The 55111-nt window shown below is 64.5% G+C and carries 59 protein-coding genes, 1 tRNA gene and 1 pseudogene; 41 read left to right on the top strand and 20 right to left on the bottom strand.

What is annotated here, in order from left to right; all coding sequences use genetic code 11:
• The first annotated feature begins 199 nt into the window (after window positions 1-199).
• Window positions 200-289: transfer RNA gene (locus FJ423_RS29045), tRNA-Ser, on the top strand.
• Between the two features lie 17 nt (window positions 290-306).
• On the opposite strand, the gene FJ423_RS29040 is transcribed toward FJ423_RS29045, so the two are convergent.
• Window positions 307-537, bottom strand: coding sequence for a KTSC domain-containing protein (locus FJ423_RS29040; protein WP_140846321.1), 231 nt, complete (start codon window positions 535-537; stop codon window positions 307-309).
• Between the two features lie 95 nt (window positions 538-632).
• Between FJ423_RS29040 and FJ423_RS29035 the strand changes: the two genes are divergently transcribed.
• The 3 genes from FJ423_RS29035 to FJ423_RS29025 all read left to right on the top strand — a co-directional run bounded on the left by FJ423_RS29035 (window position 633) and on the right by FJ423_RS29025 (window position 2993).
• Window positions 633-1244 (top strand): alpha-ketoglutarate-dependent dioxygenase AlkB, encoded by a 612-nt coding sequence (locus FJ423_RS29035; RefSeq protein WP_181174938.1) that lies wholly within the window; start codon window positions 633-635, stop codon window positions 1242-1244.
• Window positions 1245-1327: 83 nt separating this feature from the next.
• Window positions 1328-1723, top strand: coding sequence for a hypothetical protein (locus tag FJ423_RS29030; protein ID WP_095766251.1), 396 nt, complete (start codon window positions 1328-1330; stop codon window positions 1721-1723).
• 79 nt (window positions 1724-1802) lie between these two features.
• A complete protein-coding gene (locus FJ423_RS29025; RefSeq protein ID WP_140846319.1) occupies window positions 1803-2993 on the top strand; it encodes an NADH-quinone oxidoreductase subunit D in 1191 nt (396 codons plus the stop codon).
• 77 nt (window positions 2994-3070) lie between these two features.
• Here the strand turns inward: FJ423_RS29025 and FJ423_RS29020 are convergent, their stop codons facing one another.
• Window positions 3071-3505, bottom strand: coding sequence for a hypothetical protein (locus FJ423_RS29020; RefSeq protein ID WP_095766690.1), 435 nt, complete (start codon window positions 3503-3505; stop codon window positions 3071-3073).
• 301 nt (window positions 3506-3806) lie between these two features.
• On the opposite strand from FJ423_RS29020, the gene FJ423_RS29015 reads away from it, so the two are divergent.
• Window positions 3807-3989 carry a hypothetical protein gene (locus tag FJ423_RS29015; protein WP_095766249.1) on the top strand — a complete coding sequence of 61 codons (183 nt, stop codon included), beginning with the start codon at window positions 3807-3809 and terminating at the stop codon, window positions 3987-3989.
• A gap of 41 nt (window positions 3990-4030) precedes the next feature.
• Here the strand turns inward: FJ423_RS29015 and FJ423_RS29010 are convergent, their stop codons facing one another.
• The 3 genes from FJ423_RS29010 to FJ423_RS29000 are packed head-to-tail and all read right to left on the bottom strand — an operon-like array spanning window position 4031 to window position 6481.
• The gene (locus FJ423_RS29010) at window positions 4031-4822 is read right to left on the bottom strand and encodes an SIS domain-containing protein (protein WP_140846318.1); all 792 of its coding nucleotides are present in this window, start codon (window positions 4820-4822) and stop codon (window positions 4031-4033) included.
• A gap of 22 nt (window positions 4823-4844) precedes the next feature.
• A complete protein-coding gene (locus FJ423_RS29005; protein ID WP_140846317.1) occupies window positions 4845-5612 on the bottom strand; it encodes a GntR family transcriptional regulator in 768 nt (255 codons plus the stop codon).
• Window positions 5609-6481 (bottom strand): ROK family protein, encoded by an 873-nt coding sequence (locus FJ423_RS29000; RefSeq protein ID WP_140846316.1) that lies wholly within the window; start codon window positions 6479-6481, stop codon window positions 5609-5611. The genes FJ423_RS29005 and FJ423_RS29000 overlap by 4 nt, the downstream gene beginning before the upstream one ends.
• A 280-nt stretch (window positions 6482-6761) precedes the next feature.
• On the opposite strand from FJ423_RS29000, the gene FJ423_RS28995 reads away from it, so the two are divergent.
• Genes FJ423_RS28995 through FJ423_RS28985 form a run of 3 tightly spaced genes read left to right on the top strand, consistent with a single transcriptional unit; the run spans window position 6762 to window position 9840 of the window.
• Window positions 6762-8054 (top strand): extracellular solute-binding protein, encoded by a 1293-nt coding sequence (locus FJ423_RS28995; RefSeq protein ID WP_140846315.1) that lies wholly within the window; start codon window positions 6762-6764, stop codon window positions 8052-8054.
• 38 nt (window positions 8055-8092) lie between these two features.
• Window positions 8093-8983 (top strand): sugar ABC transporter permease, encoded by an 891-nt coding sequence (locus tag FJ423_RS28990; RefSeq protein ID WP_140846314.1) that lies wholly within the window; start codon window positions 8093-8095, stop codon window positions 8981-8983.
• Entirely contained in the window at window positions 8980-9840 is an 861-nt protein-coding gene (locus FJ423_RS28985) for a carbohydrate ABC transporter permease (protein WP_140846313.1), read from the top strand. Before FJ423_RS28990 ends, FJ423_RS28985 begins: the two co-directional genes overlap by 4 nt.
• Before the next feature lie 14 nt (window positions 9841-9854).
• Here FJ423_RS28985 and FJ423_RS28980 read toward each other — a convergent pair whose 3' ends face one another.
• Window positions 9855-10445: a hypothetical protein gene (locus FJ423_RS28980; RefSeq protein WP_140846312.1), complete on the bottom strand. Its 591-nt coding sequence runs from the start codon at window positions 10443-10445 to the stop codon at window positions 9855-9857.
• A gap of 83 nt (window positions 10446-10528) precedes the next feature.
• Window positions 10529-11713 carry a Gfo/Idh/MocA family oxidoreductase gene (locus FJ423_RS28975; protein WP_140846311.1) on the bottom strand — a complete coding sequence of 395 codons (1185 nt, stop codon included), beginning with the start codon at window positions 11711-11713 and terminating at the stop codon, window positions 10529-10531.
• 421 nt (window positions 11714-12134) lie between these two features.
• On the opposite strand from FJ423_RS28975, the gene FJ423_RS28965 reads away from it, so the two are divergent.
• The 9 genes from FJ423_RS28965 to FJ423_RS28925 all read left to right on the top strand — a co-directional run bounded on the left by FJ423_RS28965 (window position 12135) and on the right by FJ423_RS28925 (window position 21907).
• Window positions 12135-13022, top strand: a complete 888-nt coding sequence (locus tag FJ423_RS28965; protein ID WP_140846309.1) for a MurR/RpiR family transcriptional regulator — start codon at window positions 12135-12137, stop codon at window positions 13020-13022.
• 195 nt (window positions 13023-13217) lie between these two features.
• Window positions 13218-14000, top strand: a complete 783-nt coding sequence (locus FJ423_RS28960; protein ID WP_140846308.1) for an SDR family oxidoreductase — start codon at window positions 13218-13220, stop codon at window positions 13998-14000.
• Window positions 13976-15523, top strand: a complete 1548-nt coding sequence (locus FJ423_RS28955) for a mannitol dehydrogenase family protein (RefSeq protein ID WP_140846307.1) — start codon at window positions 13976-13978, stop codon at window positions 15521-15523. The genes FJ423_RS28960 and FJ423_RS28955 overlap by 25 nt, the downstream gene beginning before the upstream one ends.
• A gap of 19 nt (window positions 15524-15542) precedes the next feature.
• Window positions 15543-16454 carry a sugar phosphate isomerase/epimerase gene (locus FJ423_RS28950; RefSeq protein ID WP_140846306.1) on the top strand — a complete coding sequence of 304 codons (912 nt, stop codon included), beginning with the start codon at window positions 15543-15545 and terminating at the stop codon, window positions 16452-16454.
• A 72-nt stretch (window positions 16455-16526) separates the two neighbouring features.
• Window positions 16527-17561, top strand: coding sequence for an ABC transporter substrate-binding protein (locus FJ423_RS28945; protein ID WP_140846305.1), 1035 nt, complete (start codon window positions 16527-16529; stop codon window positions 17559-17561).
• A 228-nt stretch (window positions 17562-17789) separates the two neighbouring features.
• Window positions 17790-19334, top strand: coding sequence for a sugar ABC transporter ATP-binding protein (locus FJ423_RS28940; protein ID WP_140846332.1), 1545 nt, complete (start codon window positions 17790-17792; stop codon window positions 19332-19334).
• On the top strand, window positions 19331-20317 hold the full coding sequence (locus FJ423_RS28935; RefSeq protein ID WP_140846304.1) for an ABC transporter permease: 987 nt from the start codon (window positions 19331-19333) through the stop codon (window positions 20315-20317). The genes FJ423_RS28940 and FJ423_RS28935 overlap by 4 nt, the downstream gene beginning before the upstream one ends.
• Window positions 20314-21300 (top strand): ABC transporter permease, encoded by a 987-nt coding sequence (locus FJ423_RS28930; protein WP_140846303.1) that lies wholly within the window; start codon window positions 20314-20316, stop codon window positions 21298-21300. Before FJ423_RS28935 ends, FJ423_RS28930 begins: the two co-directional genes overlap by 4 nt.
• A gap of 103 nt (window positions 21301-21403) precedes the next feature.
• Window positions 21404-21907, top strand: coding sequence for a hypothetical protein (locus tag FJ423_RS28925; RefSeq protein WP_181164935.1), 504 nt, complete (start codon window positions 21404-21406; stop codon window positions 21905-21907).
• Window positions 21908-21996: 89 nt separating this feature from the next.
• On the opposite strand, the gene FJ423_RS28920 is transcribed toward FJ423_RS28925, so the two are convergent.
• The 8 genes from FJ423_RS28920 to FJ423_RS28885 form a co-directional block, all read right to left on the bottom strand.
• The gene (locus tag FJ423_RS28920) at window positions 21997-24666 is read right to left on the bottom strand and encodes a nitrate reductase (RefSeq protein ID WP_140846302.1); all 2670 of its coding nucleotides are present in this window, start codon (window positions 24664-24666) and stop codon (window positions 21997-21999) included.
• A gap of 3 nt (window positions 24667-24669) precedes the next feature.
• Window positions 24670-24999 carry a nitrite reductase small subunit NirD gene (gene nirD, locus FJ423_RS28915; protein WP_140846331.1) on the bottom strand — a complete coding sequence of 110 codons (330 nt, stop codon included), beginning with the start codon at window positions 24997-24999 and terminating at the stop codon, window positions 24670-24672.
• 5 nt (window positions 25000-25004) lie between these two features.
• Entirely contained in the window at window positions 25005-27455 is a 2451-nt protein-coding gene (gene nirB / locus FJ423_RS28910; RefSeq protein ID WP_140846301.1) for a nitrite reductase large subunit NirB, read from the bottom strand.
• Between the two features lie 16 nt (window positions 27456-27471).
• The gene (locus FJ423_RS28905; RefSeq protein WP_140846300.1) at window positions 27472-28773 is read right to left on the bottom strand and encodes a nitrate/nitrite transporter; all 1302 of its coding nucleotides are present in this window, start codon (window positions 28771-28773) and stop codon (window positions 27472-27474) included.
• Window positions 28774-28837: 64 nt separating this feature from the next.
• Window positions 28838-29014, bottom strand: coding sequence for a twin-arginine translocation signal domain-containing protein (locus FJ423_RS28900; RefSeq protein ID WP_140846299.1), 177 nt, complete (start codon window positions 29012-29014; stop codon window positions 28838-28840).
• A gap of 320 nt (window positions 29015-29334) precedes the next feature.
• Window positions 29335-30561 (bottom strand): CmpA/NrtA family ABC transporter substrate-binding protein, encoded by a 1227-nt coding sequence (locus FJ423_RS28895; RefSeq protein WP_181174939.1) that lies wholly within the window; start codon window positions 30559-30561, stop codon window positions 29335-29337.
• A gap of 2 nt (window positions 30562-30563) precedes the next feature.
• Complete coding sequence (locus FJ423_RS28890) at window positions 30564-31166, bottom strand: ANTAR domain-containing response regulator (RefSeq protein WP_140727844.1); 603 nt, start codon at window positions 31164-31166, stop codon at window positions 30564-30566.
• Between the two features lie 189 nt (window positions 31167-31355).
• Entirely contained in the window at window positions 31356-32849 is a 1494-nt protein-coding gene (locus tag FJ423_RS28885) for an ATP-binding protein (protein WP_140846297.1), read from the bottom strand.
• A 216-nt stretch (window positions 32850-33065) separates the two neighbouring features.
• Between FJ423_RS28885 and FJ423_RS28880 the strand changes: the two genes are divergently transcribed.
• Entirely contained in the window at window positions 33066-33320 is a 255-nt protein-coding gene (locus FJ423_RS28880) for a hypothetical protein (protein WP_140846296.1), read from the top strand.
• A gap of 313 nt (window positions 33321-33633) precedes the next feature.
• Here FJ423_RS28880 and FJ423_RS28875 read toward each other — a convergent pair whose 3' ends face one another.
• Window positions 33634-34119 (bottom strand): hypothetical protein, encoded by a 486-nt coding sequence (locus tag FJ423_RS28875; protein WP_140846295.1) that lies wholly within the window; start codon window positions 34117-34119, stop codon window positions 33634-33636.
• A gap of 188 nt (window positions 34120-34307) precedes the next feature.
• Here FJ423_RS28875 and FJ423_RS28870 point away from each other — a divergent pair, with 188 nt between their 5' ends.
• A complete protein-coding gene (locus FJ423_RS28870) occupies window positions 34308-34673 on the top strand; it encodes a RidA family protein (RefSeq protein WP_140846294.1) in 366 nt (121 codons plus the stop codon).
• Window positions 34674-34791: 118 nt separating this feature from the next.
• Window positions 34792-36030 carry an amidohydrolase/deacetylase family metallohydrolase gene (locus FJ423_RS28865; protein ID WP_140846293.1) on the top strand — a complete coding sequence of 413 codons (1239 nt, stop codon included), beginning with the start codon at window positions 34792-34794 and terminating at the stop codon, window positions 36028-36030.
• Between the two features lie 203 nt (window positions 36031-36233).
• On the opposite strand, the gene FJ423_RS28860 is transcribed toward FJ423_RS28865, so the two are convergent.
• Window positions 36234-38024: an NAD(P)/FAD-dependent oxidoreductase gene (locus FJ423_RS28860; RefSeq protein WP_140846292.1), complete on the bottom strand. Its 1791-nt coding sequence runs from the start codon at window positions 38022-38024 to the stop codon at window positions 36234-36236.
• A gap of 40 nt (window positions 38025-38064) precedes the next feature.
• Here FJ423_RS28860 and FJ423_RS28855 point away from each other — a divergent pair.
• Window positions 38065-38338: pseudogene (locus tag FJ423_RS28855) on the top strand (winged helix-turn-helix domain-containing protein); the annotation flags it as partial.
• Window positions 38339-38589: 251 nt separating this feature from the next.
• Here FJ423_RS28855 and FJ423_RS28850 read toward each other — a convergent pair.
• Window positions 38590-39189, bottom strand: coding sequence for an invasion associated locus B family protein (locus tag FJ423_RS28850; protein WP_140846291.1), 600 nt, complete (start codon window positions 39187-39189; stop codon window positions 38590-38592).
• Between the two features lie 173 nt (window positions 39190-39362).
• Here FJ423_RS28850 and FJ423_RS28845 point away from each other — a divergent pair, with 173 nt between their 5' ends.
• The 10 genes from FJ423_RS28845 to FJ423_RS28800 all read left to right on the top strand — a co-directional run bounded on the left by FJ423_RS28845 (window position 39363) and on the right by FJ423_RS28800 (window position 45856).
• The gene (locus tag FJ423_RS28845; protein ID WP_140846290.1) at window positions 39363-39542 is read left to right on the top strand and encodes a hypothetical protein; all 180 of its coding nucleotides are present in this window, start codon (window positions 39363-39365) and stop codon (window positions 39540-39542) included.
• Between the two features lie 108 nt (window positions 39543-39650).
• Window positions 39651-39947 (top strand): hypothetical protein, encoded by a 297-nt coding sequence (locus tag FJ423_RS28840; RefSeq protein ID WP_224630328.1) that lies wholly within the window; start codon window positions 39651-39653, stop codon window positions 39945-39947.
• 129 nt (window positions 39948-40076) lie between these two features.
• Entirely contained in the window at window positions 40077-40544 is a 468-nt protein-coding gene (locus tag FJ423_RS28835) for an NUDIX hydrolase (RefSeq protein WP_140846289.1), read from the top strand.
• 145 nt (window positions 40545-40689) lie between these two features.
• Window positions 40690-41013 carry a metalloregulator ArsR/SmtB family transcription factor gene (locus FJ423_RS28830; protein WP_140846288.1) on the top strand — a complete coding sequence of 108 codons (324 nt, stop codon included), beginning with the start codon at window positions 40690-40692 and terminating at the stop codon, window positions 41011-41013.
• Window positions 41010-41414 carry an SRPBCC domain-containing protein gene (locus tag FJ423_RS28825; protein WP_140846287.1) on the top strand — a complete coding sequence of 135 codons (405 nt, stop codon included), beginning with the start codon at window positions 41010-41012 and terminating at the stop codon, window positions 41412-41414. Before FJ423_RS28830 ends, FJ423_RS28825 begins: the two co-directional genes overlap by 4 nt.
• 78 nt (window positions 41415-41492) lie before the next feature.
• Window positions 41493-41885 carry a VOC family protein gene (locus FJ423_RS28820; protein WP_095769284.1) on the top strand — a complete coding sequence of 131 codons (393 nt, stop codon included), beginning with the start codon at window positions 41493-41495 and terminating at the stop codon, window positions 41883-41885.
• A gap of 39 nt (window positions 41886-41924) precedes the next feature.
• On the top strand, window positions 41925-42158 hold the full coding sequence (locus FJ423_RS28815) for a hypothetical protein (RefSeq protein ID WP_095769283.1): 234 nt from the start codon (window positions 41925-41927) through the stop codon (window positions 42156-42158).
• The gene (locus tag FJ423_RS28810) at window positions 42158-42601 is read left to right on the top strand and encodes a DUF1801 domain-containing protein (protein WP_181174937.1); all 444 of its coding nucleotides are present in this window, start codon (window positions 42158-42160) and stop codon (window positions 42599-42601) included. The genes FJ423_RS28815 and FJ423_RS28810 overlap by 1 nt, the downstream gene beginning before the upstream one ends.
• Window positions 42602-42679: 78 nt before the next feature.
• A complete protein-coding gene (locus tag FJ423_RS28805) occupies window positions 42680-43078 on the top strand; it encodes a DUF1801 domain-containing protein (RefSeq protein WP_095769281.1) in 399 nt (132 codons plus the stop codon).
• A gap of 300 nt (window positions 43079-43378) precedes the next feature.
• Window positions 43379-45856, top strand: a complete 2478-nt coding sequence (locus FJ423_RS28800; RefSeq protein ID WP_140846285.1) for an EAL domain-containing protein — start codon at window positions 43379-43381, stop codon at window positions 45854-45856.
• Here FJ423_RS28800 and FJ423_RS28795 read toward each other — a convergent pair.
• Entirely contained in the window at window positions 45853-46413 is a 561-nt protein-coding gene (locus FJ423_RS28795) for a GNAT family N-acetyltransferase (protein ID WP_140846284.1), read from the bottom strand. The two genes, FJ423_RS28800 and FJ423_RS28795, sit on opposite strands and share 4 nt — an antisense overlap.
• A gap of 190 nt (window positions 46414-46603) precedes the next feature.
• On the opposite strand from FJ423_RS28795, the gene FJ423_RS28790 reads away from it, so the two are divergent.
• A complete protein-coding gene (locus tag FJ423_RS28790) occupies window positions 46604-47059 on the top strand; it encodes a DUF2214 family protein (RefSeq protein ID WP_140846283.1) in 456 nt (151 codons plus the stop codon).
• 12 nt (window positions 47060-47071) lie between these two features.
• On the opposite strand, the gene nth is transcribed toward FJ423_RS28790, so the two are convergent.
• Window positions 47072-47881: an endonuclease III gene (gene nth / locus FJ423_RS28785; RefSeq protein ID WP_140846282.1), complete on the bottom strand. Its 810-nt coding sequence runs from the start codon at window positions 47879-47881 to the stop codon at window positions 47072-47074.
• A 22-nt stretch (window positions 47882-47903) separates the two neighbouring features.
• On the opposite strand from nth, the gene FJ423_RS28780 reads away from it, so the two are divergent.
• From FJ423_RS28780 to FJ423_RS28735, 9 genes are all read left to right on the top strand, one after another.
• Window positions 47904-48398, top strand: coding sequence for a DUF2244 domain-containing protein (locus FJ423_RS28780; RefSeq protein WP_140846281.1), 495 nt, complete (start codon window positions 47904-47906; stop codon window positions 48396-48398).
• 327 nt (window positions 48399-48725) lie between these two features.
• A complete protein-coding gene (locus FJ423_RS28770) occupies window positions 48726-49631 on the top strand; it encodes a methylated-DNA--[protein]-cysteine S-methyltransferase (protein ID WP_176477139.1) in 906 nt (301 codons plus the stop codon).
• Window positions 49632-49868: 237 nt separating this feature from the next.
• Window positions 49869-50339, top strand: a complete 471-nt coding sequence (locus FJ423_RS28765; protein ID WP_140846280.1) for a hypothetical protein — start codon at window positions 49869-49871, stop codon at window positions 50337-50339.
• 23 nt (window positions 50340-50362) lie between these two features.
• Complete coding sequence (locus FJ423_RS28760; RefSeq protein ID WP_095769276.1) at window positions 50363-50755, top strand: hypothetical protein; 393 nt, start codon at window positions 50363-50365, stop codon at window positions 50753-50755.
• Complete coding sequence (locus FJ423_RS28755; protein WP_140846279.1) at window positions 50722-51288, top strand: hypothetical protein; 567 nt, start codon at window positions 50722-50724, stop codon at window positions 51286-51288. The genes FJ423_RS28760 and FJ423_RS28755 overlap by 34 nt, the downstream gene beginning before the upstream one ends.
• Window positions 51266-51745: a hypothetical protein gene (locus tag FJ423_RS28750; RefSeq protein ID WP_140846278.1), complete on the top strand. Its 480-nt coding sequence runs from the start codon at window positions 51266-51268 to the stop codon at window positions 51743-51745. Before FJ423_RS28755 ends, FJ423_RS28750 begins: the two co-directional genes overlap by 23 nt.
• Before the next feature lie 195 nt (window positions 51746-51940).
• On the top strand, window positions 51941-52846 hold the full coding sequence (locus FJ423_RS28745; protein WP_140846277.1) for a ribokinase: 906 nt from the start codon (window positions 51941-51943) through the stop codon (window positions 52844-52846).
• Window positions 52847-52851: 5 nt separating this feature from the next.
• Window positions 52852-54303 (top strand): amidase, encoded by a 1452-nt coding sequence (locus tag FJ423_RS28740; protein ID WP_140846276.1) that lies wholly within the window; start codon window positions 52852-52854, stop codon window positions 54301-54303.
• A gap of 94 nt (window positions 54304-54397) precedes the next feature.
• Window positions 54398-55012 (top strand): LysE family translocator, encoded by a 615-nt coding sequence (locus FJ423_RS28735; protein ID WP_140846275.1) that lies wholly within the window; start codon window positions 54398-54400, stop codon window positions 55010-55012.
• Window positions 55013-55111: the final 99 nt, after the last annotated feature.

Raw genomic sequence — 55111 nt, 5'->3', positions numbered from 1 at the left:
AGCCGCGGCAATGCCAATATGGCTTGGCTTTCGCTTTAGGATCGACTAGATGAGCCCCGCGCCTGTTTGCCTAGACGGCTAGCGGTGCCGGGAAGGGTTGCCTGCCGGTTGAGGGCACACCAGATATCCGTTGAGGACTTCCCATGGGAGCATCTCCCCAACCCGCGCGGCAAAACCGGCCGACGCGAGATGCCAAGACGGAGAGGTGGCCGAGTGGTTGAAGGCGCACGCCTGGAAAGTGTGTTTACGGGAAACCGTAACGCGGGTTCGAATCCCGCTCTCTCCGCCATTTAACTTCATTGATTTCTATATTTTTTCGGAGCAGGCCGAGTTTTCATGCTCGACCAGGTGATATCTGAAACGGTCGCGAACGAATTCGTTGAAGAACTGCCCTTTTGAGAAGGCCGCCTTGAAAGCCGTGTAGACCTCGGGTCCTACGTCCTCATAGTCATAGCGTTTGCCGGTCGGGACGAACCATACCGAGAGTACCCGCCTCGACGGATCGTAATGGATAGTCCGGATCGCGGTGGAAGGCATGTGCCGTCTCCTACTTCTAACGCTTAATCCTTCGTGCGCCACGAGGTTCCGCGATGCCGGCTTGCACAAGGGGCCCGATTGCCTATCTGAGCCGCATGACATCATTGAAAAACCGGGCTGCCGGCGACGCTTTCCAGGGCGATCTGTTCGGTGGGCCTGCAAGCCAGCCACCCATGCCCGCAGGCTTCTCCTACCAGCCGGATCTGATTGCCCGCGACGAAGAACACGAGCTGGTCCGTCATATCCGGGGCCTGCCCTTCAAGCCGTTCGATTTCCACGGCCATCTTGCCAACAGGCAGGTCATCGGCTTCGGCTTGCGCTACGATTACGAACGCCGCCAGGTCGTCGAAGCGCCGCCCATACCGGACTTCCTGCTGCCGCTTCGCGCCAAGGTCGCCGCTTTTGCGTGCATCCCCGCAACAGAGTTCGCGCAAGTGCTGATCAACGAATATCGCCCGGGCGCGGGGATAGGCTGGCATCGGGACAAGCCGCATTTCGAGCTGGTCGCCGGCGTTTCCCTGCTGGCGTCCTGCAGCTTCCGGCTGCGCCGCAAGAACGGCGCGGCGTGGGACCGTGAAACGATCGAGGTCGAGCCCAGATCGCTCTACCTCATGGCAGGGCCGGCCAGGCACGAGTGGGAGCACAGCATTCCGCCAGTCGAACGCCATCGCTATTCGGTGACGTTGCGGACAATGCGGGCTCTTTAAGCAGCCGCGCCGGCGATTATCCGGGAACCATCGCCGGGCGCCTGGGTTGTGTCGTCAGGTTTTCCAGATGGAAAGGAAAGACGATGCGCATGTTGACGATGGTCCTGACGCTGTCGGCAATGGCATTGGCGCAACCCGCTTCCGCTCAACGCGCCGATCCGCAGCCGCCGCAAGCGACGCCCCCTGCCCAGGAACCCATCCCCGGCCAGCCGCAGCCCGGCCAGGACGATGCCGCCCAGAACGTCACCAACATCGTCGTGGTGGCGATGGAGGACCTGCCCTCGGAAGTGAAGGCGCAGGCCGAAGCCATAGTCACCAGGACGACCGCCAAGGAACTGGCCAAGCTGCAGAACTCGGTCGACGCCTCGCCCGAGGCGACGTCGGTTCTGCATGCGAACGGACTGAATTCCTCGCAGGTCGTTGCCGCCAACATCGACGGTGACGGCACGCTGACGCTGATCATCCAGACGACGGCTTGACCTTTGGGGGCATGACCCAGCCGAACGGCGGCCGACGGGCTGCGGTTCGCCTTCGATCCTCACTCTTGCGGAGGCCGTCATGACCGAAGCCGCGGTCCGCAACTTCATGCTCAACTTCGGGCCGCAGCACCCGTCGGCGCATGGCGTGCTCAGGCTGGTGCTGGAACTGGACGGCGAGATCGTCGACCGCGCCGATCCGCATATCGGCCTGCTCCATCGCGGCACCGAGAAGCTGATCGAATACAAGAACTATCTGCAGGCCCTGCCTTATTTCGATCGGCTCGACTACGTCGCGCCGATGAACCAGGAGCATGCCTTCTGCCTTGCCGCCGAAAAGCTGCTCGAGCTGTCCGTTCCCCGGCGCGGCCAACTCATCCGCGTGCTGTTTTGCGAGATCGGGCGGCTCTTGTCGCATCTTCTCAACGTCACCACGCAGGCCATGGATATCGGCGCCCTGACGCCGCCGCTATGGGGTTTCGCCGAACGCGAGAAGCTGATGGTGTTTTATGAACGCGCCTCAGGCGCGCGTATGCACGCGAACTATTTCCGCGTCGGCGGCGTCCACCAGGACCTGCCGGAAAAGCTGCTCGACGACATCTGGGATTTCTGCGATCCGTTCCTGAAGGTCTGCGACAATCTCGAGGGCCTGCTCACCGACAACCGCATCTTCAAGCAGCGCAATGTCGATGTCGGCGTGATCTCGCTCGACGACGCCTGGGGCATGGGCTTCTCCGGCCCCATGGTGCGCGGCTCGGGCGCCGCCTGGGATTTGCGCAAGGCGCAGCCCTATGAATGCTATCCCGAAATGGATTTCGACATCCCCATCGGCAAGCACGGCGACTGTTACGATCGCTATCTGGTGCGCATGGAAGAGATGCGCCAGTCGGTGCGGATCATGCGGCAGTGCCTGGAAAAGCTGCGCTCATCCGATGGCCGGGGCCCGGTCGCGGTGCCCAACCAGAAGATCACGCCGCCGCCGCGCGCCACCATGAAGCGCTCGATGGAAGCGACCATCCATCATTTCAAGCTTTATACCGAAGGCCACCGCGTGCCGCCCGGAGAGGTCTATGCCGCGGTCGAGGCGCCGAAAGGCGAGTTCGGCGTCTATCTGGTCTCGGACGGCAGCAACATTCCCTATCGCTGCAAGATACGCGCGCCATCCTTCGCCCATCTCCAGGCGATGGATTTCCTGTCGCGCGGGCACATGGTGGCCGATGTCGCGGCGATCATCGGCTCGCTCGACATCGTGTTCGGCGAGATCGATCGCTGACGCGGAGGAGAGCCCGGCGCCTCTCCTTCGTCTGCGTCAATCAGCGAGCCCGACGCGATCCCGCCGACGGACCCGCTCTAGCGCATGAACACCGCTCTCAGCCACGCAAGAATGCCGGCGCCCGGGGAGATCGCCGCCCGCACGCGCGAGGCCGCCCAGCGGGCCGGCATGTTGGCGCCGACATGGCAATGGCAGACGACTTCATGCAGCTGCCAGTCGCTCATTTCGAAGAAGCGCTTGGCTTCGCCGTAAGTGTCGTCCCGCAGGCCTTGCGCGCGGAAGATCGGATCCTCGAAAGCGATGGTGATCGCCGAGCCGTCGATACGCATTCTTTGGCGCACATCGGCTGAGGCGTATTCGGTGCCCGCCAGCGCCGTGAGGCGGCGGCCGGGATTTTGTTCAAGAAGCTGCGCCCAGCGCTCAAGGCGCTGACCGCGATTGGCGATGAGAGCCGGTGCTTCGGTATGAACGTCGGCAACGGCGTTGATCTGATCAAGGGTTTGGTGCTTCACGGCCGTCTCCTGTGTCGGCAGATGGCCCCCGTCCACAACGGGATTTAAGGCGCCGACCGACGCCGGCAAGAGCCGAAATAGGCAGGTGGAATCATTTGATCATTGTCTGCCGCCGTCGCGCGCCGCGATCGTGTTGGAACCATCCGCGGGCGTGGCCGTTCTGCCAGCTTGCGCCGCCGATCGCTCCAGACGAAGCGTCCGAATGCAGCGGTCACCTCCATCAGTTCAGGTCGGGCAGGACATCCCGGTTTTTGGGATTCGCAGCAGGCCTTGCCAAGGCATCGAACGGAAGGAAAACGCGATGGCCATTCTCCCCAATCCGGACCCATCTCCCACGCCCGTGCCCACGCCGCCGCCCATCCCGGAACCGAAACCGGTGCGCGAGCCGGAGCCGGACCGGCTGCCCGACGAGGAGCCGATCCCCAATCCCGATGAGAATGACGCGCCGCCCAGGCATTCCGCAACCAGGCGGCGCCGGATCTGAGCGGCTCGCGAGAGGCGCCTGATGCGCCTCCCGCAGCCTGATCATTCCCCGCGCATCGTCGCCTGGAAGGTCGGCAGGTGCTTCTTCTGCGCCTCGATCATGCGTTCGCGGTAGACGCCGTAGATGACGTCGGTGTCGTGCAGCGTCACGCCCGCAATGGTCGGCGAGGCGAAGACCGGCAGCTCGATGCCGCGCTTCGACAATTGCTCGGCCGTGCGGGCGAGCAACTCATGCGCCATGATCATCGCCAGCACCGTCGACGAGCCCGACACCGGGCGGCTCCAGCCTTCGATCGGCACCACCGCGTCCTCGATCGGCGAGCAGGTGTCGATGACGAGGTCGGCGGCGTCCGCCAGCCGCTTGCCGGAGGAATGCGTGGCTGGCTTGTCGAGATTGTTCTTGCTGGTGACCGCTACGACGAAGATGCCGCGCTTCTTGGCGTAGAGCGCGGTGTCGATACCCGAGGAATTGCGGCCGCTATGGCCGAAGATGATGATGGAATCGCCCGTGTTCAGCGGCTGATGGTCGAGGAACTTCTCGGCATATTTCTCGGTCCGCTCCAGCCACAAAAGCTCGCGCACGCCGCCGGCGCCGAGCACGTTGTGCCACATCACACGCGGGTCGGTCAGCGGATTGAAGCCGACGAAGCTGCCATAGCGCGGAAACATCTCCTGCGCCGGCAGCACCGAATGGCCCGAGCCGTAGAGATGGACCAGCCCGCCATTTTGCAGCGTGTCGGCGAAGCGGCTCGCCGCCTGGCCGAACGCTTCTTCATTGGCCTTCGATGCCTGTTCGAGGAGGGCGGCGAGACGGGGAATGTAGAGATCGGACACTTCGGTACTCCTGTTGATCGTGTCAGCTTCTGGTGTTTGGGAGACGGCCGGCGCGCAGCGTCGAGCGTATCTCGTAGCGGTCGCCGCGCATGATCGAGACGGTGAATTCGAACGGGCCGCGCTCGTCGATGGTGATGCGCTCGACGACGAAGGCGGGACTGCCCGCGGGCAGGTCGAGCAGCTCGGCGTCGGCGGCGCTGACCGCGCCGACGCGGTAGTTCTCGCGCGCCTCGGCCGGCACGATGCCGTACTGACGCTCCAGCGCCTCGTAGAGCGAGCCCTTGAGCAGGCCGGCATCGAGAAAGCCCGGCACGCGCGCGGCCGCCAGTTGCGCCGTCTGGATGCCGATCGGCTCGTTATTGCCGAGCCTCAATCGCCGGATCCGCACGACAGGGTCGCCCTCCTCGATCTCCAGCGCGCCGGCCGCCGCCGCACTCGCCGTCGTCAGGCTGCAGTCGAGCAGGCGCGAGCCGGCGACCACGCCGATATTGCCCATCTCCTGGGTGAAGGAGGTGAGCTCGCGCGTGCCGGCGACCAGCGTCGCCGAGCGCACGAAGGTGCCCCTCCCATGCTCGCGCCTGAGCAGTCCGCTTTCCTCAAGATTGCGCAGCGCGTGGCGAAGCGTGATGCGGCTGACGCCGAATAGCGCGCAGAGCCGGTCCTCGGCCGGGATCTGGTCGCCGGTCGCCCACTCGCCGCTCTTGACGATGGCGCGGATCGCCTCCTCGACCTGATACCAGAGCGGCTCCGGTCGCCTGCGGTCCGGCTGCTGAAAGCTCGCTTCGCTCATCGGATCTGTCTCCACCCGCTTCCCGCCTGTCCGGCAAGCGCAGCACCAACCAGGCCGGCGCGGGAGCCGAATTTTCCAGGCTTAAGTTCGATGCCGCGCAGATGCGGCGGCAATTGACGCCGTAGCGCCGCAAGCAATGGCGGCGCAATCACATCTAGCGCATCGGCCAGGCCGCCCGAGACCAGGATGACGCCTGGATCGAGCAACCCGACCGCGCCGGCCAGCGCCGTGCCGAGTTGGCGCGCCGGCACCTCGAGCAGGGTCTGTGCGGCAAGCTGGCCTGCCTTGGCGGCGGCGATCAGCTGGCGGCCGTCGGCCAGTCCGATCTGTGCGGCAAGGGCGTCCAGCGCACGGCCGGAGGCGACACGTTCCAGCCAGCCGCTGCGATCCTCGCCGTGGTCCCTGACGTCGGCGCTGGCCCAGCCGAAGGAGCAGGCGCCGCCATGCGCGCCGGCGACGATGCCGCCATTGGCCAGCACCGCCGAGCCGATGCCGGTGCCGATGGCCAGCAGGATCGCATCGGAAACATTCTTGGCCGCGCCGTGCGCCGCTTCCGCGAGCAGCGCGATCTGCGCGTCATTGCCGACCGCCACGCGAAGGTCGGGAAACAGCGCCGCGACGTCGACGCCGTCGAGCCAGGGCAGATTCGGTATCCAACGGCATGCGGAGCCCTCGACAAGTCCCGGCACGGCCAGCCCGAGCGCTTCGGCCTCGCCTGCGGCCGCAAGCGTGCGGGCGCGCGTCACGAACGCGTCGAGGCTCGCCGGCGCCGACTCACGGACCTGGGGCACAAGTTCGCCGATATCGCCCGTATGGACCGCGGCGCGCAGATTGGTGCCGCCGAGATCGATGGCGAGAACCCGTGTCATGTATGGCGGCTCCGGTCAGCATTCTTCAGATGTTATTATAACGACATGATGCCGCTCGCAAGAGCCGCAAAGACGTCGACGGCTACCCTATTGATCGGCGATCGGCCAGGAAACCGCGTCTTATCCTGCTGATCTATTTACGTAATCTGAATGGATCGACATCATCTAGTTTTTCATCTGCAAACGTGATCCGCACGTTCGTGTGCGAGAGGGCTTGCGCCTTTGCTCAAAGTTGTCATAACGTCATCTACTCTGGTCATGGCTTATGTGGAGGACGCCGATGTCGCTTGCCTGGATCTCGAAGGTTGGATTCGCCGCGGGGCTTATTGCGCTGCCCGCGACCGGCTGGGCGCAATCGGTCAACATCTCCTACCTGACGCATTGGTCGCCGGAGACGGTGGCGCTGCTCGAAGCGGCGGCCAAGGATTTTTCCAAGGAGCACCCGGATGTCGCCATCACCGTGCGCGCGGTTCCCTTCGGCGACCTGTTGACCACTCTGCGCTCGCAGGGCGGGTCCTCCGACGGTCCGACGATCGGCGGTATCTACGATCTGTGGCTGCCGGAACTGGCAAAGGACAAGCTCGTCGCCCCCGCTCCCGACGAGGTGGCTGCCGAGGTGAAGAGCGCCTGGCCGGCGGGCGTCGTCAGCGCCGCCTCGGTCGGCGGGACGCTCTACGGCATTCCGAACGAGATCGACGTCTACGCGCTGAACTACAACAAGGAACTGTTCAAGGAAGCGGGCATCGCCGCTCCGCCCAAGACCTGGGCCGAACTCAAGGACACCGCCGCGAAGCTGACCGACAAGGCCAAGGGCCAGCAGGGCTTCGGCATGATCAACTCATGGGCGGCGGGCGTGGTCCATCCTTTCGCCTCGCTGCTCGTCTCCAATGGTGGCAACCTGGTCAAGGACGGCAAGCCGGCGCTGGACGGTCCCCAGGCCGGCGAAACCTTCGCGCTCTATGAAGACTTGATAAAGTCCGGCGCGAGCAATCCGGCGATGGCAACGGCGGACGCCAACACCACGGGCCCGTTCCTCGACAATTTCGTCTCCGGCAAGACCGGCATGATCATCATGGCCAACTGGTGGGAAAGCGCGCTCAAGACCGGCATGGGCGACAAGTTTGCAAACATCGCCACCGCTCCCATCCCTGTCGGCCCAAGCGGCGACAAGCCGCATTCGATCTCCTATTCCTGGATGACCGTTGTCAACGCCAAGGCCGGCGAGGCCGAGCAGAAGGCGGCCTGGGAATTCCTCGCCTGGCTGAACAGCCCGAAGTCGGGCAAGAACGGCGCCTCGGCCCTGTCCGACATATTGATGTCGATGGGCATCCTGCCGTCACGCACCTCCGACATCGAAGCGCATAAGGACAAGCTCGGTTCCGAATTCCTGTCCGGCTACGTCTCGGTGCTTGCCGATGCGCGCCCCTTCCCTGTGGTGCTCGGCGGCCAGGAATTCTCAGAATCCCTGCAGCAGACGCTCGAGGCGTTGCAGTATGGCCAGGTCTCGGCCAAGGATGCGCAGGCGAATGCGCAGGCCGACGCCACGTCGATCCTGGAGCGCGCGGCGAAATAAGCTCGGGTCTTTGACCCGGAGCCATCGGAAGCAGGTGAATGGCCAAAGCTTTTCGTGCCTCGGCGGGCATCATGCTTGCGCCCGCCGTGACATTGATCGGCGTGTTCGTGCTGCTGCCGATGCTGCTGACCGTCTGGCTGTCCTGCCAGGACTGGTCGACGCAGACGCCCTTTTCCGAGGCGAGCTTCACCGGCCTCGGCAATTTCCAGGAAATCTTCGGCCCGACCTCGGTCGGCCGTGATTTCAAGACGGCGCTGCTCAACACTACGATCTACACCGCGCTGTCCGTCGTTCTCATCCTGCCGCTGTCGGTCGTCTTCGGACTGCTGGTCTACCAGCGCGAGGTCGCCGGCGGCACGGCGCTGCGCACGGTGCTGTTTTCGACCTACATGGTGCCGATGATCGCGGTCGCGCTGGTCTGGTCGAAGCTTTATTCGCCAAGCGAGGGACCGCTCAACCAGCTGCTCGGCCTGGCCGGCATCGGTCCGCAGCCCTGGCTCTCCTCGCCGCGCTCGGCGCTGGTCTCCATCGTCTTCCTCAATGTCTGGCAGCAGGTCGGCTATTTCACGGTGCTCGCCATCGCCGGACTGACGCAGATCCCCGGCAGCCTCTATGAGGCGGCGACGCTCGACGGCGCCAACGGACGCGAGCAGTTTCGATTCATAACCCTGCCTTTGCTTCGCCGCACGCTTCTGTTCAGCGCGGTCATTGCCATCATCAATGCGGTGCAGGTATTCGAGCCGGTGGCGCTGATCACGCAAGGCGGACCGGTCGGCTCGACCAACGTGCTCACCTACCACATCCGCCGCGTCGGCATCGAACGCGCGCAGGGCGGGCTGGGCTCGGCCATGGCGGTGATGCTGATGCTGTCGCTGATCGTCTGCGTCTCCGCGCTGTTTGCCTTTGTCAATCGCAAGGACAGCGAATGAGCGCTCCAACCCAATCGCTCACCCGCAAGCGCCCGTGGGGCCGCAAGGCGCTGCTCGCGACCGCAATGCTGCTAGTCGCCGTCGCCTCCGCCTTCCCGCTGGCCTGGATGGTTCTCTCCAGCCTGAAGACGCCGGCCGAGACCATGCAGGTGCCGCCGGTCTGGATCCCGCATACGCCGACCCTGGAGGCCTATGGCAAGGTCGCCGGCGTGATCAATGTCGGACGCTCGATGTGGAATTCCTTGGTCATCGCCACGATCACCACCGCCGGCATCCTGGTCACCAGCATGATGGCCGGTTACGCTTTCGCCAAATATTCCTTCCCCGGCCGCTCGCTGCTCTTCTCGCTGCTGATCGCCACCATGTTCCTGCCGCCGATCGTGACGCTGATCCCGCTCTACCGCATGGTCGGCTCGATCGGGCTGAACGCCAGCCTCGCCGGCATCATCGTGCCCAACCTCGCCAACGCCTTCGGCATCTTCCTGATGCGCCAGTTCATCGCCGGCGTGCCGGACGAGTTGATCGACGCCGCCCGCATGGACGGCGCTTCCGAGCTGCTCATCCTGTTCAAGATCGTGGCGCCGAGCGTGGCGCCGGCCATCGCGGCGCTGGCTCTGTTCGCCTTCGTCTACCACTGGAACAGCTATCTGTGGCCGCTGACCGTGCTGCAGGGCAATGCCGACGCCTATCCGATCGTCATCAGCCTGAGCCGGCTGCTCAGCTACAACCGCGGCGCCGTCAACACCGGCCTGGTGATGGCCGGCGCAACGCTCGCCGTGCTGCCGCCGCTCATCCTCTTCGTCTTCCTGCAGCGCTTCTTCGTCGATTCGATCGTCGGCTCTGCAATCAAGGGGTAGCTTGCGAGAGTCGCTCAGCCAGCCTCATCGACATTCGGCAATTCAAGCGCGGAACGCAGTAAGCCGCGATCCCGGCGGTAGAGAGTAGAATATGTGATCGGCTCCAACAAATCGGCGTGAGGCCGGAAATCCGCGATGCGCTTGTTGAAGGGTATGGTCCCGCAGCCTGGAACCAGACAATCCCGATTTCCCTTCGGACAGCGGTTGAAGGAGCAAAGCCGGCCAAGGTAACGGTCAGTGCCGGGCTCGAACAGGAAGACGTCGAGCTGATGGTCAGCGACACTGATGCCAAGCCCGGCCTCGAACGCCTGCCGCAGCGCCGCGGCGCCCTTACGGCGCAACTCGCCAAGCCGGTGTTGCGAGTCGACCCAGACAGCGAGGTCGAGGTCGCTGCATTCATGCCAAACTTCGATACGCGCGCGGCGGAAGTCGCTGAACCTCGGAATCTCCTTCCAGAGTGGTTTTGCCACTGATCCTATGACAGCGATCGCCTCGATCTCGGGGAACGCCATCCAGGACTGCGTGACGACATTGGCCGCTTGGCGGAATTCGCGCTGGCGCCGCAGGAGGTAACGGTTCTGCTCTTCGATCTGCGCGCGCTTCATGGTTAACCGAGGCAGCTTCATCCAACTGCGTTTGCGGCCATCGGAGACTGAGTTCGGCAAAGCCGTCAAGAGTGCGACTGTCCTCACCCAAACCGCGCCGGCGTCCAAGCCCCACCAGCCGCGTTCGACTCCACCGCCGCGGCGACGAACTTCACGCCGCGCGCGCCGTCGACAACGTCGGGCACTTGTGCTGCCCGCGCGACATCGACCGCACCACCCGCGCGATGCGCGCGGATGATGTCCGCTGCGTCGCGGTAGAAATTGGCGAAGGCCTCGATATAGCCCTCGGGATGCGCCGCCGGCATGCGCGAGACGCGCCGGGCTTCCGCCGTCGAGCCATGGCCGCCGCGCACCAGGGTGCGGGTTTCCTCGCCATAGGGCGAGAAGCGCAGTTCCTCCGGCCGCGATCCAAACCATTCGAGCCCGGCCTTCTCGCCATAGATGCGCACCGAAAGGTCGTTGTAGTGGCCGGGCGAGGTCTGGCTGGCGAGGATCGTGCCGTGCGCCCCGCCCGCCCAGCGCAGCAGCACATGCGCGTTGTCGTCGAGCCGCCGTCCCGGCACGGCGGTGAAGAGGTCAGCCGAAACCGCCTCGGCCTCGAAGCCGGAGACGAAGCTTGCCAGGTTGAAGGCATGCACGCCGATATCGGCGAGCACCGCCGACTGTCCGGCGCGCGCCGGATCGGTGCGCCATTCCGCCTGCTTCTGGCCCTCGGCGTCGATCGGCCTGGTTAGCCAGTCCTGGATGTAGGCGCCATGCACCGAAACGATCCGGCCGAGCTCGCCCGCCGCCACCATCTCGCGCGCCTGGCGGACCATGGCGTAGCCGGTATTGTTGAGCGTGACGACGAAGCGGCGCTGCTTCGCTTTTGTCAGCGCAACCAGCGCCTCGGCCTCGGCAAGCGTCGTCGACAGCGGCTTGTCGCAAATGATGTCTATGCCGGCCTTGAGGAACGCGGTCGCGATCGGCGCGTGCAGATGGTTGGGCGTGACGATGACGACCGCCTCGATGCCGTCGGCTCGCGCCGCTTCGGCCTTCGCCATGGCGTGGTAGTCGGCATAGCTGCGCTCAGGCGAAATGCCGATTTCCGCGGCGGAGGCTGCGGCATTTTCCGGATCCGAGGACAGCGCACCGGCAACCAGCGCGATCTGGTCGTCGAGCCGCATCGCCAGCCGGTGCACGGCGCCGATGAAGGCGTTGCGGCCGCCTCCGACCATGCCGACCCGCAGGCGTTGACGCGAGGTTCCGTCGGCAGTTGCATAGACCATGTTTCGATTCCTCGCGGATAACTGTCGTTGGCAGCGCGCGACTATACGGGGCTTCCCACCAGTTTCGAACAGTTTTTCCAGATTTTGTTTTGTAAAACGATCGTGCCGCACTAGGCTTGTAGGAAAGACGGAGGGTCTGGGTGATGAAGCGTCGGATGGCTGCCCTTTTTCCGGGCGCTGGAGCCGCCCCTCACCTGCCTGCCGGCATCCTCTCCCCGTATAGTGACGGGGAGAGGGGCGCTCTCATCACCGGTTTCGCCAATCGCCAGCGTTGCGGAAAGGGCGCCAAGGCTGCGGCCGCTCCCCTTCTCCCCGTCACTATACGGGGAGAAGGTGCCGATAGGCGGATGAGGGGCGGCGCCAACTTAGAAAATTGGCGGTCTTCACCTTCCTGCGCGGTACTTCAAACCCGGCCCATGCCATGAGCGGCGTGCGAACCTCACCCGGCCAGGCCGGCGACAGCGCTCCCCGCAAACAAGGCCGATCACTGGCAGCACTTGGCTACACCAAGCCGCAAACCTACGAGGAATTGCGGGCGGTGCTTGCGTCGGGGACCGTGCATTTCCCGAAACGTCTTCGCCAGGTGGCGATCTTTCTCTGGCAGCATCCGAGCGAGGTGGCGCTTGGCACGATCGCGCAGGTGGCGGACCAGGCCGGCGTGCAGCCTTCGACCCTGGTGCGCTTCGCGCAGATCTTCGGCTATTCCGGCTTTTCCGATTTCCAGCTCCTGTTCAAGGACCGCATGAAGGGCTCCTGGCCGGATACGCAAGGCAGCCCGGACAAGGCCGAGGAGCCGAACGCCAACCTGCATTTCCTCAACGGCATGGTCGGTGCCTGCCAAGCCTCGCTCGGCCGCATCGGCAATGATTTCGATATCGCTGCCTTCGAGACGATGGTCGATCATCTGGCGGCCGCCGAACTGATCTATGTCATCGGCAGCAAGCGCGCCTTCCCCGTCACCACCTATCTGTCGCTGACGCTCTCGCAGCAGGGCGTGCGCAACGTGCTGGTCGACAATGTCGGCTCGACCGCGCTCGACCAGGTCGGCTGCATCACGCCGTGCGACGCGGTGCTGGCCGTCTCCTTTAGCCCCTACAACTCGATCACGCCCGATCTCGTCGCCGTCGCGCATGAGCGCAAGGCGCGCATTCTCACCATCACCGACAGCACCTTTTCGCCGCTGGCAAAACTCTCCGACACCTGGCTTGAAGTGGTCGAGCAGGACTTTGGCGGTTTCCGCTCGCTTGCCGCCTCGCTCGCGGTCGGCATGGCGTTGGTCCACGGCGTCGTCGCGCAGCGGACAGGCTGACAAGAGCAATTCCAGGAAAAGTGTGAGCGGTTAAGTTCGGCGTCTTCGCCGTAACCTTCGTCCGGAATTGCGAAAGACAAGGAGATAGAGCGGTTCACCGGCTCCATGAGAACGGTGAACCGCTCTAGCACGATTGACTAAAGAGAACCGTCGTTCCATATTTGAAAAAATGGAAACTTTGTTCCGGGAGGAGGAATGGAGGTTCGTCTCGACGGCAAAGTGGTGCTGGTCACCGGCGCGACGCAAGGCATCGGCCGGGCGATCGCTGAGACACTTGCGCGCTCCGGCGCCGCCGGATTGCTGATCACCGGGCGGGACCAGAAGCGTGGCAATGCTGTCACCGCCGAACTCTCGGCCATGGGCACTCCCGTCGCCTTCGCTGCTGCCGATCTCGGCGACCCCGAGGCCCCGGCGCGGCTGGCGCAAGCCTGCACCGACCACTTCGGTCGTATCGACGGCCTGGTCAACGCCGCCGGCCTGACCGATCGCGCCTCCTTTATCGACGCCAGCCTCGACGATTGGGCATCGCTGTTTGCCGTCAACGCCCGTGCGCCTTTCTTCCTGATGCAGGCGGCAATCTCCGATATGAAGAAACGCGGACAGGGCGGCTCGATCGTCAACATCCTGTCGATCAACGCGCATTGCGGCTCGCCGGAGCTTGCCGTCTATTCCGCCACCAAGGGCGCGCTGGCGACGCTGACCAAGAACGCCGCCAACGCCCACCGCTTCGACCGCATCCGCGTCAACGGCATCAATGTCGGCTGGACCGACACCCCGGCCGAGCGCGTCATGCAGGCCGAGACGCTCGGTCACGGTCCGGGCTGGCTCGACGCGGCCAATGCGACGCAACCCTTCGGCCGGCTGTTGTACGTAACCGACATCGCCAATCTTGCCGTCTTCCTGCTTTCCGACGCGGCCGGCCCGATGACCGGCGCGCTGATCGACCAGGAGCAATGGGTGATCGGAGCCAATCGGTGAGCGCCGAGAACCTCGGCCCTGCCCTGCTCGGTCGATTGCCGGCCGAGGTCCGCAAGCCGGCTTACGACCGCGCTGCGCTGAAGCCAGGCATCGCCCATATCGGCGTCGGCGCCTTCCACCGTTGCCATCAGGCCGAATACACCGACGATCTTCTGGCGAAGGATTTCGACCGCTGGGGACTGGTCGGCATCAACATCCGCCCTCCCCTGCTGGCCGGCACGCTGGGGCGCCAGGACGGTCTCTACACGCGGCTCATCCGCCAGAACGACGAGGTCGAGGCGCGCGTCATCGGCAGCATCGTTCGCGTCGTCGACAGCCAGGACAGCGCGGCGCCGGCGCTGGATGTGCTCGCCTCGCCCGAGATCGAGACGGTCACCATGACGGTGACCGAGAAAGGCTATTGCCACATCCCCTCGAGCGGCGCGCTCGACCTCGACCATCCTGATATCGCGCACGATCTCACCAGCCCCGAGACGCCGCGCAGCGTTCCCGGCATTCTGGCAAGGGCGCTGGAACTGCGCATGGCCACGCATGGCAGGCCGGTGACGCTGCTCTCCTGCGACAACATCCCGACCAACGGCATCATCCTTGGCAACGTCGTACGCACATTCGCCGAACGACGCGGCAGAGAACTGGCGGACTGGATCGAAGCCAATGTCGCCTTCCCCGCGGCCATGGTCGACCGCATCGCGCCGGCGACGACCGAGGCCGATATCGACACCATCGAGCAGCGCTTCGGCTACCGCGACAGCGCCGTCGTCGTCGGCGAGCGTTTCCGCCAATGGATGATCGAGAACCGCTTCGCCGGTCGCGTGCCGCGCTGGGACCTTGTCGGCGCGACCTTCGTCGACGACGTTACGCCATTCGAGCACCTCAAGATGCGTGTGCTGAACGGTGCCCAGACGACGCTCAGCTATCTCGGAGTTTTGGGCGGCTTCGAGCACACGTTCGAGACCATCGCCGACCCGCTTCTGGCCAGTTTCGTCCGGCGCATGCTGACCGAGGAAACACTGCCGACGCTGACGCCCGTGCTCGGCATTCAGCCGGCGGCCTATGTCGAGCAGAGCCTGTCGCGCCTCGCCAACACGGCGATCCGACATCGCAACCACCAGATCGCCACCGACGGCTCGCAGAAGATCGTGCAGCGCCTGCTCAACCCGATCCGCGACCGGCTGGCGAAGGGCGAGGGCATTGCGCTCCTCTCGGTGCCGGTCGCCGGCTGGATGGCTTATCTGATCAAGGCTTCTTCCCGCTTCGGCCGCGCCTGGCAGGTGTCCGATCCTTTTGCCGACAAGATCGCCGCCATCGCCGACCGCATCGGTGCGGACAGCAAAGGGCTCGTCGATTCGATCCTCGCCATCGACGCTATCTTCAACCCGGCGCTGGCCGCCAACGCGACATTCCGGGCGCATATCATCGCCGCGCTTGATGGTTTGCTTTCAGGCGATCCGATGGGCTTTGTCGGACAGGTCTGCGCTGGGCCAACCGATGCGCGGTTGAAGCAGCCGGCGCGATCTGCATAGTTAGCAACCGGGAGGGATCATGAAGCTTGGACTGCTGACAGCACCGTTTCCCGACACGCCGCTCGGCGAAGTCGCCGACTGGGCGTGCTCTGCCGGCTTCGAGGCGCTGGAAATCGCCTGCTGGCCGAAGACTTCCGGCGCCAGCCGCCGCTACGCCGGCACCAGCCATATCGACGTGGACGTCCCGGCCGCTGAGGCCAAGGACATCGCGGCCGAGCTTGCCGGCAAGGGCCTGGCCATCTCAGGTCTCGGTTTCTATCCCAATCCGCTCCATCCCGACCAAGCGCATCGCGAAGCGGTGATCGACCATCTGAAGAAGGTGATCGTGCTTGCCAGCCGGATGGGCGTGCCGCTCGTCAACACCTTCTGCGGCGGCGATGCTTCGAAGACCATCGATGCCAACTGGGAGGATGCGCAGAAAGTCTGGCCGGCGATCGTCGCCCATGCCCGGGAGCACGGTGTAAAACTCGCCTTCGAGAACTGCCCGATGATCTTCAGCTATGACGAATGGCCGGGCGGGCACAATATCGCCTACTCGCCCTATGTCTGGCGCCGCATCCTGGAAGCCTGGGGCGGCGATGTCGGCATGAACTTCGATCCCTCGCATCTCGTCTGGCAGATGATCGACAAGGAGCGCTTCATCCGCGAGTTCGGCGCAAACATGCTGCATGTGCATGCCAAGGACCTGATGATTGATCATGATGGTTTGTACGAGCGCGGAATCCTTTCGGCTGGCATAGGTTGGCAGGTGCCGCGCATGCCGGGGCTTGGGGACATCGACTGGAGCAGGATTTTTTCGGGCCTCTACCGGGCCGGCTATGACGGACCGGTCGTCATCGAGCATGAGGACCGGCGCTTCGAGGGGACGGATGAAAAGGTCAAGCGCGGCTTCCTGCTGGCCCGCGACGTGCTGCGCCCCTTCATCAAATGACGAAAAGCTTGGCTCCGACTGAATCAGAGCCCTGGAACCGAACTGAAAAGATCAATGTGGAGGAGTACTGAAATGAAAAGACATCTGACCGTGGCCTCGCTCCTTGCCGGCGCCGCGCTGCTTGCCTCGGCGGGCGCCTCGGCCGCCGCCGGCAAGTACACGATCGGCATTTCCAACACCGTGCAGGGCAATGGCTGGCGCGAGGAAATGATCTGCGCGATGAAGGCGCAGGCGCTCGCGTCCGGCGAAGTGGCGAAGCTCAACATCGCCCACCGCAACACCGACGCTGCCGGTCAGTTGGAAGACATCCGCAACCTGATCAGCGCCAAGGTCGACGCTATCGTCGTCAACCCGGCCGATCCGGCCGGCATCAAGGCCGGCCTCGAGGAAGCCACCAAGGCAGGCATCGTCGTCGTCGCCGTCGACCAGGCGGTGACCGAGCCGTCCGCCTACATCATCTCCAACAACCAGGAACAATATGCCTATCTCGGCGCCAAGTGGCTGTTCCAGCAGATGGGCGGCAAGGGCGAGGTGCTCTACATGCGCGGCGCCGCCGGTGCTTCGGCCGACTCGGATCGCGACAAAGGCTTCAAGAAGGCGCTCGCCGAATTCCCCGACGTGAAGGTCGCGCAGGAAGTCTTCACCGGCTGGCAGCAGGATCAGGCCAAGCAGCAGATCCTGTCCTTCCTCGCCACCGGCACCCCGATCAACGGTATCTGGACCTCGGGCATCGACAACGTCATCGTCGACGCGCTGGTCGAGCAGCAGGCGCCGATGGTGCCTGTGGTCGGAGCCGACAATGCCGGCTTCGTCGGTCAGTTGAGCTCGGTCAAGGGCCTGGTGGGTGCGGCCGTCACCAATCCCGGCTCGATCGGCGGCGCCGGCGTGACGCTGGCGCTCCAGATCCTCGACGGCAAGAAGCCGGCGCAGCAGACCGTCCTGGTCGAGCCGCAGCTTTGGGAAAACGCCACCGACGAAGGCAAGGCCAAGCTGAAGAGCGTCGTCGATCCCTCGCTCAGCCCCGAATGGCCTGTCTCGATCTCGATCCCGGATTGGACGACCTACACCAAGGATCAGATCATCGCCTGCAAGGGCCCAGGCGAATAAGCGACGAGACGCCTTTCTGCCTTCTCCCCCTTGTGGGAGAAGGTGGATCGGCGCGTAGCGCCGAGACGGATGAGGGGTATTCCAGGGAACGCCAACGTCTCACTCCGCTGGAGCACCCCGCACCTTCGACCACACCTTCTCCCACAAGGGAAAAGGGGAGTCGGTTGCTTCAGCCACCGCCTGCATTAATTTCTGGAACGAGAACCACACCATTTGACAACAAACCCGTTGCCGCAAAGCCCTCTCCTCGACGCCTCCGGCGTAGCGAAGAACTATGGTGCGGTTGCCGCGCTGCGCAACGCCTCGTTGTCCGTGTTGCCGGGCGAGGTGCACGCGCTGATGGGCGCCAACGGCGCCGGCAAGTCTACGCTGGTGAAGATCCTGACGGGGGCGATCAAGGCAGACGCCGGGCGCATCCTGATCCGCGGCCAGCAGCTCGATGTCCGCTCGCCCGCCGCCGCCCGCCGCGCCGGCCTGCTGCCGGTCTACCAGGAACCTTCGCTGATCCCCGACCTCGATGTCCTATCCAATCTGCGGCTCACCGGCACGCCGGTCGAGCCGTTCCGCGCCTGGGTGCGCGAGCTCGGCATTCCCGACCTCGATATCCGCGAGACGGCGCGTCATATCCCCTTGGCCATCCTGCGCGTGCTCGACTTGGCGCGCGCGCTCGCCGTCGAACCCGACGTGCTTCTTCTCGACGAGATGACCGCGGCGCTACCGGCGAACCTCGCTGAGAAAGTGCTGGAAGTCGTGCGCCGCCAGGGCGACGCCGGCCGTTCCGTCATCTTCATCTCGCACCGTTTCGTCGAGATCTCCGCGCTCTGCGACCGCGCCACCGTGCTGCGCGATGGCGCAACCGTCGGCGTTGTCGACATCGAGCCGGGCATCGAGGAAAGAATAGTCGAGATGATGCTCGGCACCCGCATCGAGAAGACGCGCGCCGCCGCGCGCGCGGCGAATGAAGGGGCGGTTGCCGGCGACGGGCGTCCGCGATTGTCGGTCCGCAACCTGCAGCTAGGCACCAAGCTCAACGACGTCTCCTTCGATCTCGCCAATGGCGAGGTCGCCGGCGTCTTTGCGCTCGAAGGTCAGGGCCAGGACGAGCTCTTCGCTGCGCTTGCCGGCTCGATCCGTCCGACCGGCGGCAGCATCGGCGTCGACGGCGCGCCGGTCAAATTCTCGCATCCGAGCGACGCCATCCAGGCCGGCATCGCCTATGTGCCGGGCGACCGCGCCGAGGCCTTGGCCATGCAGCGTTCGGTGCGCGAGAACATCGCGCTGCCCTTCAGCGCGGCGCCGCGCAAATGGGGCCCGATCCGCATGCGCCGCGAGCAGGTGGTGGTTTCCGGCGCCATCGGCAGGTTGCAGATCGATACCCGCGCCCAGGGCGAAGTGCAGCGCCTGTCCGGCGGCAACCAGCAGAAGGTGACCATCGCTCGCTGGATCGCCGCCAACGCCCGCACTATCCTTTGCTTCGACGCGACGCGCGGCATCGATGTCGGCACCAAGCAGGAGATATACAAGCTGCTGCGCGAGCTCGCCGGCCAGGGTAAGTCGGTGCTGTTCTACACGTCCGAGATGGAAGAGGTGCAGCGTGTCTGCGACCGCGTCATCGTCATCTTCGGCGGCCGCGTCGTCGACACTTTCCCGGTCGAAGACGCCGACGAAGCGGCATTGATGCGGGCCGCCTACGGCCTGCCGCGCGGCGCCAGGGCGGATGTCGGCATCCTTGCCGAGGTCAAACCCGGTTCCAGCGCCGAGGCCGCGTCATGAGCCGCTTCTTGCGAAACCAAGGCTGGGTGGCAGGCCTGTTCGCTCTGCTGATCTTTGTCTTCGTCGTCACCAAGCTGATCCAGCCGGGCTATGGCAGCGGCGACTTCGGTTCGCTGGCGCGGGCGGTTCTGCCTTACGCCTTTGCCGTCGCGGCCCAGACCGTCGTCGTCATCGCCGGCGGCATCGATCTGTCGGTCGCCGCCATGATGGCGCTGACCAGCGTGACCGCCGCCTCGATGATGAACGGCGCCAGCGAGGAATATGCATTGTTCGTCGTGCCCTTCGTGCTGGCCATGGGGCTGGTGCTCGGCGCGCTGAACGGCGTGCTTATCGTCGTCACGCGCGTGCCCGACATCGTCGTCACCTTGGCCATGCTGTTCGTGCTGCAGGGCGCGGCGCTGCTGGTGCTTGGTGCTCCCGGCGGCGCCGCCGCCGAGTGGCTGAAGGCCAGCGTCATCGGCACCGCGCCCATCCCCGGCCTGCCGGACTGGGCCGACGCCTGGGTGCCGAAAGCCCTGGTGCTGCTCGTCGTCTGCCTCTGCATCGTGTGGATTCCGCTCAGGCGCTCGCGGCTTGGCCTCTCCATCTATGCCATCGGCAGCGATGAGCTCGCCGCCTTTCGCAGCGGCGTGCCGGTGGCGCGCACCAGGATCGTCGCCTATGCGCTCTCCGGCCTGTTCGCCGCGATGGGCGGATTGTCTCTCACCATCAGCACCGGCATCGGCGCGCCCATTCCCGGGCCTTATCTGCTCGCCAGCGTCGCCGCCGTCGTGCTGGGCGGCGTCGCGCTCGGCGGCGGCAAGGGCGGCCTGCTCGGGCCGATCATCGCCGTCTTCGTGCTGCGGCTGGTGCGCACCGATCTGACGCTTCTGGCCATCGATCCGAACGTGACCGCCATCATCGAAGGCGCGATCATGGTCGCGGTCGTGATGTTCGGCGCCTTCATCACCATCCGCGGCCGTCCGGTAGGAGCAACGCCATGACCGACATCGCGACCATGCCCCAGCCGGTCTCGTTCGGGCGCCGCTTGAAGCGCTTCATGGCGGACCGGCCGCTCATCCCGCTGATCATCCTTTTGATCATCCTCGTGGCGATCCTGCAGGTCCTGCGTCCGGGCATCGTCAACGAGCGCTGGATCGCCAACACGGCGAAATTCGCCATCCCGCTGGCGATCCTCGCCGGCTGCCAGACCATGACCATGCTGACCGGCGGCATCGACCTTTCGGTCGGCACCGTGGCGACGATGAGCGCCTTCATCATGGCGACGCAAATCGTCAACCAGGATCCCGCGGTGGCTTTCCTGCTGGCCATGCTGCCCGCCGTGCTGATCGGCTTCGTCAACGGCATCGGCGTCGGCGTGTTTCGGGTGCATCCGCTGATCATGACGCTCGGCACCAGCCTGATCGGCACCGGCTTCCTGCAGGTCTACCAGCGCACCGTCATCGCGTCCGGCGCGAAAATCCCGGATTTCCTCAACTGGTTGGGCACCGGCCTCACCTACGGCTTTCCCAACGCGCTCTTCCTGTTCGTGCCGGTGGCGGTGCTGATCGTCTTCATGCTGAACCGCACCGGATTCGGCCGCCTGCTCTATGCCGTCGGCGACAACGAACGCGCCGCGCGCCTGTCAGGCGTCCGCTACTGGCAGGTGATCACCGCGCTCTATGTCCTCTCCAGCCTGCTCGCCGGCATCACCGGCCTGCTCTATATCGGCCTGATCAAGGCGCCCTCGCTGTCGCTCGCCGAGCCGCTGGTGCTGCCTTCGGTGGCGGCGGCCGTCATCGGCGGCACCTCGATCTTCGGCGGCCGCGGCGGCTACACCGGCACCATCGTCGGCGCGCTGATCCTGACGGTGCTGACGACGCTGCTCACCATCCTGCAGATGCCCGAAGGCGGCCGCCGCATCCTGTTCGGTTTCATCGTGCTGTTCGTGACGGCGGCGTATTTGAGGATCATCGAGGATCGGTAGTATTTGAGCTAAGGCATGTCGCGCAAAAGTGTGCAGCGGTTTTGCGGCAACGACATGCACAAAATAAGCGGCTCATCCCTGTCGCATCGGAGAGGCACCCCTTATGGCCGAGCGTTCGCGTGCTGCTGCAAACAGTCCCGCCGACGATGACCCTCGTCTTGCGTTCATCTACCAGGAGGCGGTGAGAGGTCTCACCCATCAGCAGACCGTGGTGGAGAACATGAGCACCCGCGCCGGGAGCCTGATCTTCGCCACAGCATTCGCGAATTCGCTGCTCGGCGGCGCGGCCCTTTCCGACGGGCTCGGGCTTTGGGAATGGATTGCGGTGTCGCTGCTGTTCAGCATCGGCGGGCTCATCGTCTTCATGCTTTGGCCTTACCACCAATACTCATTCCGCTTCGATCCGGAAGAACTGCTGCATCAATATGTCGATGGCGACGGGCCGGCATCTATGTCGGCGATGCACCGCGCCCTTGCTCTTCGCATCAAGGCGGACATGGCCGCCAACTGGCGAATCATCCAGCGCCTGCGGGTGGCTCTGCAGATCGCGCTGCTCTTTCTGTTGCTCGACATTCTGGCATGGCTCTTGGCGATCGCGGGCGTCTGAGCCAAAACCGCGCTGTAGCCTTATGCGGGACCAGTGCAGAAAGACCCGGAGTAGAACGTTTCGATGCCGGCGACGGCGACACGCATGGGTTACTCGGCAGCCTGCACACGGCGGGCGTCGATGATCGCCCTGATCTCCGAGCGGCATGAGCCGCAATTGGTGCCCGCGCGCAGCGTCGAGCCGATCGCTTCGAGGCTGTCGCATCCCGCGGCGACCGCCGAAGCGAGCTGGTTGGCGCCGACATGGAAGCAGGCGCACACGACGCGCCCGATCGCAGGCATGGGCACCGGCGAGCGACCGGACAGAAGCGCGTGCCTGTCTGTAGCCGAGAGCGGCTGGCGCGTGGCGAGCAACGACACCAGCCAGTCGCGCATGGGCAACTGGTCCGGAGCGGCGACCAGCAGGGCTTCGGCCATGGCGCCGCCTTCGTCGATGGCGGCGGCGCGATAGGCGAGCCCGCGACGGTCGGTGTATTCCAGGAGCTGATCCCGTCGCCGCGCGCCGAGCAGCTTGCGCGCCAGGAGAATGCCCTGGTCCGGCGGCTCGGTTCCGGTGAGCTCGTAAACCCATCCGCCCTCGACAGCATGCCGGCTCCAATGGACGAAACCGGTCGGCCTGAGATCGCGCCGCGTGATGAGCACACCCGCCCATCCAGTGTCTTCCCGCACGATTCTCATTGGAACATGCTTGAGCTCCGGCTGGCCGGAATGCGGATCGGTGACCGGCGAGGACAAGAGGCCGGCTGCTGCCCTGGCCGCGAACTGACCGCTCCAATGCATGGGCATGAAGGCTTGGCCGCGCCGCTGTGCGTCGGCCACGCGCACCCTGGCGCGGACGAAGCCGAAGCGGGTTGAAAGATGAGCGAGGTCGCCATCCTTGAGCTGATGCGCCGCCGCGTCCGCCGGATGGAGGTCGACTGCGGGCTCCGGCGCGTTCGCCATCAAACGCGGCACGTTTCCGGTGCGCGTCATGGTGTGCCACTGGTCGCGCAGCCGGCCGGTGTTCAAGGCAAGCGGATAGTCCGCGTCGACCGTGAAGGCCGTCGCCTCCTGCCGCACCGGCACGAAACGCGCGCGGCCGTCTTGTGTCGGGAAACGGCCATCGGAGAAAAGTCTCGTCTGCTGCTCGTATCGCTCCGACGCGGGCCAATGGCGCGGCGCGAAGGCGGAATAATCTTCATCGCTGAGATCAGCCACACCGCCAAGGTCGAACAGACGCTTGCCGTCGTTCTCGAAGGCGGAGAGCGCTGCATGCTCGCGGAAGATCGCGGCCGGCGTCCGGTAGGCGAAGGCCTCGCCAAAGCCCATGCGCGCGGCGACCTCGCAGATGATACGCCAGTCGGCTTTCGCCTCGCCGGGCGGCGGCAGGAACGGCCGCTGGCGCGAGAGGCGCCGTTCCGAATTGGTGACCGTACCGTCCTTCTCACCCCAGGCGGCGGCCGGCAGCAGCACGTCGGCATAGCGCGTGGTGTCGGTGCGGGTCACATCCGAGACGGCGACGAAATCGCATTTGGACAACGCAGCGCGCACAGGCGAAGCGTCGGGCATCGAGACTGCGGGATTGGTGCCCATGACCCACAAGGCCTTGACGCGGCCGTCCGCGACCGCCTGGAACATGTCCACGGCTTTCAAGCCGCCGCGCCGCGCGGCGTTTGGCGCATTCCAGAAGCGGGAAACCCGGTCGATATTGGCCTCGTCCCCGAAATCCATGTGCGCGGCGAGCTGGTTGGCCAGCCCTCCGACCTCGCGCCCACCCATGGCGTTCGGCTGCCCGGTGACCGAGAACGGCCCCATGCCGGGCCTGCCGATGCGGCCGGTGGCGAGATGGCAGTTGATTATGGCGTTGACCTTGTCGGTCCCGTGCGCCGACTGGTTGACGCCTTGGCTGTAGACGGTCACCGCTCGCTCGGTCTCGACGAAGAGATCATAGAAGGCCTGGACGTCGGCTGCCGCCAGCCCGCAGCCCTTTGCCACGCGCGCGACCGACGGCGCATCGGCACCGGCCAAGGAAGCTGCGGCATCAAGGCCCGAGGTACTCTCGCGGATGAAATCGGCATCGATCTTTCCGGCCTGCATGAGATGCGCAAGCAGCCCGTTGAACAGCAGCACATCCGTGCCCGGATCGAGCGCCAGATGCAGGTCGCATTCGTCGGCGGTTGCGGTGCGGCGCGGGTCGATGACGACGATCCTGGTTCCGCGTTCCTTTCGCGCCGCGAGCATGCGCTGATAGAGCACCGGATGGCACCATGCGGTGTTGGAGCCGGTGAGCACGATGAGGTCGGCGCACTCGAAATCCTCATAGACACCGGGAACGAGGTCCTCGCCGAAAGCGCGGCGATGACCGGCGACGGACGACGCCATGCAGAGCCGTGAATTGGTGTCGATATTGGCCGAGCCGATGAAGCCCTTCATCAGCTTGTTGGCGACGTAATAGTCCTCGGTGAGCAACTGGCCGGAGACATAGAAGGCGACAGAGTCCGGGCCGTGCTCGGCTACAGCCTGCGAGAATTTCGCGGCCACAAGGTCGAGCGCTTCGTCCCAGCTCGCCGGCCTGCCGCCGATTTCCGGCTGCAGCAAGCGGCCTTCGAGGCCGAGCGTCTCGCCGAGAGCCGAACCCTTCGAGCAGAGCTTGCCGAAATTGGCCGGATGATCGGGGTCGCCGCGGACGGTCGTCGTGCCGTCCGCGGCGACCTCGGCGAGCACGCCGCAGCCCACCCCGCAATAGGGGCAGGTGGTCCTCACCTCGCGTGCCTCTTGCATGCCTCAGGCCGCTTTCGAGGCCAGCGCTTCGAGCGCGATGAACAACCGTTCGCCCTCGACCTTGACCGGTATAGTCCGGACCGAACCTTCGTCGGCGCCAAGCGCCTTGCCTGTCTCCAGCGAAATCACCCAATTGTGCAGCGGGCAAGTCACGGCAGCGCCATGGACGATGCCCTGGCTGAGCGGCCCGCCCTTGTGCGGGCAGTGGTCGTCGATGGCAAACACCTTGTCGTCTGCCGTGCGAAAGACGGCGACCTTGCCTTGCGGTGTCGCCACGCAACGCGCGCCGCGCGGCGGAATATCGGTGATGGAGCCGATGGCGATCCAGTTCATATTGGTCACTCCGCCGCCTCCGCGAACCCGACCGACGCCATCGGCCTGAACTCATGCTTGTCCTTGCCGGAGACGCGCTCCGACCACGGATCGACCTGCGCGAATTTTTGGCTGAAGACGAAGCGGTCGAAGAGCGTCCTGCGGCGCTCGGCATCGTCCAGGATCTGCTTCTTGATCTCGGCGGTGCCGATCCGCTTGGCCCATTTGTAGATGCGCTCCAGATAGCGGGCCTGCTCGCGGTACATCTGGACGAGCGCCACGATCGCCTCCAGCGCCTCGTCCTCGGTCTTCACCAGCCCCAGCACTTCCGTGCCCTTGATGTCGAGGCCGGCAGCGCCCGCGAAGTGGATCTCGTAGCCAGAGTCGACGCACACCACGCCGACATCCTTGCAGGTCGCTTCCGCGCAGTTGCGCGGGCATCCCGACACCGCCATCTTCACCTTGGCCGGCGTCCAGGAACCCCACATGAACTTCTCGATGCGGATGCCGAGCCCGGTCGAATCCTGCGTGCCGAAACGGCACCAGTCCGAGCCGACGCAGGTCTTCACCGTGCGCAGGCCCTTGGCATAAGCATGTCCGGAGACGAAGCCCGCCTTGCCGAGATCGGCCCATACCGCCGGCAGGTCTTCCTTGCGGATGCCAAGCATGTCGATGCGCTGGCCGCCCGTCACCTTGACCATCGGGATATCGAACTTGTCGACCACGTCGGCGATGGCGCGCAATTCGCCGGCGCTGGTCACCCCGCCCCACATGCGCGGCACGACCGAATAGGTGCCGTCCTTCTGGATGTTGGCGTGCACGCGCTCGTTGATGAAGCGCGACTGGTAGTCGTCGGCATATTGGTCCGGCCAATCGCAGACGAGATAGTAGTTGAGCGCCGGCCGGCATTTTGCGCAGCCGCAGGAGGTCTTCCACTCCAGCTCCTGCATGACGGCGGGGATCGTCTTCAGGCCCTTTGCCTTGATCAGGCGCCGCACGTCGTCATGGCCAAGGCTCGTGCAGCCGCACATGGGCTGCACCGCTGCCGGATTGTAGGCCTCGCCCAGCGTGAGCTTCAGCAGCTGCTCGACGAGACCCGTGCACGAGCCGCACGAGGCCGAGGCCTTGGTGTGGGCGCGCACGTCGTCGAGGCCGGTCAGCCCCTTGGCCGTGATCGCGCCGGTGATCTTGCCCTTGCAGACGCCGTTGCAGCCGCAGATTTCCGCATCATCCGCCAGTGCCGCAACGGCCGCCAAAGGGTCCGAGGAAACGCCTCCCTGGAACGCCTGGCCGAAGATCAGCGTGTCGCGCATCTCCGATATGTCGGTCGCCTTCTTTTTGAGGTCGTTGAACCAGGCGCCGTCGGCCGTCTCGCCGAACAAGACGGTGCCGATGATGCGGTTGTCCTGCAGCACGACGCGCTTGTAGATGCCGGCGGAGGCGTCGCGCAGGATGATCTCCTCGCGGTCGTCGCCGTCGGCGAAGTCGCCCAGCGAATAAAGGTCGATGCCGGTGACCTTGAGCTTGGTCGGCGTGTCGGAGTGGACGAAGCGCCTGTCCTCACTGTCCGTCAGTTTGGCTGCCGCCACCCGTGCCATCTCGTAGAGAGGCGCGACCAGCCCGTAGACATGGCCGCCGACCTCGGCGCATTCGCCGAGCGCCATGATGGCGGGGTCGGAAGTCCGCATGCGGTCGTCGACGACGATGCCGCGATTGACCTCGAGCCCAGCCTCCTTGGCTAAAGCGGTGCTCGGCCGGATGCCGACCGCCATCACCACCAGCGTCGCCGGAATGATCGTGCCGTCCATAAGCTCGACACCCTCGACCTTGCCGTTGCCGACAATGGCCTTGGTGTTGGCCTTGGTCACGACCTTGATGCCGCGCGCCTCGACGGCTTTCTGCAAAAGGTAGCCGGCGGCGGGATCGAGCTGGCGCTCCATCAGCGTGGGCATGACGTGCAGCACGGTGACGTCCATGCCGCGCTCTTTCAGGCCGGCCGCGGCTTCGAGGCCGAGCAGGCCGCCGCCGATGACGACCGCCTTGGCGCGCGACTGCGCGGCAAGCAGCATGGCGTTGACGTCGTCGAGATCGCGATAGCTGAGCACGCCGGGCAAGTCCTTGCCCGGAACCGGAATGATGAAGGGGACCGAGCCGGTGGCGATGACCAGCCTGTCGTAGCTCTCGGTGACGCCGTGGTCCGAGGTGACGGTCTTGGCCTCCCTGTCGATGGCGACGATCCGGTGGCCCTTGTAGAGGGTGATGCCGTGCTTGATGTACCAGCCATCGCCATGGATGACGATCTCCTCGAACGCCTTCTCACCCGAAAGCACCGGCGACAGCATGATGCGGTCGTAGTTCACGCGCGGCTCGGCGTTGAAGATGGTGACGGCGTAGCGGTCGGGCGCGGCCTCCAGCAGGTGCTCGAGCATCCTGCCCGGCGCCATGCCGTTGCCGATGATGACGAGTTTCTCGGTCATGTCGCTCTGCTCCGATCTATTCGGCGGCGTAGGAAAGAGATGCGTTGTTGACGGCGGCGGCGCGCTCCATCCGGCGGATGGTGACGTGCATCCAGACCAGGCAGGAGACGACGATGAGGAAGAGCAGCATGAAGCAGCTCGACCAGACCCCGGTGAGATCGTTCAGCGCGCCGAAGGCGATCGGCAGGATGAAGCCGCCGAGCCCGCCGATCATGCCGACGACGCCGCCGACCGCGCCTACGCTCTGCGGATAATAGGCGGGGATGTGCTTGTAGACAGCCGCCTTGCCGAGGCTCATGAAGAAGCCGAGCACGCAGGCGACGGCGATGAAGGCGAGCGGGCCGATCTCGAAATGGAAGGGGATCGGCCCGCTGATGCCGCGCACGACATAGTCTGCCGAGGGGAGAGACAGAACGAGGGTCGCGACGGCACAGACGCTGAAGGTCCAGTAGAGCACGGTGCGGGCGCCGATGCGGTCGGAAAGCACGCCGCCATAGGCGCGGAAGATGCTGGCGGGGATCGAATAGGCGGCGCCGATCATGCCGGCGGTGGCGATGCCGAAACCGTAGACGCCGATCAGGTAGCGCGGCAGCCAGAGCGACAGCGCCACGAACGCGCCGAAGGAGAAGAAATAGTAGAAGGCGAAGCGCCAGACCCGCAGGTTCTTCAGCGGCGCGAATTCCTGCCAGAAGCTTCTTGCGGGCGCAGCCTTGCCGGCGCGGCGCTCGCGGATGACCGGATCGTCGCCGGTGGTGAACCAGAAGATGGCGGCCATGACGACCAGCGCCGCGGCCCAGATCAACGCCACCGACTGCCAGCCCCAGGCGAGCAGCACGAAGGGCGCCAGGAACTTGGTGACAGCGGCGCCGACATTGCCGACGCCGAAAATGCCGAGCGCAGTGCCTTGTTTTCCGGCCGGGAAGAAACGCGAGACATAGGCGACGCCGACGGCAAAGGAGCCGCCGGCAAGGCCGACGCCGAGAGCGGCAAGCAGCATCTGACCGTAGGTGTGGGCGAAAGCGAGCAGGAAGGTCGCGATCGCCGCGGCGAGCATGGTCGCTGTATAGACCAGGCGTCCGCCATAGCGGTCTGTCCAGACACCGAGCACCATGCGCACGAGCGAGCCCGTCAGGATCGGCGTGCCGACGAGCAGGCCGAACTCGGTCTCGTTCAGGCCGAGCTCCTGCTTGATACGCACGCCGATGATGGAAAAGATCGTCCACACCGCAAAGCACACGGTGAAGGCGATGGTGGACATCACGAGCGCCTGCCTGGGAGCATTATCCTGGCTGGGCGAGGCTGGGAGGTTTGCAGTCATGGTCGGCTCCGGTTTGCGGCGTGGGAGGCACCGCGCGTTGTGTTGATCAGAGGCGTGGCATCGGTCAGTGCGGCGAGGCCGGGACTTGCACACTCACTTGCGGGCTTTTGCCTTCGGTTTGGTGATTGGCGGGAAAGAGCAGGAGCGCGGCAGTGAAGAGAGCCGCGGTCAGCGCGCTGCTCGCCAGGAAATCGCGACGGGTGAAATCCTTGAGCAATGTCGTTGCGATCCGTTTGGTCATCGTCGTCTCCGGTCCAAAACGAAAAAAGCCGCCGTCCAGGCCTCGCGCGTCCGTACATCCGGGATCGCGCATTGACCTGAGCGGCAGCTTTGCCTGTGGCGCCCGCCATTGGACGCCTGTTCCATTGCCCGCGAACGGGCTCGATTATTCCAAAGCACGAAGCGTGCCAGTTTCGCTCGAAAGCTGAATTTCAAGGAAAATCAATGCAGTGGGAGTTTTGACCTTCGACCGGGCCGAGCGGCGACGCGGTCAAACATTGATCAATGGCACAGGCATTGCGCATAAATTTTGTGCAATGCACAAGAATGGCGCGCAAATGATCAGGCGCGCCGCTGGCCGGCAATATAGGCGTCTATCCGGTCCGGATCGAAGATCTGGCCGTCGAAAAATCCGTCGGGGCCAAGGACCAGGCTTGCGCCCGCTGAGCCGACCGGCGTTGCCATCCTCAGCGCGCCCTCCACCTTGGCATTGGCGCCTGGCAAGGCGACGCCAAGCGGCCTCAACGCCGCGCGGTAGAGATCGGGCCGATAGCAGTCGCGGGCGATGGCGAGGTTTTGCGGCGTATGCGGCAACTGCCCCCAACGCACCATCTGCGTGTAGAACCAGAGCGCATGACTCTTCCAGGGAAAGTTGGCCGCCTTGTCGAAGGGCAGGAAGAAATCCTCCACGCGCCGTGCCGCGCCCCCGCCAAGTTGAAGCTGCCCGGTCAGGGCCGGCATCTGGATCGCCTCCGGCTGGCCGAGGAAGTCGGGCCTCGCCATCAGCGCCGCCAGTTCGCCGCGGTGTGCCGGATCCTGGCACCAGCGGGCGGAGTGATGCAGCGCCCTCAGCAGCGCCGCCAGCGCGTCCGGGTTCTCTTCGGCCCACATCTTGCGCACCCCGATCACCTTTTCCGGGCTGTTGCGCCACAGCAGCGCCTTCACGGTGACGATGTGGCCGGTGCCTGCCGCGACGGCGGCGCTGTTCCAGGGCTCGCCGACGCAATAGCCGTCGATGCGGCCGGCGGCCAATGCATCGGCCATGAAGGGCGGCGGCACGATGACGATCTCGATATCGCGGTCGGGATCGACGCCGCAGGCGGCGAGCCAGTAGCGCAGCTCATAATTGTGCCCGGAATGCGGATGCACGACGGCGAAACGCAGCGGTTCGCGGCCGGCGGCCGCCCGCTCGCGGATCAGTGCGCCGAGCGCTGCTCCGGCGCGCGCCGGATCGAGGTCAGGTGCTGTGCCATGCGCCGCCATGCCTTGCCACACCGCATTGGAAACAGTGACGCAGTTGCCGCCGAGCCCGAGCGAGAACGGCACGATGGTCTCGGAAGCAAGCGGCGTGAGGCCGAGGCTGCAGGCGAGCGGCATCGGCCCGAGCATATGGGCGACATCGAAGTGGCCGATGGCGATGCGGTCGCGGATATTGGCCCAGGAGGTCTCGCGATGCAGCTTGAGCTCGATGCCCTCGCGCGCGGCAAAGCCCATCTCGCCGGCTGCGACCAGGACGGCGCTGTCGAAGAGCGGCATGAAGCCGGCGGTGATCTGATGCGCTGCCGACATGCTCATTCGCCCTCCAGCGGTCCCAGCAATCCCGCCGCCGTCACCAGGCTCTGGGCGATGTCGGCGATCTTGCGGTTCTGGTTCATGGCCGTCTTGCGCAGCAGCGCATAGGCCGCCTCCTCGCTTAAGCCCCGCGACTTCATCAATATGCCCTTGGCCCGGTCGATGACCTTGCGGTTCTCGAGCTCGCTGCGCGCCTCCTCCAATTCGCGCGCCATGCGCGAGAAAGCATTGAAGCGACTGATCGCCATGTCGAGGATCGGCTTGATGCGTTCCTTCTTCAGCCCGTCGACCACATAGGCGGATACGCCGGCATCGACGGCTGCTTCGATCGAGGCCTGGTCGGAGCGGTCGACGAACATCGCGATCGGCCGCTTCACCACGCGCGACAGCTGGAACATGTTCTCCAGCATGTCGCGGTTGGGATTTTCCAGATCGATGACGATGACGTCCGGCTCGATCTCGGCGATGCGCCGGGCGATGCCGGCGACGTCATGGACGACCGTGACATGGCGATGGCCGGCGTCCCGCAATCCGGCCTCGATGATCGAGGCACGGATGCGGTTCTCGTCGATAACAAGGATGGTCAACGAACCGGCGGACATGCGCCTATTGTGCAGGCCGGGCGGAATTGTGCAATGCGGCAATCGACTGCGATTGTTCCCGGCCGCTTTCAGGCGCGGGCTGCGACGCTACCACGCCCAACTCTGCGTTGCTGTTACGGGCCGGGGACATTATCGGCGTCCCATCGTGCGCCGCTTCGCTATATCCGCACAATCGAGCTGCAGCCGTAATCACACCCCCAGGCTATCCTGCTCCAAGGCATTCGGATCACCTGGCGCCGTCGCCCAGGCGAGCTCGACCAGCGTCACCGTGCGCCGGCCGGCGCCGTCGACCTGGCAGACGATGAGGCCCTGCTCCTCGATATAATCGAGCAGCCGGCGCGCGCGGCGCAGCGAATGCGAACCGTAAGCCCGCGCGATCGCCGCGTCGCTCGGGCAGGGCCAGCCTTCCTTGGCGGCGCGCGCGATCATCATGAACACGCCCTGCATGTCTTCGGGCAGCAGCGAGGCGCGCACGGAAACGTCGCGCCAAGCGTCGTCCTCGGCCATGTCGGAGCCGACGCCGGCGCGGGCGCGCGTCAGCATGCGGCGGAACTCCGAAAGGTCGGGCACGACCGAAGCGAGGCCCTCGATGCGGCAGCGGACCACGAACTCCTGGTAGAGCACGCCGATGACGCGGAACCCCGCATCCGGCTCCGCCAGGATGGCGCGCAGTATGCGGTCCATCCGCTCGCGCCGCTCTGCTAGGTCCTCGGCGCTTGGCTGCGGTTCCATCGGCTCGGGGCGAATGTCCAGCGGCGCGGCCTTGGCCGCCATCAATTGGTCGAGCAGGTCGGGCGAAGGCCGGCGCATCGGCCTGACCGTCTCCGGCGGCGGCGCGGCAAGAATGATCGCGCGCGCATCTTCGAGCGCGGCTCCCGGCATCGGCATCAGCCGCGGCGTACCGTTGCGCGGACTGGTTTCGGTCTGGCCGATGCGCACGCCGAGCGGACGGCGCGACAAGGCAGGACCGAGCGCCATGAAATGCCCGCGCTCCAGGTCGCGAAAAGCTTCGGCCTGACGCCGTTCCATGCCGAGCAGGTCGGCGGCGCGCGCCATATCGATGTCGAGGAAGGTCCGGCCCATCAGGAAGTTGGAGGCTTCCGCCGCGACGTTCTTGGCGAGCTTCGCCAGCCGCTGCGTGGCGATGATGCCGGCAAGCCCGCGCTTGCGGCCGCGGCACATCAGATTGGTCATGGCGCCCAGCGAGAGCTTGCGTGCCTCGTCCGAAACCTCGCCGGCGGCGGCGGGCGCGAAGAGCTGCGCCTCGTCGACGACCACGAGCATTGGGTACCAATGGTCGCGCGCGACCTCGAACAGCCCGCCGAGGAAGGCCGCGGCCCGCCGCATCTGGTTCTCGGCATCGAGCCCTTCGAGGTTGAGCACCGTCGAGACGCGGTGGATGCGCGCCCGCTCGCCAGCCGCCTGCAGGCCGCGCTCGGTATGTTCCTCCGCGTCGATCACCAGATGGCCAAAGCGTTCACCCAGAGACACGAAGTCGCCTTCCGGGTCGATGATGGTCTGCTGCACCCAGGGCGCGCTCTGCTCCAGAAGACGGCGCAGCAGATGCGACTTTCCCGAGCCCGAATTGCCCTGCACCAGCAGGCGGGTCGCCAGCAACTCCTCAAGGTCGAGGGCCGCCGACGCGCCTGCGCTCGTCTGCCCCATCTCGATTGCAACGGTCATATTTCGACTCGGATCGTCTCCCTGCGCGCGACGGGCTTATCAACCCGAGCGCGGTGCGTCGAGCTTACGCTGCCGCTAGCCAGCAGGTGTCCACATCTAGGCTTGAATCAAGGGCAGGCTGTCGCCAGCCCCACTGGTCGGACCACCATTTTGCTGGCACATTCCAACCGTTGGCGTATCATCTTTTGCGGGAGGGTTCATGGCAGGAGGAGGCCGATGAACGTCGCTGCGGAAGTGCCCGTCATAGATCGGACGGTGCAAGACCTTGTTTCATCTGCTCTTTCGAAATTTCGCGCCGGCGATACCGTCTCGACCCGGGCGATGCTCGACGCCATACGCCGATCCGACCCGGCTTGCCAGGACAGTGACGACCATCTCATCGAACTGATCGTCATGGCCGCCGTTGGTAAGACCATGGGCGTCGTGTTCGACCACCGCTCGCCCGATGAGCGGTTGCCGCTTCTGTCCTAGCGAGCTCGTCGGCTGAAGCCTCCCTAACGTCGTCATCCACGGGCGGAGCAAGGAGCGAAGCGACGCGCGCAGACCCGAGGATCCATTCCGCGACTTCGAAGTGTCGCAGCGGTGCAGACTTCACTCGGGATTGCGCCGTTGCGATGATATTCTGGAACCATCCCGCTCTTCGACAGTCGTCAGGGAATGGATTCCAGGGTCTGCGCGCGTCGCTTCGCTCCTTGCTTCGCCCTAGAATGACGACCAACTGGCGCTTCGGCTAAACTCCACAATGGAACGATTTTGCCAACGCAGGCTGTCCGACAGGCCCCGCCTAGCTGCCCAGCGGATGCGGCATATAGCCGACAAAGCCGGCAATCTTCCAGCGTCCGCCCACCTTGCGGCAGAAGTAGAGCGTCTGCCATTTGAGCCGGTCGACGCCGCCGTCGGCCTTGGCGACCGAGCCGTCGAACTTCTTGTGCAGCACCGCGCGGTGGCCGTCGACGTCGATGTCGCGCATGTTGGTGACGCGAAACAGCGCTTCGCGCAGTGGCTCGGCGAATTTCGTCGCCGCGGTTTCCTTGGCCTGCCGCAGCCATTCGTCGCGATAGACCTCCAGCCGGGGGAACTGCAGCCGCCAGGCATCTGCATTGGCAAGGAAATGCGCATGCATGCCGAAGAAGCTTTCCGCGATGAAATCGTCCTCGACCATCGACCAGTCCTGACCGAGGAAGGCGTCGATATCGCGCCGCACCAGCATTTCCCACAGCGCGTGGCGGTCGGCATCGCCTTCCGGAAACGGATTCTTGTCGAAGGTCATGCCGATCTCCCTCATATGCGCGGCCGATTTCAAGCCGCGTCGAGCGCAAGATGCTCAGGCTTCTGTAATAAAGCAACATGGATTTCGAAAGAATGTTGCTTTCCGACATTGGCTCTAGGAGGATCGTGCCGACAGGCGTAGACGGCTATGTAACCCCGGTTCCCGTCGTCGATTGAAGGAGGCTCCCCTTGTCCAAGCAGTGCTTTGGGAAATCCCACGTTCCGCTCTCGCCCGCCGTCCGCGCCGGCGATTTCGTCTATATTTCCGGTCAAGTGCCGGTGGGCAGCGACGGGCTCGTGATCAAGGGCGGCATCGCCGAGCAGGCCGAGCAGGTGCTGCAGAACGTCAAAGCGGCCCTGGCGCTCGCCGGCTGCACCATGGACGATGTGGTGAAGACCACCGTCTGGCTGGAGGACGCGCGCGATTTCGGCACATTCAACACCGTCTATGCAAAACATTTCCCGAAGGATCCGCCAGCGCGGACCACGGTCGAATCGCGCCTGATGATCGACATCAAGATCGAAGTCGAAGCCGTCGCCTATCGGCCGGTCTGATCGCCCGCTCGGATCGCTTGAAACAATTCCAGGAAAAGTGCTTAGCGGTTAGTTCGGCGACTTCGCCGTACCTTCCGTCCGGAATTGCGTGAAACGAACAAACAAAGCGATGGCACCGATGCAGTTCGATCTCCTGATCAAGGGCGGGCGCCTCATCGATCCCGCATCGGGCCTGGACGCGCCACGCGATGTTGCCATTGCCGATGGCCGCGTCACCGCGATCGACGCCGCCATCAATGCCGAGGCGGCGAGTGAAGTCGTCGATGCCAGGGATTGCATCGTCACACCCGGCCTGATCGACCTGCACAGCCACGTCTATTGGGGCGGCACCTCGCTCGGCGTCGACGCCGACCGGCTCGCCGCCAAGAGCGGCACCACCACTTTCGTCGATGCCGGCAGCGCCGGCGCCGGCAATTTCCTCGGCTTCCGCCGCCATGTCATCGAGCGCTCGAAGGTCCGCATCCTCGCTTACGTCAACATCTCCTTTGCCGGCATATTTGGCTTCGCCAAAACCGTATCCGTCGGCGAATGCGGCGATCTCAGGCTTTGCGAGCCGCGCGAGACGGTGGCTGCGGTGCGCGAGCACGCCGATGTCGTCGTCGGCGTCAAGGTCCGTTCCGGCAAGCATGCCGGCGGCTCGAGCGGCATCGCGCCTGTCGACCTCGCGCTCGAAGCCGCCGACAAGGCCGGCCTGCCGCTGATGGCGCATATCGACGAGCCGCCGCCCGGCCGCTCGGAAGTGCTGCCCAGGCTGCGCCGCGGCGACATTCTCACCCATTGCTTCCGGCCTTTCCCCAACGCGCCGGTCTTTGCCTCCGGAGCGGTGCGGCCGGACATGCGGCTGGCGCGCGAGCGCGGCGTCATCTTCGACATCGGCCACGGCATGGGTTCTTTCGACTTCGAGGTGGCGAAGGCGATGCTTGCCGAGGGCATCGCGCCCGACGTCATCTCCAGCGACGTGCATCTCTACTGCGTCGACGGTCCGGCCTTCGACATATTGGTCTGCATGTCGAAGCTCATGGCGCTCGGCATGCCGTTGGTCGAGGTGCTGCGCGCGGCGACGCAGCGGCCGGCGGAGGCGATCGCAAGGCCGGAACTCGGCACGCTGAAGGTCGGCGGCACCGGCGACGTCGCCGTGTTGAAGCTGCAGCCCGGCCGCTTCACTTTCGTTGACGCGGTCGGGACGTCACTGGTCGCGGATCAGCGGCTGGTCTCCAACGGCATCGTGATCGGCGGCAAATGGTGGCCGAACGAATCGCCCGACGACAACGAGACGGAGCGCTTCGAGGCCCATGCGCAACATACGCATGTGGATGTGGCGGCGAGGCATTTTGGCCCCTCATCGTCGTCATTCTAGGGTGGAGCGACGCGAAGCGGAGCGCAGACCCTAGAATCCATGCCGTGACTGTCACCGAAGAATGCAGCGGTGCAGAATGGGGCTCGAGACGCCCGGCGAAGAATCGCCTCCTGTCCGCTTGCGCACGTCACGAAGATCACGGCATGGATTCTAGGGTCTGCGCCGCGTCGCTTCGCTCCTTGCTCCGCCCTAGAATGACGAAGCTAGGATCGCGCATTACTCGGCTCCCCATACACCGGCGTCGCTATCCCCTCCATGCGCGCCTTGAGCTGCAGCGCCACATATTTCGAGTAGAACCTCGACAGCGCCAGATTGCCGCCGTGGAACCATAGCGCTTCCTGCGCCGTCGGCTTCCACATGTTGCGCAATTCGCCCTGCCAAGGACCCGGATCGCCCTTCACGCCGGAGCCGAGGCCCCAGCACGGACCTACCTTGTCGGCGACCTCGCGCGAGACGATTCCCGCAACTGTCTCGTTCATCGACTGATAGCCGGTGCAGCAGACGATTGCGTCGGCGGCGAGTTCGCTGCCGTCCTCGAACAGGATGCCGTCCGGCGTCAGCGACTTGATGCCTGCGCCGCTTTTCACCTGGATCTCGCCGTTCAGGATCAACTCGCAAGCGCCGACATCGATGTAATAGCCCGAGCCTGTCCGATAGGCTTTCATCAACAGTCCTGTCTCGTCCTCGCCGAAGTCGATGGCGAAGCCGCTGTTGCTGAGGCGCTGGTAGAAATCCGCATCGCGCGCCCGGATCACATCATAAAGCGCCCGCTGGCCCTTCGGCACCAGCGCGAAGGGCGTTGAGGCGACGATCATGTCGGCCTTGTCGGTGGTGATGCCGCGCGCCAGCGCCTTTTCCGAGAAGATCTCGAAGCCGATATCCATCAGCGTGTCGGACTTCACCACCGTCGTCGGCGAGCGCTGCACCATGGTGACCTTGGCGCCCGCTTCCCACAGATCGAGGCTGACATCGTGGCCTGAGCTTGCAGCACCGATCACCGCCACGCGCTTGCCGCGAAACTTCTCGCCGGTGGAATATTGGCTGGAATGCAGAAGCTCGCCCTTGAAGCTGTCGGCGCCCGGCAGCTCGATCTGCCGCGGCGGGCCGTAGGCGCCGGTAGCGAAGACGATATGCTTCGGCTTCAGCGTGATGCGCTGGCCGACGCGGTCGACCACCACGGTCCAGACTTTTTCGGCCTCGTCATAGGCGGCGCTGATGCATTTGGTGGCGACCCAGTAGTTCAGCTCCATGACGCGGGTATACATCTCCAGCCAGTCGCCCATCTTGTCCTTGGGCGTGAAGACCGGCCAGTTTTCCGGGAACGGAATGTAGGGCAGATGATCGTACCAGACGGGATCGTGCAGCACGAGCGAGCGGTATCGGTTGCGCCAGGAATCGCCGGCGCGCGCGTTCTTCTCGATGATCAGCGTAGGGACGCCGAGCTGGCGCAGCCGGGCGCCGAGCATGATGCCGCCCTGCCCGCCGCCGATCACCAGGCAATAGGGCTGCTCATGCACGCCGAGATCGCGCGCCTCGCGTGCCCGTGCTTCCGCCCAGGTCTCGCGGTTCGGGTCGGCCTTGTGGCGGATGCCGAGTGGCCGCGCCGGCCCCTTCCGTTCCTCGAACCCCTTGAGTTCGCTCATCGCCGTGAACAGCGTGCGGCAGCGGCCGTCCTTGAGCCGCAGGATCCCCTCGCCGCGCGCCACCGCCGTCTCGAATGTGAACCAGGCCTCGACGGTGCCGTCGTCGACGCTGGGCTCTCCGGACAGCCGCCAGTGCGAGGGCTGCGCCAAGTGGAGCGTGGCCTTGAGCATTTCGCGGATCGCCGCCTGCCCCTCCATGGTCTTGATATTCCAGGTGAAGGTCAAGAGATCGCGCCAGTAGCAATCCTGCGCAAAGAGGTTCGTCGCCGCCTCGATATCGCCGGCCTCGAGCGCCCGGCCGAATGAGCCGAGCCAGGTTGCCGCCTGTTGCGATGGTGCGATGTCGAGCATTTTTCTTCGTTCCCTTTTTGTTCGAATTCTTTTATCCTTTTCGGTCGACCTTGTGAAGCGCATCGTCACGGTCGAGGAAGGAAGTGAAACTGTCGCCCAAGGAATACGATATCCTGCGCATGCTCGTGCAATATGCCGGCAAGGTGCTGACCCATCAGTTCCTGATGAAGCAGATCTGGAACGACTCGACCGACGTCCAGTATCTCAGGGTCTATGTGCGCCAGCTGAGGCAGAAGATCGAGAAGACACCGGACCAGCCGCGCTACATCATCACCGAGACGGGCGTGGGATACCGTTTGCGCAAGGTTGAGTAGCTGAGGCAAGCCGTGCTGGTTGGCCGAAACCTTCCAACTTCGTCATCCCTGGGCGGAGCAGCCGCGAAGCGGCGTCGCGGAGACCCTGGGATCCATTCCGTTACCTGGATTGTAGAGCGCAGCGGCGCAGAATTCTGCACCGTGAGCAGCGCTCCTATGTCACGGAATGGATCCTCGGGTCTGCGCGCGTCGCTTCGCTCCTTGCTCCGCCCGTGGATGACGAAGCGTTCAGCCGGCCGGTCTTCGACAACCTAGTCCGCCGACAGGTCCGCCGTCCGCGCCAGCGCGCTGCCGAAGCCATTGAGCGAGATGGTGAAGGAGATCGGCTGCGCAGTGTCGGCCGCCGTGGCGTTGACCTTCAGCGTGGTGCCGTTCTGCAGCAACGGCGAGATATTGGCGTCGAACGTCACCGGTACCAGGCAACCTACCGCCTGGCAGGTGTTGAACTGCAACGTGCCGTCCAGCTTCTTGTCGTCGATTTCGAACGAGATCCCGTTGGCCAAGGCGAGCCCGAAGGGCAGCGCCAGCGTGCCGGCGGCGTCCTGACCGGTCTTGGTCGCCAATTCGATCGCCAGCAGCCGCTGGCCGCTCTGCTTGTTGAACTGCTGATGCGACAGGCTGCAGACCTTGTTGGTGCCGGTGACCTGGCAGTTTACCGTCCAGTCGCCATGCGTCTCCGACAGCGCCGAGGCGCCGCCCGGCAGCTGCGGCTTGGCCGCTGCGTCGCCTGACTGAGCGGCCGCGGGCGCCACCTTGTCGGCCTTATTTTGCGCGGCAACTCCCGCTGCCGGCAAACCGGCAATGCAGGCAGCTGCCAGCATCGCCGCGAGATACGCGTATTTCGTCCTCATGAGATCCCTTCTTAGCCGCCGCCCGCGTCAGCTGGAAGCTGACCTTCAGAGACGCGCTGACCGCATTCTGCTTGATCGTTTGCCCAAAGGCGTCGTCGTACCTGACAGCCAACCCGACGCCGTTGACGCCCTCGAGCTCCAGCCCGGCGCCGACCCGATAGAGGGGCGAATCGATGGCTTCCGTCAAGTGCAATGCCGGATTGCCGGGCAGATTCTCGGCGGCGGCGAAACGCCCCTCGATCTCCCACTGCTTGGTGGAGAACTCGACGCCGGCCTTTCCGCAGAGGCGGGAACTGGCGATGGCGCTGACCGGGATGTCGGCCCCGATCTCCAGCGCCGGCGTCGCGGCATAGCCAATCGCCCGGCTTCGGTGAGCCGCATCACGTTTCGCGGTTACCCATGGCGCTATTGGCTGCCCGCATTATATGAAATGCATGGTTTTTTGTATGGGAGCCGCGCGGATGCTTCGTCACAGTCTGTCTGTTCTTGCAGGCACAGTGCTGGCGGCCTCGGTTTGTCTGATTGCGCCGTCTTATGCGCAGATCGTCATCCCGACGAATCGCAACGCATTGGTGCAGCAGAATGAGCTGCAGCAGTTGCAGAACAGGTTGCAGCGGCAGCAGTACCAGCAGCAGCAGCAAATCTATCGCGAACTCGACCGGCCGGCCCCGCCCAGGAGCCAGCCCGATGTGCCGATATTTGAAAGGACGTGCCGGATGGAAGCGGTCGGCAACACGATTTCCAGAGTTTGCCGCTGACATTTTGTTTTTTTCAATTTATTAGCCGACTTACTTGCTGGCAAAATGCCGGATTGCAAGGGCGGCGCTTTTAGGGTTTTTGCCGCGCAGATAGCGTGCGGCAAAACGCTGCTCTCACCGGAATTTGGGATGGCAACAACCAAGAAGAAAGCAGTTCGCAAAGCCAAGAAGGGCCAACGCATCCGCCAGGTGGCGGCCATTCCGTATCGGTTGCGAGAGGACGGCAGCTTGGAAGTGCTGCTGGTCACCTCGCGCAGCACGCGGCGCTTCATCGTGCCGAAGGGCTGGCCGATGAAGGGCAAGAGCGGGCGCAAGGCGGCAATGATCGAAGCCCGGGAGGAAGCCGGCGTGCTCGGGAGGACGCTGAAGCAGCCTGCCGGCACCTATTCCTATTGGAAACGCATGCCCGACGGCTTCATTCGGGTCGACGTTGTGGTCTATCTGCTCGAGGTCGCCGAGGAGCTTGTCGACTGGCAGGAAGCCGCGAACCGGCAGCGCGCATGGCTTCCGGCGGTCGACGCCGCCCTGCTCATCGACGAACCGGACCTTTCCACGCTGCTGAGGGATTTGACCGTTCCGTCAGCAAACGCGGCATAAGCAACCATCTTTTCAGTGCCGTCCGGCCGTACCGGCGTGCCGGCCCACGGCCGCGGCTTCAGGTGCGCGTCCTCATTCGCTGCTTGACTCATGCATATCCCAATGGTTATACGTCAATCAATAGCCACTGGGTTATCGGTTAAAAATGACGACCGCGCATGACATGCTGTTCAGGACGCTCGCCGATCCGACGCGACGCGCCATCTTCGAACGCCTCTGCCGTCACGGCGAGCAGACGGTCGGAGCCCTGACCGCCCAGGCCGGGGTGTCGCAGCCGGCGGTATCGAAGCATCTGGGCGTCCTCAAGGAGGCGGGACTGGTGCGCGACCGCCATGAGGGCCGCCAGACCCATTACAGCGCCCAGCTCAAGGCGCTCGCGCCGTTGATGGACTGGACGCGCCACATGGCGGGGTTTTGGGAAAGCCGCTTCGACGATCTGGAAGACCTGCTCAAAAGGATGGATCAATGAATGAGGCCGCAACGCGCTCCGTCATCGTCGAGCGCGAGATACCTTTTCCGCCGGAAAAGATCTGGCGCGCGCTCACCCAACCGCATCTCATCGAGGAGTGGCTGATGAAGAACAGCTTCAAGCCGGTCGTGGACCATCGCTTCAACATGAGCGCCGAATGGGGCGGCGTCGACTGCCAGGTGCGGACGGTCGAGCCCAACCGGACCCTGTCCTACAGCTGGGACACCAAGGATCTCGAGAGCGTGGTCACCTGGACGCTCACCCCGACGGGCAAGGGCACGCGTTTGCGCATGGAGCAGGTCGGCTTCCGCACCGACCAGGAGCCGTATTACCGCGGCGCCACGGTCGGCTGGAAGCGCAACTTCACGGCCCTGGAGCAGCTGCTTTCGCGGATCGATTGAAGTCCGCCGAAGCCTCAAAAGACAGACACGGTCCCAGCGGGGCGGCAAACCGCTAGCGTAAGCAATGGAGGCACCGAAATGAAGATCAAGCTGACCAGCATTTATGTCGACGACCAGGAAAAGGCTCTTGGCTTCTATACCGAAATTCTGGGCTTCACCAAGAAGGCCGACTTCACCAATGGGCCGTTTCGCTGGCTGACTGTCGTTTCGCCTGACGATCCGGACGGCACCGAACTGCAGCTGGCCCTCAACGACAATCCGGCGGCAAAGACTTATCAGCAGGCCATCTTCAAGCAAGGCCAGCCGGCGCTGATGCTGTTCACCGACGACATCAAGAGCGACCATGAGCGCATCAAGGCCAATGGCGGCAGTTTTGCCATGGCGCCGACCGCGGTGACCGGCGCGACCATCGCGCAGCTCAACGACACCTGTGGCAACCTCATTCAGCTTTCGCAACTGGCGCACTGGTAGAGAGCTCGATCCGTATCGTCATTCGCAAGGGAGGTTATATTGAACTGGAGCAAGTGGATCAGGCAGCTTCACCGCTGGCTTTCGATCATCTTCACCGTCACCGTCATTGCCAATTTCGCTGCCATGGCCATGGGCCCGCCGCCCGCCTGGATCGTCTATTCGCCGTTGATTCCGCTTTTCCTGCTGCTGTTCAGCGGCCTCTATATGTTCGTGCTGCCCTATGCCGCCAGATGGCGCGGGGAGCCGGCGGGCGAGCGCACGGGATCGGCCTGATGGCAAAGACGAAATCGAAGGCTGCCGGATCCGCGGACGCCAAACCTGTCCTGCTTTCGGGCGGAAACCCGCAGATCGCCAAGGGCTATGGCGATGCTCCGGTGCAGGCCTATATCGCGGCGATGCCGGGCTGGAAGAGCGAGGTCGGACGCCGGCTCGACCAGCTCATCACGCAGGCCGTCCCTGGTGTGCAAAAGGCCGTCAAATGGAACTCTCCCTTCTACGGCATGGAAGGCGAAGGCTGGTTCCTCGGCATCCATTGCTTCGCCAAATACATCAAGGTGGCGTTCTTCCGCGGCCTGTCGCTGAAGCCCGTGCCGCCTGTCGAATCCAAGAGCAAGGACACACGCTATTTCCACATCCACGAGAACGAGCCGATCGACGAGGAGCAGTTCGTCTCCTGGGTGAAGCAGGCAAGCCAGCTGCCCGGCGAACGGATGTAAGCGCACGAAAAATCAAGCGCCATCTCCCCGAAAGGGCCATGGTGGCGATCTCTTATTCAGCATCGAGGAGAACCGGACATGCAACAAGGCGACGTACAGGACGGCAAGTCTGCGTCCGAACTGATCGACGGACGGATTAAGGAGCTGGGCGACTGGCGGGGCGAGACGCTTGCCCGGCTCCGCGCTCTTATCAGGGAGGCAGCGCCCGAAGCCGTCGAGACATGGAAATGGCGCGGCGTCCCTGTCTGGGAGGATGCCGGCATGATCTGCACCGGCGAGACTTACAAGGCCGTCGTCAAGCTGACCTTCGCCAAAGGCGCGGCGCTGCCCGATCCCAAGAAGCTCTTCAACTCCAGCCTGGAAGGCAACACCCGGCGCGCCATCGATTTCAAGGAAGGCGACAAGATCGACGCCGACGCCCTGAAGGCGCTCGTCCGCGAGGCCGTTGCGCTCAACAAATCCAAGACCAAGCGCTGAGACGAGACTGTCGCGCGGCGCTATCGGATTGATGTTGCCGGCTTTTCTTTCGCGCCCTCGCACCGTAGACCGGTATTAGGCACGAAATATCGGCATCAAGCGTGTAAGCGTCCTTCTGTTGCTGAGCAATAACTCATGAAACAAATACTGGGCAAATTTATCGACTGTTAATCCAGGCACGTTATTTGGATTGATGTCGCCAGTAACCGGACGACATGTGGGGAAGAACATCGTCTCAACCGGCGGATGAGCCAGTCGGACAGACACCGAGGGGGCCTGCGCACGCGCCATGGGAATGGGATGAAGCTCTCATCGACCGATGCCGCCACGCGTCTCATCGGGCTGGTCTGGCCCTTCGTCGCGGTCGTCCTGATCCAGGCGCTGATTGCGACCCTCAGCCTCCACACGTTGTCAGCCGTCCGCGCCTATGTCGGCGGCGAAAGCCAATGGTCGAAGGGGCAGAAGCACGCCATCTATTTCCTCAGCCTTTATGCCGACACCGGCCGGGAAGAGTATTTCAGCGAATATCGTCAGGCCATCGCCGTGCCGCTGGCCGATCGCGCCGCACGGCTTGCGCTCGAACAGGCTGAGCCCGACACGAATGCGGCCAAGCTTGGCTTTCTCGGCGGCAACAACCATCCCGACGATGTCGCCGGCCTGATCTGGCTGTTCCGGAATTTCCGCGGCGTCAGCTATCTCGACACCGCGATCCGCCACTGGACGGCTGCCGACGAGATGATCCTCGCCATCCAAAGACTTGGCGACGACATGCATCGCAGGCTCGAAAAAGGGCCGCCATCGTCAGCCGAGATCGCCCTCTGGAAGGTGCAAATCCACCAGGTCGACCACCAGATCGGGCCGCTCGCCAAGGCCTTCTCCGACAGTCTCGGCGAGGGATCGCGCTTCATCAAGACGGCGCTGACGGCGGCCAATCTCGCGACAGCCGCACTGCTTATCCTGCTCGCCGTCTGGCGCACGCGAAAGCTGATGAAACAGCGCCAGGCATTTCAGACAGCCCTCAGCGCCGAGCGCGAGCGGGCTCAGATCACATTGGCCTCGATCGGCCAGGCCGTCATCAGCACCGATGCCGAGGGGCGGCTGGACTATATGAATGCCGGAGCGGAGAGGCTGCTTGCCTGCACTTTAGCCGCCGCCAAAGGCAGATCGGTCGCCTCGTTGTTCCGGCTCGTGGACAAGGACAGCGGCGTCGAGGAGACCGATCTGATCCCGCGCCTGCTGGCGGGCGAGCCGCGCCGCTCCAATGTTCGCCCGCAGCTTTTGGAGCGCCCCGACGGTTCGGTCGTGCCGGTGGCGCTGAACGGCGCTCCGCTGATCGTTTCCGGCTCGATCCTGGGTTGCGTCCTGGCCCTGCAAGACATGACGCGCGAGCAGGACTATATCGAGCGCCTTTCGTGGCAGGCATCGCATGACGCGCTGACCGGTCTCGTCAACCGCCGCGACTTCGAGAAGCGTCTGGCGAGCGCGATCTCAGAAGACCCGGAAAAGTCGCGCCGGCACGCGCTGATGTATCTCGACCTCGATCAGTTCAAGCTGGTCAACGATACTTGCGGCCACGCCGCCGGCGACCAGCTGCTGCGCCAGATCTCGGCGCTGCTCGCCAACGAGCTGCCGCTCGGCGACATCCTGGCGAGACTGGGCGGCGACGAGTTCGGCGTGCTGCTCTTCGATTGCGATGCCGACTGTGCCGCCGCCACCGCCGAACGGTTGCGCGCCACGGTCCAGGATCTGCACTTCTCCTGGGAAGGGCGTCCCTTCAACATCAGCGTCAGCATCGGCATGGTCGAGGTCGCCAATGTCGGCATGACGCTGGAGGAGGTGCTGCGCGCCGCCGACGTCGCCTGCTACATGGCCAAGGAAAAGGGCCGCAACCGCGTCCAGCTCCACAGCGACGGCGACACCGCACTTCGCGAGCGCTTCGGCGAGATGGCCTGGGTGCAGCGCCTGCATGCCGCGCTGGATGAGAACCGCTTCCGGCTGCATTCGCAGGAGATCGCGCCGTTGCGCGACGATATTGCCGAGGCAGGCGCGCATGTCGAAATCCTGCTCAGGCTGACCGACGAGGACGGCAGCTTCGTCACCCCGCAGAGCTTCATTCCGGCGGCGGAGCGCTACGGACTGATGCCGGCGATCGACCGCTGGGTGATACGCAACGCCTTCGCCATATTGGCGTCGCGACGCACCGATCCGCACGCGGCGCCGATATCCACCTGCGCGATCAATCTCTCCGGCGCCACATTCGGCGACGAGACGTTTCTCGGCTTCATGCGCGAGCAGTTCGCCGCGCACGCCATTGCGCCCGAAACCATCTGCCTGGAGATCACCGAGACCAGTGCCATCGCCAATCTGACCGAGGCCATGCGCTTCATCGCCGATCTGCGCGGGCTGGGCTGCCGCTTCGCGCTCGACGATTTCGGCTCCGGCATGTCGTCCTTCGCCTATCTGAAGCATCTGCCGGTCGACTACCTCAAGATCGACGGCGGCTTCGTCAAGGACATGCTCGACGACCGCATCGACCGCGCGATGGTCGAGATGATCCATCACATCGGCAAGGTGACGGGAAAACGCACCATCGCCGAATTCGTCGAAAGCGATGGCATCGTCGAAGCCTTGAAAGCGATCGGCGTCGATTACGCGCAGGGCTATGCCATAGCGAGGCCCCAGCCATTCGATGCGACGACGGTGCTGGGCAGCCATCCAGGTGCAAAGGCGGACGCGTGGAACGGAGTGGCAGGGGCCTTGCGCCGCAAGGCGGGTTAAGCGCTTTCCTTTCCGGATCCGGCCTGCCGTTCCAGCAGGATCGTCGGCTTCTCGTGATAGGTGGTCCGCAAAATCTGTTTATAGCCGTTCCTTTCGGCCACCTTCTGCGAAGCGCCGTTTTCCGGATCGATGATGCAGACCGTTCTTGCCTGTCCGAACGCCTCATCGCTCCAGGCGACGATCCGCCCCACGACTTCGCTCGCAAGCCCTTGGCCATGCGCCTCCGAGGCCAGCGCCCAGCCGGCCTCCGGCACGCCTTCGAGAGACGGCACGATCTCGCGTTTGAGGTCGTGGAAGCCGGCCTCGCCGATGAAGCGCCCCGTCGCCTTGTCCTCGATCGCCCAGAACCCATAGCCGATCAGCGACCACAGGCCGGCATGGCGCAGGAAGCGCATCCAGCTCTCCTCGCGCGTGCGCGGCTTGCCGCCGATGAAACGGGTGACGGCGGGCTCCGCCCACATGGCGGCATAGGTTTCAAAATCATCCAGCCTGTGCGGCCGCAAAACGGTGCGCGCCGTTTCGAGAAGCGGCACGCCGGCTTCGGTTCTGATGCTCATGGCATTGCCCCTCCATTGACGCGACCGCGCTTAGCAAAACAGCACGCTCGATCAAGAGCCAGGACAATGCGTTGGCCTCTTCCAGCCATGACAGCCATGGCACGGCTGCATCGCTATGGGCTTTTCGCCCGGCGATGCTAGTTTGCGCCCGGAGCCGACCCAGAAACGTAACTCGACCGAAGGAAGAACCATGGACACCACAGACCTGTTGCTGGCGATCGCGCATCACCTTTTGGTGTTTTCGCTGGCCGGCATCATCGGCGCCGAGTTCGTGCTGGTACGCGGCGATTTGGCAGCGGCGACGCTGAAGCGGCTTGCCGGCATCGACCGCCACTACGGCATCATCGCCGCGCTGATCGTCATCGTCGGCATCTGCCGGGTGTTCTTCGGTCTGAAAGGCTGGGAATTCTACGTCTACAATTGGGTGTTCTGGGCAAAGATGGCGGCCTTCGTCACCGTCGGCCTGCTGTCGATTGTGCCGACCATGCACTTCCTCTCCTGGAACAGGCAGGCGAGCGGCAATCCGTCTTTCGCGGTGCCGGCGGCGGAATTGGCCTCGGTGAAGAACTATGTCCGCGCCGAGGGCTTTATCTTCCTGCTCATTCCAGTTTTTGCCGCGGCCATGGCGCGCGGCTACGGATATTAAAACTTTACTGAGTCAGACGGCCTCGACCGGAAACGTCTCATTCAGCGGCGCGATCGGCACCAGCGGGGCCGGCACGTCGGTGGTCTTTTCCTTCGACTTGCAGATGTCGGCGATGACGCAGACCGGGCAATCGGGTTTGCGCGCCTTGCAGACATAGCGGCCATGCAGGATCAGCCAGTGATGCGCATGGCGCATATATTCGGCGGGGATGACCTTGAGCAGCCCCTGCTCGACCTGTTCCGGCGTCTTACCGGGCGCCAGCCCGATACGGTTGCCGATGCGGAAGATATGCGTATCGACCGCCATGGTATGCTGGCCGAAGGCGACGTTGAGCACGACATTGGCGGTCTTGCGCCCGACGCCCGGCAGCTTCACCAACTCGTCGCGATCCTGCGGCACCTGGCCCGCATAATCGTCGATCAGCGCCTTCGACAGCGCGATCACGTTCTTGGCCTTGTTGCGCCACAGACCGATGGTGCGGATATAGTCGCCGACCTTGGCCTCGCCCAATGCCAGCATCTTGGCCGGCGTGTCGGCTGCGGCGAACAGCGCCTTGGTCGCCTTGTTGACGCCGGCGTCCGTCGCTTGCGCCGACAGCACCACTGCGACCAGCAGAGTGAAGGCGTTGACATAGTCGAGCTCGCCTTTCGGCTCAGGCCGCTGCACGGAAAAGCGCCGGAAGATCTCATGCACTTCGGCGGGGCTGTAGAGCGACCGCGTGGCGGCTTTTCGCGGCCGTCGACCAGGCGCCCGGCCGCCGCCCGGGATAGCGGGCTGAGGTTTTTTGACAGCTGCTGATTTTTTCGACTTGGGAGGCGCCATTTCCCTCCTATAATATTCCCTCATGAGCGACACAAACGCCTCGTTCCAGGCCGACGAGCCATTTTTCCAGGCCTTGCTGACGCCGCACCGTTCGCTCGGCCGCACCGGTTTCCTGATCCTGATGGGAGCGCTTCTGTTCGGCTGGGCGGTCACCGGCGCGTTCTTCCTGGCGCATGGCGCCTGGCCGGTGTTCGGCTTCTTCGGCCTCGACGTGGTCGCCGTCTACATCGCTTTCCGCGCCAATTACCGGGCTGCGCGCGCCCGTGAGGAAATCTCGGTCTCGCGCACCAGTCTCGACATTCGCAAGACAGCGCCTTCCGGCCGCTCGGAAAACCATCGCTTCAACCCGTTCTGGACGCGGTTCTCGATCGCCCGCCATGCTGAGATCGGCATCACCAAGATGGCCGTCGAGGCGCAAGGCAAGAGTGTCGCGATTGGCGGCTTCCTCAATCCCGACGACCGCGAAAGTTTTGCCACCGCCTTTTCGCGCGCGCTGGCGACCGCCAAGACGCGCTGATACGTCCAGTGTCTTCGCCCGGATGCAAATCCCAGCCCGAGATTGCCGTCGACCTTGAGCCTTGAGAAATCATAGTCGATCCTGCGCACCGCCTCGTCGGCAACGCGATCCTGGAGCAGCGAATTGGGCAGCCGGCTCTCCAGCGCCTTGCCGTAGAGCGTCATCAGCAAGGTCTCCCTTGCCCCGGTCAGATCAACCTTTTCGACGGCCATGATCACCCTCTTCGGCCCGAAGCTGACTCTATCTGGGTGCGGATGGCGGGAAGGCAAGTTTCGGGTGGTGGCAAAGCTCTGGAGGACCGATATTCGCGGTCAAGGAGATATTGCCATGAACGCTCAGATGACCATGAATACGCGGATGAAACCAACCGCGATCCTTGAGAACGACATCACGCCGGAAGGCAGCGACTACGACGTCGTGCGCCGCGCCATCGAGAAGATCAGCCTCGACTATCGCGATCAGCCTTCGCTCGAGGTGCTGGCCGAGGAAGTCGGCGAGACGCCGACCGGCCTGCAGAAACTGTTCACGCGCTGGGCCGGCCTGTCGCCCAAGGCCTTCCTGCAGGCGGTGACGCTCGACCACGCGCGCAGGCTGCTCGATTCAGGCATGCCGCTCCTGGAGACCTCGTTCGAACTCGGCATGTCCGGTCCGGGCCGGCTGCACGACCTCTTTGTCACCCATGAGGCGATGTCGCCCGGCGACTATAAGACCCGTGGCGCGGGTCTCACCATCCGCTACGGCTATCACATCTCGCCTTTCGGCATCGCGCTGATTATGGTCACCGACCGGGGCCTGGCGGGTCTCGCCTTCTGTGACGCCGGCGGCGAGCGGGCTGCCTTCGCCGACATGTCCGGCCGCTGGCCGAATGCGACCTATGTCGAGGATATGTCCGCCACCCAGGCTTATGCCGCGCGGGTCTTCGACCCGACGCAATGGCGCGCCGACCAGCCTTTGCGCGTGGTGATGATCGGCACCGATTTCCAGCTTCGCGTCTGGGAAGCATTGCTGCGCATCCCGATGGGCAGGGCCTGCACCTATTCCTCGATCGCGGCAAGCATCGGCGCGCCAAGCGCGAGCCGGGCGGTGGGCGCGGCGGTGGGCGCCAACCCGATGTCGTTCGTGGTGCCCTGCCACCGGGCGTTGGGCAAGTCCGGCGCGCTCACCGGCTATCACTGGGGCCTGACGCGCAAGCGCGCCATCCTCGGTTGGGAAGCGGGACAAGTGACGTCCTGAAACAATCGATTTTTTCTGTGTCCCGCTGCAAAAAACCGCGTATTGTAATATAAACCGACGCAGCCAAACTAAATGCATCGTTTTATTTATTGAATGCAACCGGCGACAACCTCTGGTTATCGCCGGTTTCTTTGAAGTTGCTTTCCGTTGTTATTTCACTTAACGCTAAATTAACCACGATAAAGAGAAGATAACCCCACGTTGAGCCGCACTATCCGGCTCGAAAGCGGGGTCTCAATGAAGTTCTTTCGCGCCGTCATGGCTGCGAGCGTGCTCGCCGCCTGCGGCGGCCAGGCAGCATCGGCCGCCACCGGAAATGTGCTGTTCAATGGTACGATCACCGCGACCTGCACGGTCACGATCAACTCCAACGGTACGATGACCGTCAGCAGCAATCTTCAGTCGCTGAGCTCGCATAATGCCGGCGGCTCAGCCGGCAGCGCTCAGGTCGATACCACGGGCGGCGTCTCGCTCAGCGTAGACCCGGTAACCACGACGACCGTGCCGGCTTCGGACGTTACGGCGACGACATGGACCCCCACCTTCGCCACTTCCGGCGCCCAGACGATTGCGGAAACCGGCACTGCGACGGCCCTGACGGTGCCAGGCACATCCACGGTCGCCGTCAATCTTTCTGGCACCAAGAGCGGCACGAACCGCTTCTCCGCCGGCAACTACCAAGCAACGGTGACGCTGCGCTGCGAATAGTCTTGTCGCGAAAGGAGTGATCCTTGAGAACGATTGCAATTCTGGCGGCGGGCCTGACTGCCGTGCTGTTTCCCATAGCCGCGACCGGCCAGTCGATGACGCCGATGCGGGGCGAGGTGCGATCCTTCGCGGATGCCTTCGCCGTTCGTGTCTTCCCAGGCAACCCGTATAACCAGCGCATCCGTGTCGAGATTCATGTCTATGACCAGGATTTCCAGCCGGTCGACGCCAAGATCACGCCAAGCGCCTTCCTTCTGGCCGGCCAGGCGTCGCGTCCGGTTCTGGTGGTCGTCCCGTTCGACGGCGCGAACGAGCGCAAGGTGCGTATCTGTACCGAGAGTATCCCCTTTCCAAGCGAGCAGACCCAGATAAGGGCACAGATATGCGGAAAGTTTTTCGGGCATCGCAGGTTCTGATCTTGTCCCTGCTGTCCGCCTTGGCTGTCGCAAGTCAGGGGCTTGCCGAGGACATCCTGAACCTGAATCAGAACCAGACCGGTTTCAGCCTGCCCGGCGTCAGCCTGCCTCAGGGCCAGGACGAGGTTCATGCCAGCGACGGCACGACCTGCCGTTCAGCCGTCTCCGGCAGCGGCGCCTATCTCGACCTCGGCGTCATTCGGGGCAACAACAGCAGCAACCAGGCCAATAGCGACATCGCCACATACGGCCGCGTGGTGATCCCGATCGGGCGGACGCCGAAACGCGTCGATTGCAGCCGCCTCTACGAGCTGGAAGTCGAGCGCCTGCAGCTTGAATTGAAGCTCCTGAAAATGGGCCTTGGCGCCGATGGTCAGACGACAGGAAGTGTGGCGGCCCCCACACCTCAGGGTCCCGCGCCCCAGGCCAGCGCGGCCCAAGTCAGCGCGGCCCAGGTCAAATCGGCAGGATGGGCCAACGAAGGCTGGAGCATCCGAGGCACGACCGGCAATGAAAAAAAGAAGCGGAAATAGCCGCGCGCTGCTTACGACGGCAGCGCTTGCCGGCTTCTGTCTCCCGGCACAGGCGGCGATCATCGGCACCTGCACCATCATGATCGGTGCCTCGGGAACGATGAAATCGAACCCCTCTATCAACATATTCGGTTCCAAGCAGGCGGGCGGGTCGAGCGCCGGCGCCACCATCATCGCGAACTCGACGCTGTGTTCGATCCTGAACCTGCTAGACTGCTATACCGTCTCCGCGCCGGCGCCGATCGCCTTCACCTCGGCTCCGAGCGGCGGCGACACCGACGTCTCTTTCGCCTCAGTCTTCCGCCTCGACGGATCTGGGCTGGATAACCCGGGCAGCTCGCCGCAACGGCTGACCAACGGCACCCATACGATCCAGGTCGATCTGACCGCCACGAAGTTGCCGGGCATCTTCCCGGCGGGCAGTTACCAGGCGGAGGTCACTGTCCGTTGCGAATGATGCTGTGGGCCAGACCGCGCCAGCGACGACATGATCTGGCAACCGGCGGGCTTTGCGGCTAGCTTCGCGCCCAGCCTGCAATTCCAGGGGAAAACACGCCATGTATTTTCCCCTGAAATTGCGCAAGAAAGCAGAAGTCTTGGAGCAGGTCCGCCTTTCAGCGCAGGCTGACCCGCTTCACCGGGAGGCAGTTTCTTGATTATCGTTGTCGGTTCGATCAACCTCGACCTCATCGCCAATGTCGACCGCTTGCCGGAACCCGGCGAGACGGTGCGCGGCTCCGGCTTCGCCACCGCGCCCGGCGGCAAGGGGGCCAACCAGGCCCTGGCCGCGGCGCGCGCCGGCGCGCAAGTGCGCATGGTGGGCGCGATCGGCAAGGATAGTTTTGCCGCCGAGGCGCTCGCCCTTCTCAGGGCCGGCGCTGTCGATCTGTCCGGTGTCGGCGAGAGCTTCGCCTCCACCGGCACGGCGTTGATCCTGGTCGGCGGCGACGGCGAAAACGTCATCGCCGTGGTGCCGGGCGCCAATGATTCGGTTGTGCCGGGCGATGTCGCCAAGGCCTATCTCAAGAAAGGCGACGTCGTGCTCCTGCAGCACGAGATCCCGTTGCAGACCGTCGAGGCCACGCTCGACGCGGCGCGCGCGGCGGGCGCCGTCAGCGTGCTCAACACCGCCCCGTTCCGTGCCGAAGCCGCCGGCCTCCTCGGCAAGGCCGATTATGCCGTCGCCAACGAAACCGAGTTCGATCTCTATGGCGAGGCGCTCGCGCTTTCGGGGCGCGACCGCCCGGCCCGCATGCGCGACTATGCCAAAAAGACAGGCCGCATCATCGTCGTCACGCTCGGTGGCGACGGGGTGCTGGCCGCCACACCGGGCGATTTCCTTGCCGTTCCGGCGCTGAAGATCACCCCGATCGACACGGTGGGCGCCGGCGATACGTTTTGCGGCTATTTCGGCGCCGGCCTGTCGTCCGGTCTCTCACTTCAGGATGCGCTCACCCGCGCCGCCGTAGCCGGCTCGCTCGCCTGCCTGAAACCCGGCGCGCAGCCGGCGATCCCGTTGACAAAGGATGTCGACGCCGCCTTGGCGGCGGCGCGGTAGCGGCCATGCGTCCGATAACGAAGCATGCAGTGCCGCCGGCCGGCGATATCTGCCGCCTCTCCGCCGTCGAACTCGCCGGCGAGATCAGGCAGCGCCGTTTGTCGGTGCGCGAGGTGGCCAGCGCCTTCCTCGACCGCATCGAGGCGGTCAACCCGCTGGTCAACGCCATCGTCTCGCTGCGCGAGCGCGCCGATGTCCTTGCCGAGGCCGACAGGGCCGATGCCAATCTGGCGCAAGGCGGCGAGGCCGGATCGCTGTACGGCCTGCCCATCGCCATCAAGGACCTTGCCCAGACCAAGGAGCTCAGAACCACCTTCGGCTCGCCGATCTTTGCCGATTTCATTCCCGACACGGACGACTTCTTCGTCGAGCGCGTCCGCAAGGCCGGGGCCATCATCATCGGCAAGACCAATGTTCCGGAATTCGGCCTCGGCTCCAACACCTACAATCCGGTTTTCGGGCCGACGCTCAACGCCTTCGACCCGGCGCTGACCGCCGGCGGCTCGAGCGGCGGCGCGGCCGTGGCGCTGGCGCTCGACATGGTGCCGGTCGCCGACGGCAGCGACTTCGGCGGTTCGCTGCGCAATCCGGCGGCCTACAACAATGTCTACGGCTTCCGTCCCTCGCAGGGCCTTGTGCCTGCGGGCCCGGACGTCGATGTCTTCCATTCCCAGATGGGCGTCGAAGGGCCGATGGGCCGCAACATTCGCGACATCGCGCTGCTCCTCGACGAACAGGCCGGCTATCATCCGCATGCACCGCTTTCGCATGATAAGGAGGGGTCGTTCCTCGACGGCTTGGGGGCGAAAGCGTCCGGCGGCCGCATCGCCTGGCTGGGAGACCTCGGCGGCCACCTTCCGACGGAGCCGGGCGTGCTCGACCTCTGCGAGGCTGCGCTTGCCCGCTTCACCGATGCTTCCTTCCACAGTGAAGCCTTGGTTCCGGATGTCGATTTCGAGGCGCTGTGGCAGGCTTTTGTCACCTTGCGCCAAGCAAGCAGCGGCTGCGGGCTGAAGGCGTATTATGACGATCCGGCAAGACGCGGGCTTCTGAAGCCGGAGGCCGTCTGGGAAGTGGAGCAGGGGATGCGCCTGACCGCGCCGCAGATCCATGCCGCGACCGTCCGGCGCACCTCCTGGCACAGGACGTTGCTTGCGCTTTTCGAGCGCTTCGACCTGATCGCGCTGCCCACTGCCCAGGTCTTCCCGTTCGACGTGACCACCCACTGGCCGCGCGAGGTCGCGGGGCGAACCATGGACAGCTATCACCGCTGGATGCAGGTCTCCGCCTTTGCCACGCTGGGCGGCTGCCCGGCGCTCAACGTGCCGGCCGGCTTCGACGAGAAGGGCCGGCCCATGGGCATGCAATTGATCGGCCGCCCGCGCGGCGATCTCGCCGTGCTCAAGGCCGGCGCCGCCTACGAGGCAACCCTGCCATGGGCGGCGGGAGCTGCATGACGGGCCGCCCTGCCCGGCCAGCTTGCGCCAGCGTCAATCCCGTGCATTGATCGCGCTCCGCCCAAGTCGGCGCTGTCCTGTTCGGGGAAAGATCATGTCGCTGGAACTCTACGCCACCTACGTCGTCGCCTGCATCGTCATCATCCTGGTGCCGGGACCCACGGTCACGCTGATCATCGCCAACAGCATCCGCCACGGCTCGCGCTCCGGCTTGGCCAACGTCGCCGGCACCCAGGCCGGCCTTGCCATCATGATTGCCATCGTCGGCATCGGCCTCAACACGCTGATCGCCGGCATGGGCCACTGGTTCGAATGGGTGCGGCTGCTCGGCGCCGCCTACCTGATCTGGATGGGCGTGCAAATGTTCCGCGCGAAAGGCGCGCTGAACCCCGACGGGTCCGCGAAAAAGCCGCGCGGCGGCTTCTTCCTGCAGGGTTTTCTGGTGGCGATCAGCAATCCGAAGACTTTGGTGTTCTTCGGCGCCTTCTTCCCGCAGTTCATCGCCCCGCAGGGAAATTATACGCTGCAGATTGTCGTCATGGGCCTGACAGCAATGATCTTCGCTGCCATGTCGGACTCGACCTATGCCCTTGCCGCAGGCCGCGCCGGGCGCGTTCTGTCGGCCAACCGCGTCAAGCTGATGTCGCGCATCAGCGGCAGCTTCCTAGTCGGCGGCGGACTGTGGCTGGCGTTCTCGAAGGCGAAGTAGCACCTCTCCCTTCTCCCCTTGTGGACCTGTTGCGCAGTTAGCAAGGACAGGCTCGCGGAGCGATTTGGTCGCGAGGCCTCGCTCCGTTTTGGCTTTTGG

Source organism: Mesorhizobium sp. B2-8-9 (assembly GCF_006439475.1).
In the GTDB taxonomy this organism is placed as follows: Bacteria; Pseudomonadota; Alphaproteobacteria; order Rhizobiales; family Rhizobiaceae; genus Mesorhizobium.
The sequence above is the reverse complement of the archived record's forward strand: the minus strand, read 5'-3'. Positions and strand labels throughout refer to the sequence as shown.

Coding starts and splice junctions, on each gene's coding strand:
- FJ423_RS29040 (WP_140846321.1), bottom strand. CDS start 537: ATGCCTTCCACCGCGATCCGGACTATCCATTACGATCCGTCGAGGCGG.
- FJ423_RS29035 (WP_181174938.1), top strand. CDS start 633: ATGACATCATTGAAAAACCGGGCTGCCGGCGACGCTTTCCAGGGCGAT.
- FJ423_RS29030 (WP_095766251.1), top strand. CDS start 1,328: ATGCGCATGTTGACGATGGTCCTGACGCTGTCGGCAATGGCATTGGCG.
- FJ423_RS29025 (WP_140846319.1), top strand. CDS start 1,803: ATGACCGAAGCCGCGGTCCGCAACTTCATGCTCAACTTCGGGCCGCAG.
- FJ423_RS29015 (WP_095766249.1), top strand. CDS start 3,807: ATGGCCATTCTCCCCAATCCGGACCCATCTCCCACGCCCGTGCCCACG.
- FJ423_RS29005 (WP_140846317.1), bottom strand. CDS start 5,612: ATGAGCGAAGCGAGCTTTCAGCAGCCGGACCGCAGGCGACCGGAGCCG.
- FJ423_RS29000 (WP_140846316.1), bottom strand. CDS start 6,481: ATGACACGGGTTCTCGCCATCGATCTCGGCGGCACCAATCTGCGCGCC.
- FJ423_RS28995 (WP_140846315.1), top strand. CDS start 6,762: ATGTCGCTTGCCTGGATCTCGAAGGTTGGATTCGCCGCGGGGCTTATT.
- FJ423_RS28990 (WP_140846314.1), top strand. CDS start 8,093: ATGGCCAAAGCTTTTCGTGCCTCGGCGGGCATCATGCTTGCGCCCGCC.
- FJ423_RS28985 (WP_140846313.1), top strand. CDS start 8,980: ATGAGCGCTCCAACCCAATCGCTCACCCGCAAGCGCCCGTGGGGCCGC.
- FJ423_RS28980 (WP_140846312.1), bottom strand. CDS start 10,445: ATGAAGCGCGCGCAGATCGAAGAGCAGAACCGTTACCTCCTGCGGCGC.
- FJ423_RS28975 (WP_140846311.1), bottom strand. CDS start 11,713: ATGGTCTATGCAACTGCCGACGGAACCTCGCGTCAACGCCTGCGGGTC.
- FJ423_RS28965 (WP_140846309.1), top strand. CDS start 12,135: ATGAGCGGCGTGCGAACCTCACCCGGCCAGGCCGGCGACAGCGCTCCC.
- FJ423_RS28960 (WP_140846308.1), top strand. CDS start 13,218: ATGGAGGTTCGTCTCGACGGCAAAGTGGTGCTGGTCACCGGCGCGACG.
- FJ423_RS28955 (WP_140846307.1), top strand. CDS start 13,976: ATGGGTGATCGGAGCCAATCGGTGAGCGCCGAGAACCTCGGCCCTGCC.
- FJ423_RS28950 (WP_140846306.1), top strand. CDS start 15,543: ATGAAGCTTGGACTGCTGACAGCACCGTTTCCCGACACGCCGCTCGGC.
- FJ423_RS28945 (WP_140846305.1), top strand. CDS start 16,527: ATGAAAAGACATCTGACCGTGGCCTCGCTCCTTGCCGGCGCCGCGCTG.
- FJ423_RS28935 (WP_140846304.1), top strand. CDS start 19,331: ATGAGCCGCTTCTTGCGAAACCAAGGCTGGGTGGCAGGCCTGTTCGCT.
- FJ423_RS28930 (WP_140846303.1), top strand. CDS start 20,314: ATGACCGACATCGCGACCATGCCCCAGCCGGTCTCGTTCGGGCGCCGC.
- FJ423_RS28925 (WP_181164935.1), top strand. CDS start 21,404: ATGGCCGAGCGTTCGCGTGCTGCTGCAAACAGTCCCGCCGACGATGAC.
- FJ423_RS28920 (WP_140846302.1), bottom strand. CDS start 24,666: ATGCAAGAGGCACGCGAGGTGAGGACCACCTGCCCCTATTGCGGGGTG.
- nirD (WP_140846331.1), bottom strand. CDS start 24,999: ATGAACTGGATCGCCATCGGCTCCATCACCGATATTCCGCCGCGCGGC.
- nirB (WP_140846301.1), bottom strand. CDS start 27,455: ATGACCGAGAAACTCGTCATCATCGGCAACGGCATGGCGCCGGGCAGG.
- FJ423_RS28905 (WP_140846300.1), bottom strand. CDS start 28,773: ATGACTGCAAACCTCCCAGCCTCGCCCAGCCAGGATAATGCTCCCAGG.
- FJ423_RS28900 (WP_140846299.1), bottom strand. CDS start 29,014: ATGACCAAACGGATCGCAACGACATTGCTCAAGGATTTCACCCGTCGC.
- FJ423_RS28895 (WP_181174939.1), bottom strand. CDS start 30,561: ATGTCGGCAGCGCATCAGATCACCGCCGGCTTCATGCCGCTCTTCGAC.
- FJ423_RS28890 (WP_140727844.1), bottom strand. CDS start 31,166: ATGTCCGCCGGTTCGTTGACCATCCTTGTTATCGACGAGAACCGCATC.
- FJ423_RS28885 (WP_140846297.1), bottom strand. CDS start 32,849: ATGACCGTTGCAATCGAGATGGGGCAGACGAGCGCAGGCGCGTCGGCG.
- FJ423_RS28880 (WP_140846296.1), top strand. CDS start 33,066: ATGAACGTCGCTGCGGAAGTGCCCGTCATAGATCGGACGGTGCAAGAC.
- FJ423_RS28875 (WP_140846295.1), bottom strand. CDS start 34,119: ATGACCTTCGACAAGAATCCGTTTCCGGAAGGCGATGCCGACCGCCAC.
- FJ423_RS28865 (WP_140846293.1), top strand. CDS start 34,792: ATGCAGTTCGATCTCCTGATCAAGGGCGGGCGCCTCATCGATCCCGCA.
- FJ423_RS28860 (WP_140846292.1), bottom strand. CDS start 38,024: ATGCTCGACATCGCACCATCGCAACAGGCGGCAACCTGGCTCGGCTCA.
- FJ423_RS28850 (WP_140846291.1), bottom strand. CDS start 39,189: ATGAGGACGAAATACGCGTATCTCGCGGCGATGCTGGCAGCTGCCTGC.
- FJ423_RS28845 (WP_140846290.1), top strand. CDS start 39,363: ATGGCTTCCGTCAAGTGCAATGCCGGATTGCCGGGCAGATTCTCGGCG.
- FJ423_RS28840 (WP_224630328.1), top strand. CDS start 39,651: ATGCTTCGTCACAGTCTGTCTGTTCTTGCAGGCACAGTGCTGGCGGCC.
- FJ423_RS28835 (WP_140846289.1), top strand. CDS start 40,077: ATGGCAACAACCAAGAAGAAAGCAGTTCGCAAAGCCAAGAAGGGCCAA.
- FJ423_RS28830 (WP_140846288.1), top strand. CDS start 40,690: ATGACGACCGCGCATGACATGCTGTTCAGGACGCTCGCCGATCCGACG.
- FJ423_RS28825 (WP_140846287.1), top strand. CDS start 41,010: ATGAATGAGGCCGCAACGCGCTCCGTCATCGTCGAGCGCGAGATACCT.
- FJ423_RS28820 (WP_095769284.1), top strand. CDS start 41,493: ATGAAGATCAAGCTGACCAGCATTTATGTCGACGACCAGGAAAAGGCT.
- FJ423_RS28810 (WP_181174937.1), top strand. CDS start 42,158: ATGGCAAAGACGAAATCGAAGGCTGCCGGATCCGCGGACGCCAAACCT.
- FJ423_RS28805 (WP_095769281.1), top strand. CDS start 42,680: ATGCAACAAGGCGACGTACAGGACGGCAAGTCTGCGTCCGAACTGATC.
- FJ423_RS28800 (WP_140846285.1), top strand. CDS start 43,379: ATGAAGCTCTCATCGACCGATGCCGCCACGCGTCTCATCGGGCTGGTC.
- FJ423_RS28795 (WP_140846284.1), bottom strand. CDS start 46,413: ATGAGCATCAGAACCGAAGCCGGCGTGCCGCTTCTCGAAACGGCGCGC.
- FJ423_RS28790 (WP_140846283.1), top strand. CDS start 46,604: ATGGACACCACAGACCTGTTGCTGGCGATCGCGCATCACCTTTTGGTG.
- nth (WP_140846282.1), bottom strand. CDS start 47,881: ATGGCGCCTCCCAAGTCGAAAAAATCAGCAGCTGTCAAAAAACCTCAG.
- FJ423_RS28780 (WP_140846281.1), top strand. CDS start 47,904: ATGAGCGACACAAACGCCTCGTTCCAGGCCGACGAGCCATTTTTCCAG.
- FJ423_RS28770 (WP_176477139.1), top strand. CDS start 48,726: ATGAACGCTCAGATGACCATGAATACGCGGATGAAACCAACCGCGATC.
- FJ423_RS28765 (WP_140846280.1), top strand. CDS start 49,869: ATGAAGTTCTTTCGCGCCGTCATGGCTGCGAGCGTGCTCGCCGCCTGC.
- FJ423_RS28755 (WP_140846279.1), top strand. CDS start 50,722: ATGCGGAAAGTTTTTCGGGCATCGCAGGTTCTGATCTTGTCCCTGCTG.
- FJ423_RS28750 (WP_140846278.1), top strand. CDS start 51,266: ATGAAAAAAAGAAGCGGAAATAGCCGCGCGCTGCTTACGACGGCAGCG.
- FJ423_RS28740 (WP_140846276.1), top strand. CDS start 52,852: ATGCGTCCGATAACGAAGCATGCAGTGCCGCCGGCCGGCGATATCTGC.
- FJ423_RS28735 (WP_140846275.1), top strand. CDS start 54,398: ATGTCGCTGGAACTCTACGCCACCTACGTCGTCGCCTGCATCGTCATC.